Genomic DNA, 57,671 nt, shown 5'->3' with positions numbered 1-57,671 from the left:
AGCCTGACTTCTCACCGTTTCAATTTATTCTTATTCTTCGCAGTGTAATTGTCCTGCTGTTCCTTGTCCGTCATTTTCAACTGCTTGTTCTAACGCTTTCCAAGCTAATGTTGCGCATTTGATCCGTGCTGGGAATTTCGCTACACCGCTAAGCATCGCCGCATCACCAAGTTTTTCTTCTTCTGGTACATCATTTCCTTGTACCAACTGAGAAAAATCTTCAGCTAACTGTTCTGCTTCGGCTAATGTCTTCCCAATCACCGCATCTGTCATCATACTCGCACTTGCCGTACTGATCGAACAACCACTTCCGCTGAAAGCAATATCTTTAATGACATTGTCTTGAATAACCACTTGCAATTCGATCACATCGCCACAAGTTGGGTTATTCATTTCGATTTTCTTGCTTGATTCTGCTAACATCCCATGATGATGAGGATGACTTGAATGATCTAAAATCACTTGACGGTATAAATTATCTAATTTAGATAGAGCCATGTTGGAAAAACTCCTTTGTCGCTAAAATTGCTTCTATCAATCGATCTGCATCTGCTTTGGTATTATAGAGATAGAAGCTTGCACGAGCTGTCGCCGAAACGTCTAAATATTTCAGTAATGGCTGCGCACAATGATGTCCTGCACGCACTGCCACTCCTTCCATATCTAACGCTGTCGCTGTGTCATGCGGGTGTAAGCCATCTAAATTAAAGGCCAAAACACCTGTATGATGAGCTGGATCTTGTGGTCCGTAAACCGTCAAACCTTCGATCGCTAATAGTTTTGGTAACACATAAGCTACTAATTCTGCTTCATGTTGATGAATTTCTTCTAAACCAATCTCTGTTAGAAAATCGATTGCCGCACCTAGAGCGATTGCTCCAGCAATATTGGGGGTTCCTGCCTCAAATTTCCAAGGCAATTCTTTCCAAGTACTGTCATACAAATTCACGAAATCGATCATTTCCCCACCAAATTCCACGGGTTCCATTTGATCTAGTAATTCACGTTTTCCATATAATACACCAATTCCAGTCGGACCACACATTTTATGCCCACTGAATGCGTAAAAATCAGCATCGATTGCTTGGACATCCACTGGCATATGCGGGACCGCTTGGGCACCGTCGACAACTAATACAGCACCTTGACTATGAGCTAACTTGGCTAACTCTGCCACTGGATTGATCACGCCTAAAACATTTGATACATGCGCGATAGAAACGATCTTGGTTTTATCCGTGATTTGTTTTTTCGCGCTTTCCATATCTAAAAAGCCATCTGCTGTGATCTCGATATATTTTAAGATTGCGCCTTTGCGTTCCACTAATTGTTGCCAAGGAATGATATTAGAATGATGTTCCATATAGGAAATCACGATTTCATCCCCTGCTTCTACCGCTATATCGCCATAGCTTTTTGCGACCCAATTTAAACTCGTCGTTGTGCCTCGGGTAAAGAGCGTTTCTGCTGTTTCTTTGGCATTGATAAAGGCTCTGATTTTTTCACGAGCAGCTTCATACTCTTTGGTCGCGCGTTCTGCTAAGGTATGCACACCACGGTGGACATTGGCGTTGTCATGTTCGTAATAATAAGTCAGTTTATCTAAAACTGCTGTAGGCTTTTGAGTTGTTGCTGCATTATCCAGATAAACAAGCGGCTCGTCATTGACTTCTTGAAACAAGATGGGAAATTGCTGACGAATCTTATCTGCGTTTATCATGCATTCAACTTCCCTTCGATTACGTCTACAAACTCTTTTTGAACATCTTTCACAGGAATCGCCGTGATTACTGAACCTAAGAAGCCACGGATAACCAAACGTTCCGCATCATCTTTACGTAGACCTCGGCTCATCAAATAGTACATTTCTTCTGGATCAACACGACCAACACTGGCTGCATGTCCTGCGGTTACTTCATTTTCATCGATCAATAAAATCGGGTTCGCATCACCACGGGCTTTATCTGAGAGCATCAAGACACGACTTTCTTGTTGGGCATCTGCACCTTTTGCCCCTTTTAGGATGTGACCAATTCCGTTGAATGTTAAAGTACCACGTTCACGGATAACCCCGTGTTGTAAAATGTGCCCCACTGAGTGAGAGGCTTTATTGGTTACACGCGTATCGATTCCTTGTGTTTGTTTGCCAGCGCTGATTGCCACAACTTTCACTTCTGAATGAGAGCCTTCGCCTACTAAGTCAGAATCAAAATCCGCAACCACGTCACCGTCATTCATTACACCTAAGGCCCAATCAACGGAGGCATCACGCATGATATGTCCACGACGGTTCATATAAGTTGAAACATTTTCGCCTAATTGATCGACAGCTGAATATTTCACTTTAGAACCAGCTTTCGCAATCACTTCAACGACGATATTCGCTGAAATTTTGACTTTTTGATCGCCAATTGTTTGGAATCGTTCTAGATAACTGAATTCACTATGTTCATCTGCTACGATCAATACATGTTTGAAGAACGATTCTTCACTCGCTGAATCTTGAATAAAGATTGCTTCGATCGGTTCTTCGATGACAACATTTTTTGGTACGTATAAGAACACTCCACTATTCATAAAGGCTGTATGGAACGCTGTTAATTTATCTTCATCCATTTCAACCGCTTTGTTCATATAATATTCTTTGACTAGATCACCATGTTCTTGCAAGGCTGTGAACATGTCAGTGAAAATCACCCCTTGATCAGCTAATTTCGCTGAAAGCTGTTCAAATGCTGTGATCGACCCTTGTTGCACGATCACTGGATTGTCTTTCATTGCGTCAAAGCTTGGGATATTCATCGTTTCAGGTGCATACTCTTCAGTATTCACGCTAAACAAAGGCCAACGATGAAATTTCACACGTTCGATCTTTGGTAATTCTAGGTTTTCAGCTTTTTCTAAAGCCGCTACACGTAAGTCCGTCATCCAAGTAGGTTCTTCGTTACGGGCTGAAAAAGCGTTGATGTCGTCAAGATAATTCGCTGTTGTTATTTCCTTCATTTATCTTGTCCTCCTTATGCTTCTTCTTTGTATTCGATACCTAATTCTTGGCTGATTCCTGCATAGCCTTCTGCTTCCAAACGTTTGGCAAGTTCAGCACCGCCAGTTTTCACGACACGGCCTTCCATCATGATATGCACCACATCTGGTGTGATGTAGTTCAATAGACGTTGGTAGTGGGTGATGATCAATGCACCAAAGTTTTCGCCGCGCATTTCGTTTACGCCTTTTGAAACAACTTTTAAGGCATCGATATCTAGACCAGAATCGATTTCATCTAAAATCGCAAATGTTGGTTCTAACATCAATAATTGTAGGATTTCGTTACGTTTCTTTTCTCCACCAGAGAAGCCTTCGTTTAAGTAGCGTTCAGCCATTTCTTCTGGCATATTTAAAAGATCCATTTTTTTATCTAATTTTTTGATGAATTCCATCACCGAAATTTTGTCATCCTCATCACGTTTAGCGTTGATTGCCGCACGCATGAATTCAGCATTTGTGATTCCTGGAATTTCACTTGGATATTGCATGGCAAGGAATAAACCTAAACGAGCACGTTCGTCCACTTCAAGTTCTAACACATTTTCGCCGTCAAACAAGATTTCGCCTTCTGTGACTTCGTAGTTAGGATTTCCCATGATCGCAGCAGATAAGGTTGATTTTCCTGTTCCATTTGGCCCCATGATTGCATGGATTTCACCTGTTTTCATGGTCAGGTCAACCCCTTTTAAAATCTTTTTATCTTCGATTGATACGTGTAAATTTTTAATTTCTAAAACGGACATGTACAATTCCCTCCAACTTAAAATAGTTATTATCGTTCTCATTCATTTTATCCTAATTGAGAATGATAAGCAATCTCTTTGCTAGAATAATTCTTATTTGATCTAGGTTTTATTTGTGAAAAACTGGACTTAATTAGAATCTTTCTAAACATGTTATTGTTATTGATCTATCAAAAGCCACAATTTTCTATTAAGAAATTCAATTACCAACCACCAGAAAAGCCACCACTAGAAGAATCACTACTTGAACTTGAACTATTATGATTAGAATCTGAGTTACTACTCAATGATATACTGCCTAAATCAATATACGAAATGATCCTTAACCGCTTAATATATTTATAGTTTGATAAATCGATACCTGGAAGTGTCGTGATAAAAAGCATATCATGGATATCTTTACTTGCTTCTCTATAAGACGAAGCAGCAATATTTTTGATTTTCTTCTTTGCTTTTTTATAGGATTTGGGAATCCGTTCTGATATTTTTCGTGCCACTTTATCTGAAAAATCTAATGCTAGTGTATTTTCATTTAATAGCAAAAAATAAGTCGTAAGCATAATTAACAACGGTTCTTGTTTAGGCTTTTTAAGCGTTTGTGTCTTAAGAAATGCTTGAACAAGACTTTTGGTTTTAAAAAAATTCTTACGTGCCAACACGAAGCTATCTAGTGCTTGTTGCATCTGTTTATCATTTTCCATCATGTGACTTTTTAGTTGCTCGTTTACTTGTTCTAAATGCGTTTGATCAACTAAAATATCCTTAGTTTTCAAATAATAATATGACCAAAAAGGGGCGGCAAGTTCGATACACATTTCATAATAGATTTGTCTATTTTTTTGTGGTATTTGTTCTAGTTTTCCTTTACCAATCTTTCTTACAAGTTCGATTATAACGTCTTCAAACAAGCATTGAGCTCTTTTCTTTTGCACTCGTTCATACCTATTAAAATGGGCAAAAAATATTGGAATTAAATAACTCCCGTCTATTTTCTCAAAAATTGATACTTTTTTTGTTTCACTCACGATAAAAATTTTTTTATTCCGAATTGGAGTCATAAGTGCACTTTTTTTAGCATCTCTTCTTATCAAATAAACTGATCCTGCATACAGCACAACGAATAGTAGGTTCAAAATAATCATGTAAAATTCCCATTTTAAAAACAACGCAACATAATCAAATAACTCTCTCTTTGGCTCTTAATAAGAATTGATCCGTTCATTTAATTCTGATCAGATTTTTGTTGATATTTTGGAGAGTCTGATGGACTAAAATGATTATTACTTAACACTAAGTGTTCAAATAACAACCTTAACATCATAAAAAAATAAACTTTTAAAAAAAAATACATTGCAATCAAAAACACATTTCATTATAATTATATTCACATTAAATTATAAGGAGTGTTGGAAATGAAAAAATTTACAAAATTATTGGGGCTATGTTTCTTGGTTCAGTTGGGATTCTTTTGCAATGAGACACTTGTTGATGCGGCCTATGACCCAAATTATACGGACTTTGTACCTGATCCCAAAGCTAACCAAGAAGCTATTGAGATTTTAAAAGAAAATGGAGCATTGGATTCGTGTCCTGTCCCGATAGAATATCTAACTACAGAGGAACCACCTCAATCTCAATTTGACTTTAAAATGAAGATGAGAGCAGCTACAAGTCAATATTATATTGCTCAGACAGGATCAATCAAAGACAATCAAGGAAGAAAAAGAACTGCTTTTCGCAGTCATGCTTTAGCACCTTCTGGATTCACTTGGCATGAGAACGGTATTGGTTCTTTGTATGTAACTGGTAACATGAATGCCTTTAGTTTCAGACCGAATTACGTTTCAGATTATGGCACAAGTTTTTGGTATAATGGCTACTACTATCGACTATTCAGATTATACAGTACAGATTGGGGAAGCAGTAGTAATGTGTGGCTTTCTGCGTGGAATACCAATAGCCTTGTTTATAATGGCGGAAACTAGATTATAACAAACTAGGAACATAAAAATGAAAAAAGAGGTTAGGATATAACTCGTAGAGTTATATCCTAACCTTAAAGAATTCGAATAAACGGTGGAAGCAAAAGTAACTTCTTCGGAAATAAACGCTTCTGGTCCAACCTCTTTTTCATTTTTGAATTTATTTAACTGGTGTAATAGAACCGTTCCATTTTTCTAAAATCCAATCTTGTATTTCTTTACTTTGTAATGCAGCTACTAATTTTTTTATACTTTCCTTATTTTTATCATCTTCACGCACAGCGACAATATTTACAAAAGGAGAATTTTCTTTTTCTAATAACACTGCATCTTTTTTAGGTTCTAAGCCCGCTTGATAAGCAAAGTTTGCATTGATAGCTACTAAATCTCCTTCGTTATTTTGATACGTTGTCGCAAGTAATTCCGGGTTAATATCATGAACAAATTTTAAATTTTTAGGATTTTCTTCAATATCATCAAAAGTTGCTGTTGCTAAATTCACACCACTTTTAACTTTAACTAATCCTGCATCTTGTAAAATCGTAATGATTCTCCCCCAATCAGATTTCGAATTAGAAGTAATAATTGTTGCTCCTTCTTTTAACTCTTTAACATCTTTAACTTTTTTAGAGTATAAGCCCATTAGCTCAATGTGAATATTTCCAGCATTTGCAAAGTTATAACCATTATCTTTTACTTGCTCATCAAAATATTGGATATGTTGAAAGTAGTTCGCGTCTAATTCACCTTCAGCTAAAGACTTATTTGGTAAAATATAATCACTAAATTTAACAATCTCTAAGTCAATGCCTTCTTTTTTCAATATTGGTTTAACTTGTTCTAAAATTTCTGCATGGGGCGTTGGTGAAGCACCAACTTTTAATACTGTATCATCTTTTTTTGTATCTGCATCTTTTTTAGTCGAACCACCACATGCTGCTAAGCCAAGTGTCAAAGTAATAACTGCTAAAAATCCAATTAGTTTCTTTTTCATAAAAACGTCCTCCATCTCTTTTTATCTTTTATCTGTTCTTTTGGCAAAGTAATCTCCTAACCCCTGAAAAATAAATACAATGATTAAAATAATAAGTGTTGCAACTAAAGTAACTGTGAGATTGCCTAACTGATAGCCTTCTTGCCATGCCAAACCACCTAAACCACCAGCACCAATTGCGCCTGCCATCGCCGTATAACCAATCATCGAAACACTAGTTACAGTCAATCCAGAAATTAATGCAGGAATGCTTTCAGGAATTAAAACTTTAAAAATCACTTGCCCATAATTTGCCCCCATAGCTTCAGCCGCCTCTAAAACACCAGCATCTACTTCACGAAATGCAATTTCTACCAAACGTGCATAAAAAGGTGCCGCTGATAGAACTAATGCAGGGATGGCAGCAGTCGCGCCAAGCATTGTGCCAACTATCATTTTTGTAAACGGAATAATTAATACCATCAAAATCATAAATGGTGTAGAACGAAATATATTACTGACTAGCGAGATCACTGTATATAAAACTTTAGCATAGGTTGCTTCTTTCCTACGAGTAGTATATAGCAATAATCCTAACAATAATCCAATGACTAAAACAAATAACATCGAGATCAAAGTCATATACAATGTATCAAAAAATGCTTTTTGCATCGTTTCGACATTGATTTTTTCAAAATTGAAATATGTTTCTGAAAAACTTTTATCCATGAGTGACGACCTCCACTCCTAACTGTCTTTTTTTAAAGAATTCTACTGCTTTTTCAATTTCAATAGGATCCCCAAGTAAAATCACAGTAAGTGTTCCGAACGAGCCTTCTTTTGTTTGTTTGACATCTCCATGTAAAATTGAAATATCAATATCAAATTCACGAATAGCTTGAGAAATGACTGGTTCATTTGTACTTTCATTATCAAAATGTAATCCGACGATTTGACCGTTTGGATTTTCTTTGATCAATTCTTGTAATAATTCTTCTGTATCTTCTTTTGGTTCTAATTCTTGTTGGACAAAACGTTTTGTAACAGCTTGTTTTGGGTGTTTAAAGACTTCTAACACATCGCCTTCTTCCACGATTTGACCAAGTTCCATTACAGCTACTTTATTACAAATTTTGCGGATCACGTGCATCTCATGAGTGATCAATACGATTGTCAAGTTCAACGTTTTATTGATTTCTAATAGAAGATCTAATACTTCATCTGTCGTTTGTGGATCTAGTGCACTTGTGGCTTCATCACACAGAAGAATCTCAGGATTGTTTGCCAAAGCTCTGGCAATTCCCACTCGTTGCTTTTGACCACCAGATAACTGACTTGGATAAGCATCGCCACGTCCTTCTAGACCAACTAACTTTAAAAGCTCTTGCGCACGTTCTTTTCTAACATTTTTTGGAACGTTTGCTAATTCTAAAGGTAGCATGATATTTTCTAGAATGGTTCTTGACCATAAAAGATTGAAATGTTGAAAAATCATGCCGATTTTTTTACGAAATTGACGTAGCTCTCGGTTCGCCATCTGTGCAACATTTTGGCCTTGGATGATGACTTCACCTTGTGTTGGTAATTCCAAACCGTTTAATAAACGAACTAACGTACTTTTACCAGCACCAGAATAGCCAACGATTCCATAAATATCTCCTTGATCGACCGTTAGTGATACATTATCAACTGCTGTTACTTGTCCGCTTTTACCAGAAAATTGCTTTTGTACATGTTGTAATTCGATTAGAGGCATTTTTTCCCCTCCGCTTTCTTTGGTTTTGCTTCTTTTTTATTATACTACAGGATAGGTGTTATAGTGAGTAACATCTCGTAGTTCAATGCTTTTTGTCTGTTCAATACATGGTTTGAAATTTGTGTTGAACATGCAAAAAGCTTCCGTCCCCGTCATTAATTTGACAAAAGGACGAAAGCTTGTCTTTCGTGTTACCACCTTGTTTTACCATTATTTCACAATAATAGCCTTATACAGTACTTGAATTCGCATACTGTCGTGCTATAACGGGCACTCCCGTAATAAGTTCACATCTGCTTACTTATTCCGCTCAAAGACCATCTTCCATCTCAATCATGTTGCCCATTTTCAGCGAACAGGGCTCTCTTCAAACATTTTCAACATGTACTCTTCTTTTCAAAGCTTTTACTTTTATTGATGAAATTATAGCAATATCCAAATAGCTTGTCAATTATTTTTATGCTTGATCCAATTCTTTCTCATCAACACCTGTCAAAATAGCGATCCAAGCATTTGTTTGATCTGCATCATCTAATACGCTATTATCTTGTTCAGCTGCTTCATTGATTGCTACAATCGTTCCGCTGATTGGTGTACTGAAATCACTTACAGCTTTTTCAGCTTCCAATTCGATCAGCGAATCCCCTTTTTTTAACGTTTGACCAACTTTAGGCATTGTCGCAAACGTAATATTTCCTAGATCTTCTTGTGCTTCATTTGTCAAACCAATTTTATAACCTTCACCTGTTTTTAAAAGCCATAAACTATCGATTATTTTCAATTCTTCAGCCATTATTTAATAGCTCCTTCATAATCAGATTCTTTAAATCCGTTTGCTAAAAATTGATCTCCTTTAACAAAAATCGGACGTTTGATCAACATACCGTCAGTCGCTAATAATTCACTTGCTTCTTTGATCGAAAAGTCATTGACTTTATCTTTCAAACCTTGTTCTCTATAACGAATACCGCTTGTATTAAAGAAACGGCGAACGGGTAAATCACTTTGCTCCATCCAGCTTGCTAATTGTTTTGCAGTTGGAGGATTTTCGATCATATCGATTGTTTCGTATTTTACCTGTTTAGCATCTAACCAAGCTTTTGCTTTCTTACACGTTGAACATTTTGGATACCAGAAAAATGTGTACATTTTAACGCCTTCTTTCATTTAATAGTCTTCGATTGTCGCCTCTTTTTGATATTTCATAGACATGATCAATCCTACACCTAGCATATTTCCTAAAATCGAGGAACCACCTTGACTGATAAACGGTAATGGTATACCTGTTAGCGGTAATAGTCCAATATTCGCTCCAATATTTTCAAATACATGGAACAAAATCATCATGATGATCCCAGTTGCAATATAGGCATAGAATTCATTATTTGTATCAAAACAAACGCGAATCATACGGTAAATCAAAATAAAGTATAGCAAAATAATAAAGCATCCGCCAATGAAACCAAAGTTCTCACCAACAACGGTGAAAATCATATCTGATTCTCTAACCGGCACATACACATCACTGACATTAAATCCTTTTCCAAGCAAACCACCAGAACCAATTGCTGTGATTGCCAAAGCTGGTTGGAAAGAACGATCCGGATCATGATGAAATGGATTCATCCATAAGTCGATACGGTCAAACTGATAGGGTTTAAACCCAACTGAATAGAGAAATTCACGTCCGGTAGTTGTTGTCACTAGATAAATTGTTCCAGCTCCAACTAAAATTGCCACCAAAAACGCTGGCAGAATTATCTTCCAAGAAATCCCTGACATTAAAAACACGCCGCCAAAGATTGCCAAAAAGACTAACATCGTTCCAAAATCGTCCTGTAGTAAAATCAGTATGATAACTGGCATTGTAACTAGCAACATTTTCCCGATCAGCCAAAAATCAGATTTTATCGTCCGATGAACATTCTTCACATTATGCATAGTCACCACATATGCTAACATCAAGATAAACGCTACTTTCATCAATTCTGAAGGCTGAAAAGTCGTTCCGCCAATACTGATCCAGTTTTTAGAACCTGTTTGTGATTCTAGAAAAGGATCATAAAATTTTAAAAGCAATCCCATCATGATCAAACCAATCACATAAAATACAGGTGTTAGCCGCCAAAGGAGCTTAGAACTAAAATGCATGACGATCACTATACTGACCCCACCGACTAAGTACCACAATCCTTGTTTCATCAACATATTGCCGATTTGTGGTCGGTTTGGATCATTACTCAACGCTACATATAATGACAATATCCCAATGATCGAAAGAAGGAATACAGGCAATATCACACCATAATCAATTCTATTGTCTAAATTACGCATTAATTTATTTTTATTCATTTTTCATCCCTTTTCCTTAAATCATACGCTTTTTATTATAACTTTCTATAGGGAGAAAAGAAAGTATAGTATTGATGATTTTTGAAATATTTTAGGGAATGGTTGATCATTTAACAATTTTTTAAATGATCAAATTTGTTTTACAATTCTGAGACGACTAATTTAAGATTTCTAACATTAGCATTAGTGTTGTTTAAAGTGCTATCGCCTACATACCTTACAGTTATTGTATCATTTTCCTTAAGATACAATCCTCCGATTGCGGAAACTTCTACCATTGTTCCCGAAACTATTTGTGCTGAAGATGTAAGTTTTGCCGTATTATTTACACAAACTCTTAAGTCTGCCCAAGAACCTTTACTTGACATGTGTATTGAAACCGAAGCAGAAACGAAGTACAATCCTCTCTTCGTTATTGTAATGCCGGTGGTATCATCTGTCTTAGACAATGTTGTCCCTATTTCTTGGTCTCCGATTGGCAATGCAAAATTTGAAGATGTAATAATTATTTTTTCCATTGTATTCCAAGATCCATTAGATTTTGTACTATTAGCTCTTTCTTCTAACTTGGAAAAGTTTCCTTGAATCGTTTCTGCTCCATTTTCCATTCCTCTATAAATTTTTTCTAATTCCATTCTTTTTTTCCTCCTTCTTATTTACGTAATTCAAAAATAATTGAACGTACATTTTCCTCATCCAGCATCATATAATGCAACTCGTCCAGCATTACTAGTTTGGCTTCATTTTTATACTCAACCGGCAGTGAAACAATACTTTCATTAGCACCAATATGCATTACTTGACAAGGAATCGATTGACTTGCTGAACCACCAAATAATCCTGTTGGCTCAGTTCCTAAATTCATGACCCCAATCCCATGAGTCCATGTTCGAACGTTGATTTCGGGTTGCACACCTAAAGCATGATTGATTGTCACATCAAAACCAATCGGTAAAAATTTAACAAGTAATTGTTCAATATTCTCCAATCGGTCATCTAACACTGGAAATTTACCGTACAACTCGCTATTTCTAGCATTAATCAGTTCACTATCGATTGTTGCATCTTGTTGGACAGCTCTAAATTGATCTTCTATTTTTGTTTGTCGCTGTTCAACTTGTGTTTGTCTTTTTTCCGTTTTTTCTGCAATTTCTTTGATTCGGTTGAATAAAACACTCGAATATTCTGACATTCTAGCAATTGCTTCTCTTACATGACGGCGCCACATTTTTGTTCTGACCCACAATGCGTATTTTTGGGTTAATGGATCGACCACACCAAATTTGATTGCTTCTTCGATCTCTTCAACATCTGTAGGATCTTTGTAATCTACCTCATGATTTTCACCTGTGGGTTGTGTATCGTAAAATTTTTGTTCCGGCATTTTCTATTCACCTACTTTTTCTGTAATTCTTTTATTAATGTAAAAAGTTCTTCTATTTTAGTTTGTTGCTCTGTTAATTTTATTTCTTGCGTTTGAATCAGCACATTTTGTTCGACAAGTATATTTGTTTGTTCTTTCAATTCTTGTTTTTGTTCGCTTAGTGATTGTTCAAATCTTGGTATCACTGCTGTTTGTTCCTCTAACTGTTGTGCTTGTACTTTCAATCCGTCGATTGTTCGATTACTGGCTCCAATAGTTGTTTTGACTGTTTCTAATGTTTGCTGCATTCCTTTATACTCCAATTGGTATTGCGAAAACGTCTTTTTCCCGCTACCAATCGTTAATCTGATTTTTTGCGGATTCAAAATATCGATTTTTTTCTCGATTACTTGTAATGTTTCTTTTTCGTATAAATAAGGATTGGATACTGGATACGAATTCCCCAATTTGATGATTTCATAGCGCTTGTCTAATAAACCGAGTTCGATCACTTCTGCACTCCAAGTGATCAGCATCAAACGTTGGTTATTCAAATATTCCTGTCCTCTACGTTTTAATGTATTTTTATCATTTATATTAGGAAAATCGATGATTGATTGAATCACACCAAATTTTTTAACAAGTGATGCATCTTCTAAAAAATTTTTACCATTATTGACAGTCTCAATGGTAGTTTTAGGACGAAATTGATTCGTTTGTGAATCAGTTGTATTATCGACTTCCAGATCTTTGCCTGTAGGTACGATTCTCGTTGCTAATTCGGAGATATCAATTTCACGGCTAGCACTTTTTAGATTACGGGAGATTTGTAATGGAGTGTTAGAAGTTGATCCATACTCTGCCAAATAATCCAAATACAACTGATCATTTTTTTCTCTGAGAACTAAATAGCCTCCCAAACGATCCAGTAATTGATTTTTAATGATATCAGCAGTTTTCCCATAATCTGAACCTCTATATACTTTTTCAGACTCTGTCACAGTTACTGTTCCTAAATAGATTTTTTTGTGATTTTCTACTTGATTATTATGCTCATTCAATAATTTACCTAAAAATTGGCTAACTGACATGATCGTGCTTTTCATATATTTCTGAGTACTATCGTATAGAAATGCTTTTTGATCTTCACACAGTATTTTTTCGATAAAATGACCTTCGCCGTTCATCGTATTAGATATTTTAGCAACTCTGCCTTTGAATAGTTGTCCATTTCGATCAGAAATGGTCAGTAAATTAACGATTGGTTCGGCTTTTCTATAAACAGGACTATTGACATTGATTGAAAATTCAAATGTACTGATACCTAGCCCTTCCAATGATAATTCAAGGTTTCCAGAGTTCACCTTGCTTCCGTAATTGGCTGGCTCATGTATCACTGTTCCTTTTTTATCTTGAGCATTTTTAAAAAGCGTTACACGGTACATTACACCATCACCTCTGTTTCAGTAATAAAACGAATGTGACCATTCCCAATAATTTTGAGGAGATTTTCTCCTCTTTTTAATTTGAAGAATAAATCTTGATTTTGTCCTTTTTGGATATCCAAAGATTCACCATCATCTGTGATCAATTGCATTTTCCCTGTGGCAGTAATGATTGGACTCGTTGCATTTACGCCTTCATTGATCAATAGAATAGTTCGTTGACCTTTCACAAAAAATCCAGTCCATTGATCCACTCCGTCAACAAAATAATCAACATCAAATTCGTCAGTGTAGCCCGCTGCATTTTTTAAAGCAAATGGGTAACAATCGAAAACTAAGGTTAAAAGCAGTGCATTTCGACTTTGATCATCATCCGCAATCACACTTGTACATTTTCCTAACCAGTGACAACCATCCAGCCATGAATCAGTAATCGCTGAGATTTCATTTAACATCAATTGCTCCTTGGCTTCTTGTTCTAAACGTTTACGTTCTTCATAGATAGTCAGTGGCCGATATAATTTCACAGTGAGTTTTCGATTATCAAAAACTTTTTCTCCTAACAACATTGAAAAATCGTACACACCCTGCATAAAAGGAATACTTTCAATTATTTCTTGTTCATCGGGACTTGGAGCATCGTGTTCTAAAACATAATAACCCGCTTCTTTACTATTGAAGCGCCCCATTTCGATATATTCATTTATTTCAATTGCCATTAACGATACCTCCCTGCAAAGCCTGCTTGATTTCCTAAAAAGCCATCCATTTGATTACCGATTCCACCTACTAAGGCACCACTTTCTAAGACAACTTTCATATTTTTAATGGTTTCAATCATTTCATGTATTTGGTTTACCATGCTGTTTTGGACATCATGTTCTACTTTTACCGTTGCAGTAGGTGTATTGGCATTCGTATCTGATACTGCATTTTGAATTTCATTAACCATGTTTCTGGCACTTGCTACCGCAACATCTGTATCTTCTTCGATCCCGACTGCTACGCCTTGTGCGATAAATTTACCAACTGTATCTCTAAATAGTCTTGAAGGTGATTTGATTATGGCTTTTTTCTTTGCTTCTTCATTTACAGCCGTTACCAATTGGCGCATTGCTTCGACAGCTGCTTCTTGACCGGCACTAATACCAACTGCAATACCTGCTGCCATATTTGAGCCCACTGAATTGAAATTTAATGAACCTGCTTGGCTTCGTGCTGCTGTTGCTAGTGTTAGTCCTGCATTTCCTGCATTGTCAACTTCTTGTCTAACACCTACTACATAAGCGCCTGAATTTCCTGATCCAGTTGCTTTATATTGAGCATCTTCTTGCTTTAACGCATCTGTTCCAGCTTTTGAGAGCGCTCTATTTGCAGTTTGCACTTCTCCTATTTTAGAAGTCGAACCTGTATTCATTGAACTGATCAATAAAGCACCTACTTCATTGGCATCAAGCTCCCCAGCCTTTAAGCCTTCGATCAACTTGTTTTTCCCAATATCACCTTGTGAAAATAATTCATCTGGCAGACTGCTGATTCCGGCAATTGCATTTTGACTTAATTGTGCACCAATCTGGGTTAAATCACCACTTTGTAAAGCAGTTACAAGACTATCACTAGCTTCAAGTCCTCTACTTTGTAAAATCCCAGCAAGGACAGTCATTTGATCGTTGACACTATTGTTTGATTCACCATATTTACTTACAATATTCGCTAATTCTTGACCCGTCATTTCGCCCATCCCTTTTAGACCATTAGAAACTGTTTCAGCTTTTAGCTGTTCATTTTGTTGCAGCATGGTTAACATGTCAACACCAGCTTGAGTTTGTTGTTCTTTTGCTTGTTCATTGTGAAATGACAAAGCTGTAAGCTGCTGATTCAAATTAGCTTTTTGTACTTCATCAGATGTTTCATCGATTTGTTGTTTTAACGCGGCCATTTCCTCTTCATTTGTGACCATTTGCTCTTTTCTATTTTGATAAAGAGCTTGTGTCGCACTTATAGTTGCTTGTAATTCGGTTTCACTTAATTGTTGCCCTAATTCTAATTTCTTTTGACTGGCTTCTATGAGTAATTGTTGTTGCTCCATTAATCCTTCACGAACAGCGTTATTTTGATCTTGTAATGTTTTTCGTTGTTCTTCAGATAGTTCTTGACCTTCTAAGGTTTTATTGTTGAGTAACATTTCTTTATTCGCATTTGCGATAGTCAACATTTCACTGGAACCAACACTGGCTTGAGTAATCATCATTGAATAGGCATTGCTTTGGGCTGCTATTTGTTTCTCACCTGAAAGTTCATCTGTTTTTGCTAGTTCTTCTCCAACTTTTTCCTTCATTGATTTCATGCTTTCAGCGTGGCGTCCCATAATTAGTTCTGCAGCTTCAAAACGAGCAGTCGATTGCTCCATTCCTTCACTCGAGAACGCTGTAATTGCAGCTTGTCCAACTTCGGAGTATTTAGATTTTAAGCTGTCAATTCTGGTTCCTGCTTCGTCTAAGCTCGTTTTATAGGCTTCGCCCATTTCTTTAACTTTCTCACCCGTTATTGACGCCTCTTTGCCAAGTTCCTTTGTAGACTCTGTTAATACACCTTTTACAGCCGAATTTTCTCCCAATTTTTTGAAATCATCCACAATACCGCTAACACTACTTTTTACTTTACTAAATTCCTCATCAGCACCTTTGAAATCACCCGTTAAAAGTTTCCAAACACTTTTTCCTAGCGTTAACAACGTCATAAATCCATTAACAACAGACATAACTGTTACTACTAAAAATCTGAACGCATCAACGACTGCCGCGGCAGCTACTACTAAAGTTTCAATTAAAAAAGCGCCAACTGGTTTTAAAACAGACATTAGCTGGTTAAAAACTGGGGCCAAACTTGTGACCGATCCTTTGATTATGCCAAATGCAGAGGATACAAATCCTTGGATATTATTAAAATTAGATTTCCAAGCTGCGGACATTGCTACAACTGCGGCAATAATCAAAGCCAGCCCAACTCCAATAGGGTTGGCTAGTAAAAACGCGCTAAATGCCTGAATTGCTGCCATTGCTCCTGATGCCATACTAGCAACTTGAGTTTGAAAAAAAGGAACGATTCCACCTGCGTTAGCAACTGAAAGTTTGAACCCGTTCATTCCAATTGAAGCAGACTGACCTATGCCTTTTAATGATTCCATCGTGCCTGTAGCCATATTACTAATGTGATCTTTAAAAAGAGGAATAACCCCGCCTGATGTTTCGATTGCTGATTTAAAATTAGTCATTGCTGTTGAAGCTGTCGAACCTAACGTTGAAAAAAAGTCAGAAGCAACTGCCTTTGCGGTTGTAAGTTTGTTATTAAGATTCTGACCAATACTTACATTTAAATCTTCTACCCTATTTTTAATAGTCGTGAATGCTTCACTAGACTTTTGGAAATCCTTAAATGCAGTCACAGCTAAACCACTTGAAACTACTAACAAGTCCATGGAGCTGGTAATCAACCCTAAATCATTTCCTAACTGAGCGCTAAATTGACCAATACTTTGTATCGTACTTCCAAATGACTCCAAAAGACTTTGTGCACTACTAAGTCTTTTGATAAAATCCTCATCATCCATTTGAAGTCTTGTTTTTTTAACATCTATTTCTTCCATTATTTACCTCCTTCCTGGTTCTTTTTTGCCACGATTTCTTTTGCTCGTAAAAGACGGTTACGCATTTCATACAAATCCTCAGTATCTTCCTGTTTTTGAATACTTTTTTGCTTAAAATCCGCTAGAATTCGCTGCTCATTTTTTTCATAGTCATAAATACTTTTTACATCTTTTATCGTGAAACGACCTTTCTTTTCCGCCTTAAATAAGCGATTCGCAAAAGCTGTCGCGTAAACTCTTCTCTCTTTTTCGTTTTCGTTCAACAGATATGCCTTTGTTCTAAGTGAATATTCCCAAGGAGTCATTCGCTCGATTTCTTTTAATGTGATTTCTGAAAAGTAACGAAAACAGCTAAGAACTATTTCGTCATAGCTTGCTCCAAACCGGCTTTGGCTTGCGCTTCGACTGTTTTCATCATTTGCTCGATCGTAGCTTTGATCTTCAGTGTCCGTTTTTTCAATAATGGCGCCGATGTTAAGAACTCGATAAAATTTTCAAATAATGATTCAACCTCATCTGACGTTTCTAAGTAATGAATTATGTCACGTTCTTCTAGGTCATCATAAGTACTTAAACTTGCAATTAAGACCTCTTTTAGCGCATTAGGATCACCATCAATTAATCCGCCAATCAAAAGAGTTAAATTATCTACTTGTTCTGAATCTTTCGGTAGCGCATTGATTTCATTTAAGAATTTGAAACCAAAAATTAAAGGATACTTTTCGTTTTTGATCGTTACTACTGCTTTGATTGTTTTTTTAGCCATGATTATTCCTCCAATATGTTTTTAAACAATGAGAGACAAAACAGAACAAGTTTCGCCTCTACATCGTTATGTTTGATTAGGTCACTGTTTATTCAACTGGCGCTGTTGGTGCTGTTTGTGGTTCGTAAATTGCTTTTGGTTCTTCTGGTTTGGCATCTACCACAGTATCGTAGAAGAATGCTTTAGCTAATTCATCATTTTCAGCATCTACTGTTGCTTCACCGTTTACTAATAAACCGTTTAGATTTAGCATAGTTGAAACAGATGCATTACTTTCTGCTTCTGCTGCATCAGGAAAGTTTCCTAAAATACCAGTACCGTATTGTGCTTTATATTTCCGCTGTGCACCTTCAACTGGATTATCAAAGAAAATTCGCCATACTTCGATCTCTTCACCATTTTCATAAGCATATTCCAGCATGCTAAAAACATCTGTATTTGTTTTTAGAAATTCCATTTCGATATTTGATTCGATACTGCCGCCAGTAGCTACACTTCCATCTTTGGTCGCTTGTGTTTCTACGTTTGTTTCGCGGTTATACGTATGACTCATTTCTAAAGCTAGTAACCCCGCTTTTTTGTGTGCACGTTCCTTTAATAAACGAAACATTAATTTGACATTTTTACCATGAATTGCTTTTTCCATAATTGTTTCTCTCCTCTTTGTTCACTATTTTTGATGGATCATAATTGCTTTTTCCAGATCTTTTTACGTGATAAATGCTTGCACGTTTCCATAGCTTTTTATGTCTTCAACGCTTGGACAGAAATATTTTATAATCATTAATTTTTATGTAGCTATTATCTATAGTTATTTTGATTAATCGTTTATAGAAATATAGTTTTTCTAGTAAGATTAACTTGTTTTCTTCTCTTCTTTTTGAATTAACGAGACAACCTTTACAATCGCATATGCATTTTTTTGAGTTATGTCTACATTTTTGTCAACAAAACATTCGATAGCCTCTATATCAAAAGGTAAATCTTTCGCTAAAAAAATAATTGCCGCTTCTTTATAAGAAGAAAGAGATTTTTTTTTCTGCTCCAAACAATTGATTTCAGTTTTTCTTTTTTTCCGCCAACGATTATGCTTTTGTTTGATGATTTTGTCCACATCAGCATCTGTGTATTTATATTCTTGATATTTTGTGATTTTAATCCACTCCTTTTTGCAGGTTAATCTTTGTAATTGCTATGCACCAATAATAATTTATTTTGTAAAGACTCACCGTTCAATATCCTCCCAAGATTCTTTCATTATTCTATCTAGCAACCTTTTTATTGATTTTCTTAATAAAAAAATAAGGCTAGAATATAACTCGTAGAGTTATGTCCTAGCCTTAAGGAGTCCGAATAAACGGTGGGAGCAGAAGCAACACCTTCTTAAATAAGAGGAGTTAAACGCTTTTGCCTCAACTTCATTTTGTCAAATTTATTTACAAAAAAACTCAAAACCTTTGTTTGAAAGGTCTTGAGCTTATTCTTTATGCCAGCTGTAGGAATCGAACCTACGACCTACGCGTTACGAGTGCGTTGCTCTACCGACTGAGCTAAGCTGGCAATACAACAAAAATTATAAAACTAAACCTACCTTTTGTAAAGTCAAAAACAGTTGTTTTTTTAAATAGAATTAGTTTTCTGAAATTTTTCTTCATTTGTGGTATAATAGTAAAAGAAGTTAAGAAAGGAAGTTTTTTAATGTCTAATTTCGGTAACTTTAATCGTCCTGTTGAACCTTCTGCTGAAGGAGATTTATTCACTGTTGATACTCAGGTCACTTTCTTGATGCATGGTCAAACACAAACTGGGATTATCACGAAACAATTAAATAATTCCGCAGTTGTGGAAATTGATGAAAACTCTACTAACACTGATTTAATGGTCAAAAGTAATGGTGTCATTGTCATCAATTACAAAAAACTAGAAAAAGTATAGATTCTTCCATCCATTATTATTGGATGGATTTTTTATTTATAAAAATAGGTTACAAACAAAAAAACTCACTTTTTCTCATGAATAGATATTAATAAATGGAGATAGCAGCGTTTACTCATTTTCTCTGGAGTAAGTGCTGCTATCTAATTCTCTATTTTAAATTATTACTTATTTTGTTCCAAACAAACGATCACCAGCGTCGCCTAGACCTGGAACGATATAGCCATTTTTATCTAGATATTCATCTAATGCTGCAGTATAAATATCGATATCTGGATGCGCTTCTTGTAAAGCCTTCACACCTTCTGGGGCTGCAACTAAACAAACAAATTTAATATTGCTTCCACCACGAGCTTTTAATGCATCGATCGCCATAATCGCTGATCCACCTGTTGCTAACATCGGATCAACAACAAATAATTGACGAGCATCGATGTCTTCTGGCATTTTTACAAAGTATTCAACTGGTTCTAATGTATCATGATCACGGTATAAACCGATATGTCCAACTTTAGCTGCTGGAATCAATTCCAAAATACCATCTACCATTCCAATACCTGCACGTAAAATCGGCACAATTGCGACCTTTTTACCAGATAATGTTTTTTGTGTTGTTTTGCAGATCGGTGTCTCGATAACAACATCTTCTAAAGGCATGTCTCTTGAAACTTCATATGCCATAAGCATTGCAATCTCATTAACGACTTCACGAAAAACCTTTGTTCCACAATCCTTATCTCTTATGATTGTTAATTTGTGTTGGATCAGTGGATGATCAATAACTTGGAATTTTCCCATGCTCATTCTCCTTCAATAATTTATTCCTTCCTATTGTAAAACAAAATCGAGCGATTGACTAGTCAATCACTCGAAACTTTTATTTATAAAGCGGATATTTTTTTGTCAGCTCACTAACAGAGGCGCGAACTTCAGAAAGAGTTGTCTCATTTTCATGATCATTTAGGACTTTGACGATCAATTTAGCCACTTCCACACAATCATTCTCTTTGAATCCTCTAGTTGTGATTGCAGGTGTTCCGATACGAATACCACTTGTCTTAAACGGACTAAGTTGTTCAAACGGAATTGAATTTTTATTAGCAGTGATATTTACACTGTCTAAAATCGCTTCAGCTTCTTTTCCGTTCAATCCAAAGCCACTGACATCGATCAACAGTAAATGGTTATCCGTTGATCCACTTACTAAACGAGCTTCTGGTGTTTGATTGAACACTTTCGTCATTGCTTTAGCATTTTCGATCACTTGTTCACTGTATTCTTTAAAACTAATATCTAATGCTTCTTTAAAGGCAACGGCTTTCCCTGCGATCACGTGTTCTAATGGTCCACCCTGAATACCAGGGAATATATTGCTATTGATTTTTTTCGCTAGCGCTTCATCATTTGTTAAAATAAGTCCGCCACGAGGGCCACGTAATGTTTTGTGGGTTGTTGAGGTCGTGATATCTGCATATGGCACTGGATTTGGATGCAAACCAGCTGCTACAAGACCTGCAATATGCGCCATGTCTACCATTAGTTTTGCGCCAACTTCATCTGCAATTTCACGGAATTTTTCAAAGTCGATCGTTCGAGAATACGCACTGGCACCTGCTACGATCAATTTTGGTTGATGTTCACGCGCTAAAATACGAACGACATTATAGTCAATCACTTCTGTCGTTGGATCAACGCCGTAACTTACAAAATGATAGGTTTTCCCACTAAAGTTCACTGGTGACCCATGAGTTAAATGTCCTCCCGCAGACAAATCCATCCCTAAAACAGTATCACCTGGTTCGATCAACGAAAGATAAGCTGCTGTATTCGCTTGTGAGCCTGAATGCGGCTGAACATTTGCAAATTTAGCTCCAAATAATTCTTTGGCACGATCGATTGCAAGATCTTCAACGATATCGATAAACTCGCAACCACCATAATAACGTTTGCCAGGATATCCTTCCGCATACTTATTTGTAAGAATACTACCTTGCGCTGCCATCACACCTTTAGAAACAACGTTCTCTGATGCAATCAGCTCCAAGTTATTTTCTTGACGGTCATTTTCTTTTGCAATTGCATCCCATAAATCAGGATCAAATGTTTTATAATCCATTAAACAAGCCTCCATTTCATTTGTTTGTACCGATTGTATCATACTTAAATGCTCTCTACTCAAAAATCGAATCAATTTTCAAACTTTTTTGATTTGCTGCTTTTTTCAGTCGATTCATGTAAGCGATCCCTAAATCAGATTCTGGGAAAGCTTGCGCAAAAATCACATCAATAGGTTGTTCATCTAAACTTCGAAGGCCCGCAAATAACAATTTAGTTGCTTGCTCAACTGAATGTTCACCAAAAGAAAAAACTGCCTCTACTTCATTTGAAAACATGTCGATCACTTGCTCGTCTGCAAACAAACCGATCCGTTGATTTTTATTTTTAGCCCATTCAATAGCCTGTCTAAATACCTGTTGATCTCCCTCTATGATCCAAACAGGAACTTCTGGGGAATAATGTTTATATTTCATTCCAGGTGCTTTAGGGGCTTCTTTTTCGCTAATTAAGTGCTGATCGACCCTTACCTTCCCGACAACTTGTTCCAGTTGTTCTTGAGTAACGGCACCTGGTCTTAAAATCACTGGAATTCCATCTGCCGCCGTTAAATCTAAAACTGTTGATTCTACGCCGATTTGAGTTGGACCATCATCTAGAATACCCGCGATTTTTCCATGCAGATCATGATATACATGTTTCGCTGTTGTTGGACTGGGCTTTCCAGAAGTATTTGCGCTGGGTCCTACTAAGGGCAGCTTAGCTGTTTTGATCAATTCCAATGTCTTCTCATTATTAGGCATCCGAAAAGCGACCGTTCTCAAACCGCCAGTCACGGTATTGGAAAATGCATTTGCATTCACATTAAAAATCAGCGTCAAAGGACCTGGCCAAAAGGTATCCACTAACTTTTCGGTCTTTTCAGGAATATCCGTCACATAATCTTTGACCATCTCAAAATCACTTACATGGACAATCAGCGGATTATCACTAGGGCGCCCTTTCACTGTATAAACTTGTTTTACGGCATGTTCATCCAATGCATTTGCGCCAAGTCCGTAAACCGTTTCCGTTGGAAAAGCAATCAGTTCTCCCTTACGAATCAGCTCTGCCGCTTGGGTGATTTTATCCGCTGTAAATTGTTTTGTCTCCAATTTCCTATGCCTCCTTCTTTTTAGAAGAAATGATCACCATTCGATCATTTCCCGCTAAGTCTTTGGCAACTTGTACTTGTTTTTGTGGAAATGTTTGCTGAAAAAGTTTTTTGACAGCTTCACCTTGCTGAAAACCGATCTCTAAATAAATTTTCCCATTTGGATTTAGCAGTTCTTTCGCTTCTTCAGCTAATCGCTGATAAATCGCTAATCCTTCATTTTCTGCAAATAATGCTGTTTTCGGCTCAAAAGTCCGCACACTTTCATCCATCAAATTCCATTCAGTATTACTGATATAAGGAGGATTAGAAATCAAGATATCGATTTTTTGCCCCTTCATTGGTTTCAGAACATCTCCATAAATAAAACGAACATCTGCCTTTAAATGATCCGCATTTGTTTCGGCAACTTGCAAAGCTTCCTCCGAAATATCGATTGCTGTTACTTGCCAGTTTGGTCGGTCTAATTTTAGGCTAATCGCAATTGCACCCGTTCCAGTTCCCACATCAACAACAGTCAACGATTCCGTTGAATTTTCTTTCAAGCAAAGATCGACTAATTCTTCCGTTTCAGGTCTAGGAATCAGCGTGTGTTCATTGACCTGAAAACGATGACCATAAAAATCGCTATAACCTAATAAATAGTGGGGTGGATAATTTTGAACAAGTCTTCTTAGATCATCATTGATTTGTTGCTCGTCTTCTGATGATATTTCTTCTTTCAGATGAAGTAGCCAATCCGTTTTGCTCCAGCCTTTTCTCTCTAAAAAAACAAAGAGGATACTATAGCCTTCTTTCCCTTGTTTATCTAAAAAAGAAGAAGCCCGTTCAAGGACTTCAAAATAACGGTTACCCATTTTGCATCTCTTCTAATTTTGATGTTTGATCGTATAAGACTAATGCATCAACGATTTCATCTAATTTTCCAGCTAAAATTTGATCTAGCTTTTGAATCGTTAAACCAATACGGTGGTCTGTCACACGGTTTTGCGGGAAGTTATAGGTACGGATTCGCTCAGAACGATCTCCTGTACCAACAGCCGATTTGCGGTTCGCATCATATTCGCTTTGCGCTTCTTGCTGCATTTGATCGTATACTCTGGCGCGTAAAATTTTCATCGCCTTTTCACGGTTTTTGATTTGAGAACGTTCATCTTGCATTGCCACTGCAATCCCCGTTGGAATATGCGTCAAACGAACAGCAGACGCTGTCTTATTGACGTGTTGACCACCAGCACCACTTGCATGGTAAATATCCGTACGAATGTCTTTATCTGCAAGGTCTAATTCTACTTCTTCCGCTTCTGGCAAAACCACAACAGTTGCTGTTGATGTATGGATACGTCCTTGAGATTCCGTTGAAGGAACACGTTGAACTCGGTGCGCACCGCTCTCATATTTTAATTTAGAGAAGACATTGTCTCCTGAGATCATCATGATCACTTCTTTGTAGCCGCCTATCCCAGTGATGTTCGCTTCCATCACATCTGTTTTCCAACCTTGGGATTCTGCATATTTTTGGTACATTCCAAACAGATCACCAGCGAATAAAGCCGCTTCGTCACCGCCAGCTGCACCACGGATTTCCATAATAATATTTTTGTCGTCATTGGGATCTGTAGGCAACAGTAAAATTTTGATCCGTTCTTCTAAAATTTCTTTTTCTTTCTTTAATTCTGAAAGTTCTTCTTTAGCCATTTCAGCCATTTCTGCATCTAACTTTTCACCTAATAATTCTTCCGTGTCGCTGATGCCTTCAATCACTTGTTTGTAACGGCGATAAACATCCACTGTTTCACGGGTATTTGCTTCTTCTTTAGATAATTGCATAAAACGTTTCGTATCGCTGATGACTTCTGGGTCGCTTAATAATTCGCCCAACTCTTCATAGCGATCTTCGATTGATTGTAACTGATCGTACATAGTTAGTTGCTCCTTTTTAATTAAGTATCTGTCTTTTATTTTTCATTTTTTTTACTGAGTTAATTATTTTTTACTTGTTCACCATCAATTGGCGGATGAAAATAGTGATTCCGACACACTGGATAATATGCTTCATTCCCGCCAATTTGAACTTGTGTTCCTTCATAAACAGGTTGACCATCGATATAATGTAGGTTCATCGTAGCTTTCTTATGACAGAACCAGCAGATTGTTTTTAGTTCTTCTAGTTTGTCTGCATATAACATCAAGTATTTTGAGCCTTCAAATAATTCATTACGAAAATCATTCTTCAAGCCAAACGCCATAACAGGAATAGCCAGTTCATCTACGATTCGTGCAAAATCAATTACATGTTTTTTTTCTAAAAACTGTGACTCATCAACTAAGATACAATAAGGCTTATAATCCAGCTTTTGGATCAACTCATAAACATTCGTTTCTTTAAAAATAGGAATAGCTTCTCTTCTAAGGCCGATACGGCTTGAAACAACACCTACGCCATCTCTAGTATCAAGTCCACTTGTCATAATGACAACTGGTTTATCTTGTTCTTCATAATTGTGCGCTACTTTTAATATTTCAATGGTTTTTCCACTATTCATTGCGCCGTATTTAAAAAATAATTGTGCCATTACTCCGTCGTCACCTCTCGTTTAGTTCCTCTCGTATTTTACTATAAAACCGAAGTTTTTTACAGTGGTAAATTTATTGCTTATGTATTACAGAGTTTCTCTTAGCGGAAATTTTCTATATCTGCAGTCATACTTGCTCCTTTTTTTAAGAAAATAAAAAAAGGTAATCACTCCACTTTAATCAGTGAAACAATTATCTCATCTGCTTTATTAGCTATTTCTATTATATAATTTGGTCTCGTATGGGTGTAATTATCTGTCAGTGTTCTATCTTTACTTGCTTAGTAACGCTTTCCGAAAAAAATTTTTATCGCTATCACTAAAACATTTTTTTCGTTATTTAATTTGGGGGATTGTTATATCTGCAATTTAGTGATAAATAAGATATTTTTTTTCAAAGATTTGATGTCTAAATTACTGCTAAAAGTCATCAGATTAGTTTTAAGAGGTTTTCAGTCTGAATGATATAGAAGCTAACAACTCGTACCATAAAGACTTCTATAGCCGTTAATAATAGGAATTCAAAAAAGAGAGAATAATCAATGAATTGGTCCCTCACACCTGATAAATTAAGTTTTTATAAGTCATCAAATTGCTCAGTTGTTTGTTTAAATGTTTGTTCCGCTTGTTTTACCCATTGCCCTTTTGCCGATGTTTTAAAACTAGATAAATAACTGGAACTTGTGCTTTTTAACCCGTTCATCTTTTCTTTTTCCATTTGATTAATCATTTGTTTACGATTTTCAGCTGTTGCATGGCTTTGACTAGCCACAAACGTTTGAATTAACTTTTTTTCCAATTCTTTTCGGATATCTGCTAAATTTTCTTTTAATGCATCTAACATTTATGAATTCCTTTCTTTTCTTGCTAGTAAAATATCCTCTTCAAAGGACATTCTTTGTTTTCGATACGAAAGTCTTTGTTTTTCTTGCTCATCATCTAGCTTATTTAATGTTTTCTTAACGACCATTTGACCTTCTTCTTGCGCTTCTTGAAGGAATCTATAGGCTTGTTGCAATACTTCTGGTTCAGTAATTTCTTCTCTTTTTGCCATGTATCTCACATAATCAGCTAAACTTTCGATTTCTCTGCGAAACACCCGATTTTCCTGATGGACATCCTCTATTGTTTCTTCTATTTGTTGTTTTTCTTTTCTATAGTCTGTTTCTAACGCATCTAAAGTCTGTTTCTAACGCATCTAATTTTTTGGATAGCTCGCCTTCTTTTACCATGACATGCTCCTTATCTGATTTGCTAACTCTTGGTCTGTTTCTAATTGTTTCGTAATTGACTCACCAATTTTTTGTAACAATTCATCATAGTTTCGGCTTATCTTTGTTACTTTTGCTAATTTTTCTTCATATTCATGAACTGGTTCTCTTACAGTGTTGCTTTCCGTTACGTTTCCCCTATCTAACGCATCCAGGCACTCTCCATAAGATAAATGTTGACCTGTCCCTTCTGCATTGGATTTAGTGGTTTTCCATAAATCCTCAGCATTCTTGATACCTTCTTTATACATCTGCTTGAGTTCTGTAATTTCACCACTAATTGTTTGTTTCATCCCTTTAGTGATAGCCATTGCTTCTGATGCATCCAAAAAAATCTCCTCTGATGAAGAAAGACCGCCACCACTTTTTATAAATTTTTTTCTCATTATATCTATTGCGGATAACTGTTGAGTAACCATATACTTGGCTAATTGGAGACTTCCTTCTTTTGTAGCCTTAATGCTACCATCTTTATTAAATTCATATCCACCCCACATATGTTGGTCAATGAGTCCTACTTTTTGGGAATTTACTCTAATAACATTTCCTACTGACATTTTACCCGAACCATAACCGATTGCTATAATGTCTTTTGAATCAACATAATTAAATAATTTGTTTAGTTTTGTTAATACATCTGCTATTGCTTGTTGTTTAGGGGATAAAACACCATAAATATTGGGCCCTTCATAAAAAAAGCCACCTGCAATACGCAAACTATCTTTATCTGATAAATCTGAAACTGCATACTGTGCATTCATAGACCCCAGTGAATGACCATAAACAAATACTTGTGCATTTGGATATAATTCCATGGCATTTTTTAAGGTTTCAGAGGATGATTGCAATTGTGGCATTGCTACAGCTCCACCACCATTAACCACTTGTATTCCTGTTGGAATATCATTTAGTAACCAGTCTTTTGCAGCATCTGATGATAACTCAAAAGAAGAACCACGATAAATTACCGTAACCTCTTTTACATGGTTTCTTTCAGATAAAGGCGAAGTTGGTGATACATAATTATCTGTAATAACAAATGATTGTTCCCCAGTGGATTTATCATTTACTTGAGATACATAACCTATCTTATTTTTCTCTTTTCCTATTTTTACTGGGTCTGATTCTTTATATGAATTATACTCTTGTTCAGCTATTTCCATTCTTTGTTTATCAGTGTAGTTATTACTCATCTAATTCCCCTCCAATAATCTTTCTAAATCTGAAGAATTTCCACCACCTTCATCAGTTAAATTCCCATTTTCATCTTTGTTGAGTGTGAAGAAAACATATAGATTAGATTTTTTATTAGCAAAAAGTGTTACATTTATCCCACCCATAGGATTATGTTTAATACTATCTTCATCAATTTCATACGATTTGATAATTCCTTCTTCTGTTAGTGCTTTCGGATCAAGTACTTTTAAACCATTTTCAAATACTTCTTTTGCTTCTTGACCATTCACAATCTTAATCATTTTATCCTCTTGTTTCTTATTGTCTAACATAACTTTCCCTCCAATCCCAATTATAATTATTACAATAATACCTATAACTACTAATAGCTTCTTTTTCATTTTCCACCTACTTTTTTCATTTACTAAACGAGTACTTATTATAATTAAACTTTAATTCTAATCATAATTTATTTTACCAAATGTACAATAAAATAGATAGTGTTGAAATTATGATTTTATTATACTAAGTTATTAATTACTTGCTGTAATTCAGTAACAGTATTGTTAATATCTAAGGGTTTTTCATTTTTTCATTACTCATTTTCTTTTCTCTCCTTTTCTTTGAAAAGAGTGAGTTCATCCTCTATAGATTGAGTTTGTTTTTTATAATGAATGGTATTTTCTTCTTGTTTATTTTCCAATTCTTTCATTGTACTATTCACAACCTTGTCCCCATCATCCTTACATTGTTCTAACAGATGGTATACGCTACTCATATTTATTGATTCACTATATTGGGCTTTTTGATAATGATAGCGGTAGTTTTCTGAAAGATTTTCTAGCTCACGACCAAACTTTTGCTTTTCATAAAACGCTTCTTCCAGCTCTTCTTCAATGTTTCTTTGGTTCTTTGGTTCTTTTCATGCTCTGATTCCAACTCTGCTAATTGATTTAAATATGTTCTCTCCATCAGAGTTTATCCCCCTATTTGTCTGGCTAACTCTTGGTCTGTTTCGACTTGTTTATTTATTGACGATTGGATTTGCCCAATCAATTCATAGTATTCTTGTTGGATCGAAGATAATTCAGCTATTTTTTGCGCAAATTCTTCTTTTGGTTCTATTCGGACAAATGGCTCTGTTGCCCCACCGGCATTTAAAGAATCTACCACTTCTTCTTGAACTAATGTAGAACCTATAGAATCCCCCATTTTTACTGTATTCATCCATAACGTATCAAAGTCTTTTTTTGCTTCACGATACATTTTTTTGATATCATCTAGTTCGATTTGAAGGGTTTTACTCATTCCTTGTGTCAAAATCAATGCTTCAGCTGCATCTAAATAAATTTCTTCTGACGCTGATAATCCTCCACCACTTTTCAAAAACTTTGCTCGTAGCAATTCCAGACCAATTAATTTTTTTGTCGTATCTGTTTGAACTTTTTGTTGCGCTACATAAACTTTATTCAAGTCAGGCGTATGCCGGCGAATAAAATCCTGTTCTTTCTTTGTTAAAAAACCAGTGATATCATGCTCTTTGCCATTTTCTAGGATAATAATTTTTCCTGGATAGATACTTCTAGGAACTTCACCTGCAGCTTTATTTAATGGATCATTTTCAGACACAAAATAAATGATATTTCCGCTATATCTTCCAAATAAATCAGATAATTCTTGTTGATTCGACTTCTTTAGATTTCCTAATAAATTCATTAGAGGGGCTGAATTATAAAGTATAATATTGGGTATATTGTGTTGCATCCCCATAATAGTCCCATTTCTTCCACCTAAAGAATGGCCTGCGACTGTATCAATGGTATAGCCATTTGATTTTAAATCATTCATAAATTTGTTACTAGCATTAAAATATACAGAGGAAGGACCATCTCCTTTAAAAGCTATATTGCCCCATTGGCCAACATCTTTTGCACTCTCTAATTTGCCATTATCAAAGTTAGTACCTGCGAAACCAACCACAACTTTTCCTGTGTTGTTATCTAAAAATGCTACTCCACTTGAACTTGTTTTAGGGTCATAGAATGCATCTACTAGCTGGAGGTTAGAGGGAAATTTTTTATTTCCTTGTAATGCTTCTAGTTGTTTAATTATATCTCTATCTGATAAACCATTTACTAACGCATTCTCAATTTCATAAGAGATTGTAGCTACAGCACTAGTGGATTCACTATCCATTCTAATTCCTTTGTCTTTAATTTCATATTTACTCAATTGTTAAGTCCTCCTCAGAAAGAGGTTGAAAATCAATGAAATCAGAAAAATAAATACTCAATTTTTTATCAAATCTAATCTCCACTTGCTTATACCCTACCGAACTCCCCTCTAGATTACCTGTACCTTTTAATAATAGAGTTGGCGGTATCTCTGTGGGGACATCATTTCTATTTCTTAGTTCCTCTACATTTGAATCATCATTTGTTAATTGATACTCTAATTCATACATAGGAACCTCTGGATTATACATTTTTTTTAATTTCTTATATGAATCTAGTTTATCAAATTTTCCATATTGAACAAAAAATTGGAATCTTTCTATTTTTCTCTTAAGTTCTTTATCCAAAATTTCTTCTTTTGATTGAAAACTTTTATTGGTATAAACTACTGGATATTTTGTAGTTTTACTACTTTTTCTAAAAGTATTGGGAGTAACAGAACTGTAATAATAACCGTACATTTTTCGTGTGTTTCTGTTAATTCTTAGTCGCATACCTTCTGTAAATAAATCTCCTTCTTCTGTTTTACTCATTGAGAAATCAGAATTTAACACCCAAACACCCTTATCATCTTTGTCAAATTCATCATCTCGATAGCCTTCCATATCGTAAAAACTCTCCAAATCTGGTGTTGGATACATGGCTAATACTTTATCAAAACTTTGTTCAATTTCTGCTTTGTTTTTGGTTCCACATCCTGTTAATCCACTCATTATCAATAGTCCACCTAAAACTAAATATAAACTCTTTGCACTCTTCATGGTTTATTTGCCTCCTAAAAAGGATAAAATACTATGTATAGCTAACAGTTCACCATTACTCTTACTAGTTGTCGCCATCTTTTTTATTAAAGTTTTCATTTAAATACTAATTGATCATATAACCTTACATCATTTATTTCTTAGTTATCATCTAACTCTGCTTAATTTCTATTTTTTATCTATAACAAGAATAAGACCTCGTACTTATCTAGTTTAGATAATACTTAAAAAAATCAATCTCAAATGGTTCATTTTTTTGCATATTTAAATGGTACTCTTAATAACTCTCTCAGCTAACTAGATACATGGTATTTTTCCGTCTAAAAAAGAAAGCGACAAGATCAAGACACATTTGCCTTGATCTTGTCGCTCAGTTATTTATTTTTGTGCGGAAGCAAAATTTGCTGCTTCTGTTCCAGATTGACGGCCAAAGACGATGATATCCGCTACAGCGTTTCCGCCGATACGGTTTGCACCATGTAGTCCACCAGTTACTTCACCAGCTGCGTACAAACCTTTGATTGGTGTTCCGTCTTCTTTTAATACTTCTGTTTTTGTATTGATTTTCACACCACCCATTGTATGATGGATTCCTGGTGCGATTTTGATTGCATAATAAGGGGCTGTTGACAAATCATGATCCATCCCTGTCGCACGATTGAACTGTGTATCATCTTTTGATTGAACATCTTGATTCCATTGATCTAATGTTTCTTTTAATTTTGCTTCTGGCAAGTCGATTTTTTTGGCTAATTCTTCGATTGTATCACCTTTGACAACGAAACCTTGTTCATCATAAAAATCAATTGCTTTCGCACGATCACGAACGCCTTGATCAAAGACTAAATAGGCTGATTTTTCTGGTAATGCTGTAATTGCATCAGAAACTTTATCACGTGTATCCATTTCATTAACAAAACGTGTACCGTCTTGTGATACTAAAATTGCGCCTTCTCCACGAACCACTTCACCAATCAAATATGATTTTTCTTGTTGAACTGTTGGATGGATTTGGATTTCTTTCATATCAACGGTGGCACCACCAAGTTTTTCGATCATCTTGATTCCGTCACCCGTCGTACCTTCTTGATTGGTTGTTACATAATCTTTTAATTTTGGATCATATTCTTCAAGCATTTCTTTATTCGCACCGAAACCACCTGTTGTAACAATTACAGCTTTTGATTTGATTTCTTTGGTTTCTTTATCATCAAGTTTTACTTTAACTCCATCTACTTGTCCGTCATTCTCAATGATTTCAGTGACATCTGCATTCACGAAAAGTGGGATTTCTTCTTCTTTCACATTACGAACAAGTCCATCTACCAGATAGCCTCCGATTGCAGAACCATCTGCTGGACGGTGTGTACGTTTTTCACTCATACCACCAGTGATTGTTAAGTTACTTAATTCAATTCCTTTTGTATCCAACCAGTCAATTGCACCTGCTGAATGATCCACGAAAAAGCGTAGTAATTCTTTATCGTTCGTTCCTTTTCCACCTTTTAACGTTTCTTCATAGAACTTATCATTACTATCTACGATACCTTCTTCTTTTTGATATTTTGTTTCAGAGGCATTCATACCCGAAGACGATTTGATTGTATTTCCACCAGCAACTGGCATCTTTTCTAAAATAACTGGATTCATACCAGCCTCTTTTGCCTGCAATGCCGCTGTCATTCCAGCACCGCCTGCACCAACGATTATAATATCGTATTGATCTTTTAATTCACTCAAGTCTGTATAACCATTAGCTGAAGCGCCAGAAGTAACTTCTGTACTTTCTTTAGACGAATCACTTTTCTTCGCTGTTTTCTCTTGATCACTGGTACAGCCTACAGCTAATCCTGCAACTAGACCAAGTGATAATATACTCATGATGATTTTTTTCAATTTTTCCTCACCTCAATAATTTTTGACCACACAATCCCCAATTCTTCACTTTAAAGGTAACAATCAACCATCAAATGTGATTGTATTCACATCTTTTGAAGTAATTCCTCCTTTTTTTTAATCCATTACTTTGTCTATTAAAGAAAAATAAACAAAAAAATGTTACACCTTTCACAATAAAATAGCATATTCTGATCGACTTGTATTATATTCTCGTTTTTTTTAATCAATTTCTTATTTCTTCTAACCTATTCATTCTTTGTTTGCCCATCATTTATTTTCTGCTATACTTGACTTAATGATAATCAGGAGGTCTATTATGAATCGATTTCGACATTTATGGTTGGCTCAGCGTAAAGGAAGACGCTTTATTTCTAATAACTTTTCATCTATTCAAATAATTGTTTCATATTATATTATAATGACCTTCGTTTCGTACTTACTATTTTGTTTACCATTTTTTAGAGAACCAGGTTCTCATGTTGTATTCATTGACATGTTTTTTATGGCGATCAGCACTGTAAGTGTTACAGGTTTATCCACATTTGATATTAATTCTGTTTTCAATGATCGTGGTGTGATTTTGCTGGAAGTGCTCTTTCAAGTCGGTGGTTTGGGTATTATGATGATTTCTACAGCGTTTATTATTCTTTCCAAACGGAGAATTTCTTTAAAACAGCGTCAATTGATCATGACAGATATGAATCAGCCAAAATTAAGTGGTATCGTCCGTTTGATTCGAATTACGTTTACAATTATTTTATGGTTTCAAGTAATTTTTGGTACATTCTTTTCGATTTATTTTTATTTTTCTGGCTATTATACTACTTGGTCAAAAGCAATTTTCTTTGGTTTTTATCAATCGATTTCGGCTGTTACAAACTCTGGATTTGACGTAACTGGAGATTCGATCATCCCATTTGCCAATGATTATATTTTTTTATTGGTGATCATGTTTTTAATTTTTGTCGGTGGTATTGGTTTTCCAGTGTTGATGGAGATTCGCGAGTGGCTGTTTTTTAAAAAGAAAAAGCGTGGCTTGCCCTTCCGCTTTTCACTATTTAGTAAGATTGCGATATTAGCTTTTGTTATTTTGTTTGTTGGTGGGACGATTTTGATTTATTTGTTGGAAAAAGATCATTTATTTGTTGGAATGGGTGAGCTGCAACGTTGGATTACTTCGATGTTTTATTCTATGACTACTCGAAATGCTGGTCTGCAAATTAATGATTTAGGTGATTTTCAAGTTACCACATTGATTGTTTTTTCTTTATTGATGTTTATTGGATGTAGTCCAAGTTCTGTTGGTGGTGGGATTCGGACAACCACAGTTGCAATCATTGGTTTGTACTTATTTGCCTTTTTGAAAAGCGAAGATAAGATTAATGTGTTTGGACGTAGAATTGATGAAGACGATGTAAAAAAATCAATTGTCGTCTTTATGCTTTCGATGATCATGTGCTTTTTTGCTGTTTTATTTTTAACTGCAACAGAAGATCATCCGCTTATTGCGATAATTGTTGAAGTCGCTTCTGCTTTTGGTACAACTGGTTTATCCTTGGGTATTACTTCTGATTTAACAACAGTTGGTAAGTTAATGATCGCACTTTTGATGTTTATTGGACGTATCGGCATGCTGTATACATTGCTGTTATTTGTACCAAAAGAAACGCGAGATATTGGTTATGAATATCCTTCTGAAAAAATTATTATTGGTTAAAAAAGAGGTTGAGACAAAACTAAAAATCAGTTTTGTCTCAACCTCTTTTTCGATTAAATCATCACATTTACAATCAAATAAATCAAGAATAACCCTGAAATCAACCACATTGCTAATGGCAATTCCGATTTTTTCCCTGCAACCAACTTCGTCAATGGATATGCGACAAATCCAAACGCCATTCCATCAGAGATGTTCATCGTAAATGGAATCAACACAATCATCAGTATTGCAGGAAAGTAATCACTGAAATCATCAAAATCTAATGTTCTGATCTGTTGGATCATCAAGAAGCCCGTTATAATAATCGCTGGTGCCAATGCTGAATCTGGAATATAAGAAAGAAAAGGTAGAGCTAACAAAGCAAGGAAGAAACAGATACCACTCGTTATCGAGGTCAAACCAGTTTTTCCACCTTCTTCAATACCTGTCGCACTTTCCGCTGCAGCAACAGTTGGACTCGTTCCAAAAACACTAGACAACAATGTTATAAATCCAGTTACCCGGTATGCCCGTAAATATTGTTTTTCGTCTGCTTCTGGCATCAAACCTTTAAGCAAACCCATTGACTCAAAAATCAAAATCATTGATAACGCAAATACTCCGAGTAAAAAGTTTTTAGAAAAGAACGAACTAAAATCTAATTGTAAAAAAATTTGAGAATAATGGCTTAATCCATTCAAAGAAAAATGTTCTGTCGGCGCTACCATATTAAAAATATTTGCAATAAGGGTTACAACCACAATCCCTATAAAAAAACTACCTTGAATCCCTTTTACAAATAAAATGACTGTTAAAACTAGTGAGAACAACGTCAACATCGTTAAACTGCTGTCTAAAGGTGCAAGCTGTAAAAAAGTGTGTTCGCCCCGTAAAATCAAATGCCCTTTTTCTAAACCAATCAAAACAAGAAAAAAACCGATCCCTACCGTGATACCTGTTTTTAACGTTTCAGGCACAACTTCTGCAAATAATTTACTAAGCTTCGTAAACGCAACCAATAAATATACGATACCTGCGCAAAAACTAACAGCCAAGGCCTGCTGCCACGTCAATCCTAATGAAAAAACGAGTGTATAGGTAAAAAATGAATTGACGCCCATTCCAGTCGTTAAGACAATTGGTGCATCTGCAACGAATCCAATCAAGATCGATCCAATAATTGAAATAAAAATTGTTCCAAAAATCGTTAATTCTTTCGGCATTCCTGCTTCAGCTAAAATGACTGTATTCACCATAATGATATATGAAATGGCAAAGAATGACGTTGTTCCCGCTAAAATTTCTCGTTTTATATCTTCTTTTTTAAGTTTTTTCCAATTAAACATAAAAGTCCTCCTTATAATAAAAACAGAAATAGGCTTGCTTAGCTCTTATAAATTGATGAAATCAGTTCTGTAGGTAGTGCTAGCCCATTCAATTAGATGTAGATTCACTGAATAAAATTATTTTTTACTCAAATTCCAACACAGTAAGAATAACATATTGAAAGCGCTTTTTGAAATTTCTAAAGTTTTTTTTATTTTTCCATATAATACTTACTACAGATCACAGCTACAATCCATTGATTTCATTTGCTGATTTTTCATAGATTTTATTTTTCATCGTCTTTTTTATTTCTCGCTCCTTGATATGATCCTAATATAGTAAGAAAGAGTAAAAGGAATTAATTTTTCTTTTTAATTGTGTTATTATAGATTGAGTTTATTCTTGCGTTTACTAATGATAGTTTATATAAATTGGAGGGCACTTTATGGGAATCAGAAGTCATGTAGCAATAGCTGCTGGAAAAACTTCTCAATGGGTATTGCAAACTTTCTTTAAAGGCGGCAGCAGTTATCCTGGAAAATTAGCATTAAAAATTGATCCACAAATTTTAGATACTTTAGCGAAAGATTATGAAATCGTGGTTGTCACTGGTACGAATGGAAAAACCTTGACCACTGCGCTGACCGTTAATATTTTAAGACAGGAATTTGATCACGTGTTGACTAACCCGACAGGGGCAAATATGGAACAAGGAATTGTTTCAACCTTTTTATCTGCTAAAAAGAAAGGTGCTAAAAAGAAATTTGCAGTTTTAGAAATTGATGAAGCAAGTTTAAGCCGTGTCACAAAATATATCGAACCAAAACTATTTTTATTTACCAATATTTTCCGAGATCAAATGGATCGCTACGGTGAAATTTATACCACGTACAAACTCATCGTTGACGGTGCCGCTGCAGCTCCAAATGCGCCGATTCTTTGTAATGGTGACTCACCTATCTTCAATTCAATTGAAACAGTCAATCCTAGAAAATATTATGGCTTTAATCACAAAGCTGACGAAGAACAAATGGCTCACTATAATACAGACGGCTTACTTTGTCCAAAATGTCACCATATTTTACATTATAAGATGATCACTTATGCTAATCTTGGGAAATATTACTGCCCTAACTGTGGCTTCCATCGTCCTGAATTGGATGTTCAATTAACTGAGATGGTGGCCATGGATAATACTTCTGCTAATTTCGTGATCGATGGATCCCAATACAGCATTGGTGTCGGCGGCATGTATAATGTCTATAACGCTTTGGCTGCGACGTCTGTTGCTGAACACTATGGCGTTTCTCCTGAGAAAATAAGAGCTGGACTTAGCTATGACGAAAAAGTCTTTGGTCGTCAAGAAACCATCAATATCAATGGTAAATTATGTACCTTGGTGCTAGTCAAAAATCCTGTTGGCTTAAATCAAGTCATTGATATGATGGCACTTGCCCCTTACTCTTTCTCACTTGTCTCTTTACTAAACGCAAATTATGCGGATGGAATCGATGTTAGCTGGATCTGGGATGGTGATCACGAGTCATTTGCACAAATGAAGATTCCAGAAGTCATCGCAGGTGGTGACCGTCATAAAGACATGGCTTTACGTTTAAAAGTTGCAGGGATCTCTGAAGATAAATTAAAAGAAATTCCTAACTTAGACGATGTGATCACAGCAATCAAAGAACTACCAACAGAACATGTGTATATTTTAGCTACATATACTGCTGTTTTGCAATTACGTAAATTACTAACTACGCAAGGCTATATTACTAACTAGCCTATTGAAAAAAGAGAAATCAGAAATGAGGTAAAAAACAATGCCTAAAGAATTAGTTGTATGTCATTTATATGGAAATTTATTGAATACTTATGGTGATAACGGCAACTTATTGATGTTAAAATACCTTGCCGAAAAAATGAATGTAACGTTCCGTTCTGAAATCATCAGCATTCATGAGCCGTTTGATCCAAATAAATATGACCTAGTATTTGTTGGTGGTGGCCAAGATTTTGAACAGCTGATCATTTCAGATGATATCCAAACAAAAAAAGATACCTTGACTGAATACATTGAAAACGACGGTGTTATGCTGGCAATTTGTGGTGGGTTTCAATTACTAGGTCACTATTATATGGGTGCTAAAGGTGAAAAAATCCATGGGATCGGCGCTTTGGACCACTATACACTTAGTCAAGACAATAACCGTTATATTGGTGATATCGTGATTCATAATGAAGAATTTAATGAAACCTATTATGGTTTTGAAAATCATAACGGCCGAACCTTTTTAGGTAAAGGAGAACGTCCTTTAGGCAATGTGGTTAAAGGAAAAGGCAATAATAGTGAAGATGGTTCTGAAGGTGTCATCTACAAAAATGTCTTTGGTTCTTATTTTCACGGACCGATTCTTGCCCGCAATGAAAATCTAGCCATTCGGTTGATCAAAACTGCGTTAGAGAAAAAGTATAACGAGCCTTTCAATATACCTCAAGAAATGGTGACAGCAGAATAAGCAAAAAAAGGGCTCTATACTTTCTGATGTTGGTGAGAAATCACCGGCATCTTTTTTTAATGCAAAATAATAGAAAAGACATCCCGATATCCTTTAGAATTAAGTCGACTAAAACCAATTAAAAGGAGGAAATCAAGATGTCTTACACCAATCTTATCAAAAATACCTTAGATATTCTAGACTTAAACATTACTTTTACTGAAAATTCTTTAGAAAAAGAACGCATTAAGGGACGAATTTGTCAGGTATTTTCTGGTACATTAGACTATTTAGCCCACTCCTGTCTTCATTGTGGAGAGAAAGAAAAAGGAAAGATTATTCGTTGGGGCTATACGACTTGTCTTATTTTAATGAACGATGTGTCTGAGTATCAAACGTATTTACGCTTGAAGAAACGCCGTTTCTTCTGTTATTCCTGTGAAAGAACGTTCGTCGCTGAAACAAGTCTGATCCAAAAAGGGTGTTCGATTTCTAAGAAAGTGAAGCTATCCATTGCCGATCGATTAAGAAAGGTCACGTCTATGAGTGAGATTGCGCGTCAAAAGAAGGTCTCTGTTTCTTCTGTCTATCGCGTCTTGAAACAATTTTATGAACCGAAAAAAATCAATCGCCTGACCTTGCCTGAAGTCCTTTGTTTTGATGAATTTAAATCGGTTAAACAGGTCGCTGCTTCTATGAGTTTTATCATGATGGATGGTCAAACAAAGCAGTTAATTGATGTCATTGAAAACCGTCAATTGTCCTTTTTACAACGTTATTTTTCACGATTCTCTTTGTCTGTTCGTGAACGTGTAAAATATATCGTTTGTGATATGTACGCTCCTTATTTTTCTCTCGTCAAAAAATTGTTTCCTATGGCTCAGATTATTCTCGATCGCTTTCACATTGTCCAACACATTGGACGAACCTTTTTAAAACACCGCATTCAACGAATGAATCTGTTTCTCCAGAAAGGAACTGTAGAGGCAAAAAAATATCGACACTTGAAGAAGTACTGGAAACTTCTTCAAAAGAACCAATCGAAGCTCGATTTTGAAAAACGCCAATGGCGTCCTTCTTTCCGCACCTATTTAACAGAAACAGAACTCGTTGATCGACTCCTTGCATATGATGAGGAGTTAAAATCTGGTTACACCTGTTATCAGAACGTTCTTTATGCGGTACAAACACGAGACTACACAAGATTCCACTCGCTATTAGAACAAGATTGTTCTGGACTTCCCGTCTATTACCAAACAGTTTTTTCTACCTTTAAGAAAGTTCAAAATGAAATTAAGCATGCTCTAGAATTATCCTATTCCAATGGCCCATTGGAATGCTTGAACAACCATATCAAAGTGTTAAAGAGAAATGCGTATGGGTTTCGTAACTTTTATAACTTTAAATTGAGAATTGCTTTATGCTTTGGTAACGTTCTTTTTCAGCCAAATAGAAAAACCTAGAGGTATTTTCCTCTAGGCCTTACAATAATTGATTTAATTCTTTGGATTTTCTTCACCAACATTAGTTGACAAAGAGCCAAAAAAAGTGGCTAGGATATAACTCTACGAGTTATATCCTAGCCTTAAGCAATCCGAACAAACGCTTCTATCCCGACCTTTTTTATGTTTTATGCATCCACTCCAGGCTCAGAAGCTATGATCGTCAAATCACCTTCAACACGCCATTTTGCGATATCATTTGGCAAAATAAAGCTTGTACCTTTTGTTAGTTCATAGCTTTCAGTCTTCGTAGTCTCAACCTCTTCAATAACCAATTGACCTACACCTTCAATAACTGTAGCTAATGTATACGGTGCATTTTTCTTTAAGTTCAATACACCATTGACTTGCCATTCGTAGACATTGAAAAACGGGGTATTTAAATACGTAATAATGCTGGATTGTCCTTGGTTTTGTTGCTGAATTGATAATTGTGCCTCTTTTGCCGGAACCGTTGTTACATCAACAGATTGTTGAATATGCAGCTCTCTTGCATTTCCTTGGTCGTCTTTTCTATCATAATCATACACACGATACGTGGTATCACTGCTTTGCTGTGTTTCTAAAATCATGATTCCTTTGCCAATCGCATGAATCGTTCCGCTTGGCACATAGAAAAAGTCACCTTTTTTTACAGGAACTTTCTTAAGCAAATCATCCCAGCGCTCTTCTTTGATCATTGCTTCAAGCTCTTCTCGGCTTTTCGCATTATGTCCATAAATAATCGTAGAACCCGGTTCAGCATCGATAATATACCAACACTCCGTCTTACCAAGTTCACCTTCATGTGCTAGTCCATACGCATCATCTGGATGAACTTGTACCGATAAATCATCTTCAGCATCTAGAATTTTGGTCAATAAAGGAAAAACATCCCCTTTAGCATTGCCGAATAATTCACGATGATTTGTCCAAAGTTCATCTAACTTTTTCCCTGAAAATTCACCATTTTCTACTGTACTTACTCCATGAGGATGTGCGCTAATCGCCCAGTCTTCCCCAATCTTATTATTTGGTAAATCAAAACCGAATACTGTGTGTAAACGATCGCCACCCCAAATTTTTTCTTGAAATACTGGTTTTAAAAATAAAGGTTGCTGCATAGTTTAGAGACTCCCTTCAAAATTTATACTCCTCGATTATACCACTAAAAAGAAAGCGATTCATCTTTGTTTGTTATTTTTTTCTATTAAATAAGTTTCGATGAGTTCATCTCTTTTTTTGATATATTCTGCTCTTTTATCCACTGGATGAACTCGATTAGAAAGAAATACAAATCCTTCCTTACCAATAGGATCGATCAATAAAAACGTTCCTGTATAACCAGTATGAAATAAAATCGACTGTCCTGTCAAATCAGTTTTCAAATCCCATCCTAAAGAGCGATGACCTTTTTGATTAGGTGTTTGATCAATTAATAATGAGTGAATTGTATTTTTCTTTAATATTCGGTTCTCTTTATATAGCCCTTCGTTCAAGTACATAGTTGTAAATTTTTTAAGGTCCGTCAAATTAGTAAATAAACCAGCATTGGCTGCATGCTCTGCTAAAACAAATGCTTTTGGATCATGTGTTTGTCCACGAATCAAGCCACGAACTTGATGATTTTCAGTCGGGATAATTTTAGAAGGATCCTTAGGTAAAAAAAGACTTTCTGACATATCCATCGGCTGTAAAACACGCTCTTTAAAAACCGTAATGACGTCTTTATCAAATAGTTTTTCTAGCATAAATCCAAGCAAAATAGTTCCAGTATCCGTATAAGCCACTTTTTGGCCTAAATCTGTCCCTGCCTGAACCTTATTGTATGCTGCTTTTAACTCCTCTTTTGACAATGCATCACGATTTTCAATATAACTTTGAATATCAGATGTATGTGTCAAAAGATGACGAATCGTTATTTTTTCATCTTCAAAAGCCGCATAATAATTTTTAAACGGTGCATCAATGTTGATTGTTCCTGCTTCCATCAACTGTAAAACGACTGTTGTGGTACAAACAACCTTTGTCAACGAAGCAACATCAAAAAGCAGCGAACGCTTTAAGGGTTCAACTGTCGGATAGAGTTGAGCATTTCCCCATGTGTGGTCTTCCGTTTCTTCATCCAGTACGAAAGAAAAGCTGGCACCAGGGAAAATCCCCTCATCAATGAAATCGTTTATTTTTTCTTTTGTTTTTTTATACATGATTTATTTTCCTCATTGCTTTTTCCCTTATTTTATTTCTCTAATCTCTAACGAACCACCACTCAATTTCACTAGGATCATATATCGTTAAAATCGTTAGCTTTTTATCAACGAAAAATTCTTGTTTCTGATTTTCCAAATGTTGTTTCAGCTTTTTCATTTCTTCTTCCTGATTTATTGTCACAACAAAAAAATCTAAGCCTAGTATTTCTTCAGAAGTATCTACATGTCTATCCTGTTTTTTTGAATCCTCTAAACGAATCCAAAATTTTTTATCATTTAAAGATAATGTATCAGCTGTTTTACCTTCAGAAATCATTCCTAAAATATCTTCATAAAATGAATGATGCTCTGCTTTATCTTGCACACATAATTTTAGGTAATCAAATCTCACATCTGCTGAAAGGCTAGAATATAAAATATCGCTTTGATCTACCAAGGATTGAATATCGAGTATTTCTTCTTTAAACTTTTCTGATGCTCCTTGATAGCTGATCTCTAATTTATTTCCTTCTGGATCTTCTAAAAATACACTCCTTCTATATTCTTTTTGTGTCGATTTAAGGATAGGATAGTTGTGAGCCGTTATTCTTCTTAAAAGACTGCCAAATTCTTCCTCTGTTGGAATCAGCAAAGAAAGACAAGCGGATTTCTCAACAAACTTTGTTTTTACTCTTTCAGAATCGGTTTCCTCTAATATCAATAATCGACTATTTTTCGCTTGCGATCCAAAGATAGAAAGATTATTCTCTTCTAATTTTAAAATAAATCCCAATACATTTTTGTAAAAACAAACCATTTTTTCCACATCTTCTATGTGAATAGCAACCGTTTTCACTTGCACATCTTTTGATAATTCAAAATTCTCCATTCGTCTTCCCCCTCGAATGTCTTCTTTATTTATTCTAAACATCTCAACTGAATTCAGCAAGCAAATGCTCTTTTAAATGCCTAGCAAATAGAGAACGACTTTGAGAAAAAGATCATTTTTTCTACTACATCACTCAAAAGAAGGGTATGAGCCAAAAGTAAAAATCACTTTTAGCTCATACCCTAGATACGAATAAATAATAAACACAGATACAAGCTCCTGTTTATTTCTCTAAATCAAAGACTCTCCACTCCATCCTTTTTGCTATTTTATCTATAACTTAATTGTAGATAGCTTTGATTGGGTCCATTCTTGATGCACTGATAGCAGGAATGATCCCAAATATAACTCCTGTAAGAATGGAGACTACGGTTGATATGCCAAAAATTGATGGTGTCATAACTGGAACGATATCTACCAATCCACCGACTAATATTGAAAGAAGATATCCTAATCCAACACCGATCAATCCCCCCAACAACGTTATAAAGGCTGCCTCCAATAAAAATTGCATCAGAATCATTCGAGGTTTTGCCCCAATTGCTCTGCGAATACCAATTTCTCGTTTTCTTTCTGTGACAGAAACGTACATGATATTCATCACACCAATACCGCCTACTAAAAGAGAAATTGCTGTGACCGCCATCAAGAACATCGTCATCCCACCAATTGCATCTTCCATTTGCTTTTGATTCTTTTGTTCTTGATCATTTTCCTTAAAAGTACCTTTAAGATCTGGGTGACTTTCATTTAAAATACTAACTGCTTGTGCAATAACTGTTTGTTTGTCAGTCCCTTCTTTTAATTTGAAATTAATACCGCTAATTGATTTTGACGTTGCCAGTTTATTATATGAACTTCTTGATACAAAGCTACTAGACACAGCATCCCAATCTACAGAAATGTCTTGGGAATTCCCTAAAGATTCATAATCAAATGGTTCTAATATTCCAATCACTTTATACATATAACCGTTGATTGCAACAGCTTTTCCAATCAGTTCGCCAGGATCATCCATTTTCAAACTTTGTTCAAAAATATCATGATTCAAAATGATCACATCTTTATTGATATCCCGATCATCAAAATCTCGTCCATATTTAATTTTGTTGTTTCCTTTATTAGAAGTGACCATTAGACTTGCTTTAGCCCCAAAATAATCCAACTCCATGCCCAAATTATCTCCCATCATTCCATCACCATACTGAGGATAAACGGATTCTACTCCATCGACATTTCTGACTTTTTTCATATCAACTCTAGAAAAACTATAATCTGGTTTTTCGTAAGTCATCATGCCAGAAAGACTTTCATCTTCCATAGTATAATGTAGCTTGACTACATTCGTATTCATAGCACTTGTTGCAGACAACACTTCTTTTTTCATGCCTTCTCCCAATGTTGAAATAGTTACAACCGAGGCAATTCCGATAATAATTCCGATCATCGTCAGAAAAACACGGAGTTTATGGGCTCTTAAACTCAATAATGTACTGATCAGTAGATTTGAGATCATCGAATCACCTCTTCTTCAAGAAAGCGGCCATCTTTCATATGGATCACGCGCGTCGCATATTTTTTCATATCATTATCATGAGTCACCATCACGATTGTCTTGCCTTGACGGTTCAACTCTGTCAATAACTCCATGATTTCCGTTCCTGTTTCACTATCCAATGCGCCAGTCGGTTCATCTGCCATGATTAAAAGAGGATCATTTACTAAAGAACGTGCGATTGCTACACGCTGCTGTTGCCCACCAGACAATTCATTTACTTTTGCTTTTGTTTTTTCGCCTAACCCGACTAACTTTAAATATTTTTCAGCAATGTTGCGTTTTTCTTCATTACTTTTCTTCCCTTCATAGACACATGGTAATTGTACATTTTGACTAACGTTCAAGGAATTGATCAAAAAGAATTGTTGAAAAATGAATCCAAGGTATTCATTTCGAAACTCTGATTTTTTATTCTCTGACAGCTTGGAAACATCCTCTTCTTTAAAAAGATAATTACCATCAGAAACACGATCTAAAAAACCGATGATATTCATCAAGGTTGTTTTTCCACTTCCAGATTTTCCCATGATCATAATGAATTCGCCCTCATTGATCGTAAGATCCAATGATTTTAAGACGTGCAATTTCTCTTTTCCAATCGGAAAATATTTATTGATTGCTTGCATCTGAATAAGAGGACGTAGACTTTTTTCTTCTTGTATCATGTATACTCCTCCTATTCTTTAACTTCAGCCACTACTTCATCAGATTCTGTATTGTCATCTCCTACCAAATCGCCTTCTTTTACAGGTTTTTTAGAAGAAACTATAATTCGATCAGCTGACTCTAAACCGGAATTGATGATCGTATTTCCATCTTTTTCTTCACCTATTTGAACATCACGGCGAATCACTGAACCAAAATCGTTCACTAATACATATTTTTTCCCGTCTTGATCATGAATCGCTTTTTTCGGCACTTCGATTGGTTTATTATCGCCTAAATTGATCGTTGCCTGCATATGGTAGCCATTTTTGATTCCCTCTAATCTATCTAGAGATAATTTAACATTGTAGGTAGACATCGATCCATCAGTATTATTACTGTCACTTTGATTTTCTTTGGCCTCTGGCGGATTATCATCAATGTATGAAATTTTCCCTGTGACAGTTGTTCCACTTGAAACGACTGAAAGATTCGCTTTTTGACCCAAACCTATTTTCAATAAATCTTTTTCATTCACTTTTCCAGCAACGTATAACCCATCTGATGTTAAACGAAGAATTGGTGCGTTTTCGTCTTTTACTTCGGGGATTGATACTCGTCCTTTGAATTTTGCTTTTGTTGAGATAAACTGATTCGTTGATAAATCAGCAATCGTTTGATTTGAGAATAAAATTTCTTCATCTACACTATCGATTTCTGCTTGATGTTGTTCATTAATAGCAACACCTGTCGTTGTTCGATCTTCTTCTTTTGTTTTATTAAAATTATCAATCGCTCGATTCCATTTATTATAGATATTTTGTTTTTTTGTTGCTAATTTACTTAATGTATTATTTTGAGCTTCGATTTCTTTTGTTATTTCTTTATCTTCATACGTGAATAGTTCTGTTCCAGATTCCACAACATCTCCGTTTTTTACTTTTATTTCAGGAGTGCTAGTCATTTTTGTATCTTTAGAAAATGCTTCAGCTTGTTCCGGTTGTACAACACCGTTAATATATACCTGTTCAATATCCGGTACTTCAAAATACTCGATCCCTAAATCTTCCCCAACTGGCTTTGCATTCGATTTAGCTTCTTTTTTCCCTCCTAATAAACTTGGAAGAACAAAAATACCGATTAGTAGCAATACAACAATTCCTATAATGATCATTGTTTTTTTCTTCATCACTCTTCTCCTATCTCAATTTTTTAGTTATGATTTTTACTAACTTTGTTATCTTACTCTTTCATTTAACCATTATCCGGTTTGTCATACAAGTTACATTTTTGTAATTATCAGAATATTCAGTTTTTTTAAAACTTGTTTTATTCTTTCATTATTGATTTCTCCACAGTAAAAATAGAGCGGGACAGAAGCGTCTATTTCCGAAGAATTTGCTTCTGCCCTCACCATTTATTCGGATCGCTCGTAGAGTGATGTATACGCATTTTATATACTTCTTTCGTCACAATTTTTATTTCCAAGTGCTTAAATTATTCTTAATTACCTTCATATTGCTCCACTCATTGAGGGAGCCTTTTTAAATATCGTATTTAGAAAATGAATCCATTTCTTCTTAACTTTTTTCACCAATCTTAGTTAAAAAAAGCCTAGAAAACGTACCAATCAAGCGCCAACATACGAAAATGAATAAACTTCCTCCTAACACTATTATACCGATATATAACCAAATAGACTGTTGACCAAGCTCTCCAATTTTTTTTACTATTCCTTCCGTTTTTACTTCTTGTGTTACTATTAGTTCATTTATAGTTATCGTATCTAATGCTGCAACTTGCTCTGAGGCACTTATGCTCAAGGTTGTATTTTTATCTATTTCCTCATCTAATAAACGCCTAGAGTAAACAAGCAATCGTTGCTGTGCTGTTGGAAATGGATGGCAAGTCAATAACGTCAACATTTCTTCTCTAATAACACGCTTTGTTAATTTTGCATTATCTGTCGGATCAATCAGTTCGTTTCCTGTCACAACGTATACTGCTTCATCTCCAAATAAGAAACATGAATTAAATCACCTGGAACCAGATGATCAATGTATAGAAGATAAGTTGGTCCATAATAGCCTCGGTGTCTGGCAATAAAGGTATACGTGCCTTTACCTGATAATGGTAAATCAGTTCCTGTAATATGTGCACAGCCGTTGGCAAGGTTACTTTCAGAAGCACCCGTGTACAAAGGAATTATTTCATTAATTTTAGGTATTTTGATAAAACCAACTGCCTTTTTTGGAAGTTTTGACTCCCAACTTGAAGATGTACCACTAAATGAATCTTCTGCTCCTTGTCTGTTGTCTTCATTCAGCTGTTTTTTTACTGCCTCCGCTAAAGCTGGGGACAGTTGATAGTCAATTGCTTGCTTTTTATAGATTTCAAGACTATTGATCGTGTCTACAGCAGAGCGTATGCCGCGAACGGAAATATCTATAAAAAAAGCGAGCCCTACTAAAAACAAGATCAATGATAATCGTTTATGCCACATGTTTTAACCTCTTTATATTTTTTAGAGAATTTCAAGCCAAAGGATAATTAAAAAGATAGCAGTTTATAGAGTTTTTTTGTGGCAAAAAACGATAATACAGATTAAACAAAATTATTTATCAAAGAACAATATATTACAACCTTGTTAAGAAGATCATTAAAAAATAATTCTAAGTTTCTACTCTTACAAAATTTTCTTAATCAATATGACCGTATATTTTATAAAATATACTAGCTAAATAAGTAACAGGATTTTTAAAAAATTTAGACAGTTTTATTGGACTGGACTAATCACATGAATGTTCAAGTTACGTAAAAACTTATCCCTGTGAAACGTCTATAAATAAAGTTAGTAAACTAAGAAGCTCATTATGTTTTTGAATTGTTCTTTTTCAGCCAAAAAGAAAAGCCTAGAGGGAGTTTTCTCTAGACTTCGCAATAATCGATTTAATTCTTTGGCTTTTCTTCACAAATAGTAGGTGACAAAAAGCTGTTTATAATGGCTATTGATACACTCCATTTTTCAACCAATTTAATTTTATTTTAAAGTTTTTAATGATTTGTTCAATATCATATTGAGAATTTTTTTCAAGTTGTCGATATCCTTCTACAATCGAAGAATAAACGCTATTCATGAGCATTTGCATCAAGAGTTTAAATTCCACTTTGTTATGAATGGTTAAGTTAGAAAAGTTGATTGCTTTATAAATCTTATAGCCATGATATTTTTTTTGCCACTGTTCATCCTTTTTACCATTTGCGCTGAATTTAGGAGAAACTCGGCTATAGGCTTGATCATCCATATTCATAAAAAGATTTTGATAAAATGGTGCATGTTCCCCAGTCAATACTTCAAAAATCATTTTCGAAAAATACGTGGTCATCCCATCAAACAAATCACCATTTGCCTCTTTGATACATTTTTCAATATTTTTTTTACTATCTTGTCTTAATGATTCAAAATAGTAATAATACAAATCTTCCTTATCTTCAAAATATTGATAAAAACTACCTCTTGGTATCTCAGCTAATTTTACGATATTGGCAATTGATGCTTCTTTCAAAGGGGTTCTAGAAAATTCTATTGATGCTGCTTCCAAAAGTCTATGTTGTTTCTCCTCTGATAAATGAAAAAAAGTCTTTTTTGGCATTTATTACATCCCTTTCTTATATCACAGCTCAGCGTATGACAAGGTGTCATATGGCACTTTGTCATTATAGCACCATGGAATAAAAAAGCAAGAGTACCTAGATTGAATGTGCTGAAATGTATCTTTTTACAAATAATTCATTAGATGAAAATCGTTAGAAAAACGAATGCTTTCATCTTAGCTTACATTTAATACGTTCATTACTACATTTTTTACCTCGGCAACAACGTTTTCAAATGATTGATTTGCATTGATTATATAGCTATTTGGATACGTGATCACTTTATCTTTATTCTGAATTTCTTGATCATATAATGCACCGCGCTGTGTGATGATCGCTTCGTCATCTTCTCTTGTCTGTAATCTTACTAATACATTTTTTTTCGATACCTCTAAAAAAATTGGAATAACCATGTTGCCAAATTGTTTTTCGATTTCTTGAAAGCCTTTGATCGTTAAAACATCATATGCATAATGATCCGTCGTTTTTTGAATCAACTCTGCGATTCCAACACCATATTGATTGCCATGATACGTATCATGTTCTGCTAATGCTCCCGTATCTATAAGCTGTTCAAATTGTTCTTTTGTTTCAAAATAATAATCTACACCGTCTTTTTCTTCCTTGCGAATTGAACGTGTTGTATGTGAAATTACTTTATATTTTGAATTAAAAACGGCTTCTGCTACTTTCGTTTTTCCTGAACCACTCGGACCTATAATGACAAAAAATGGATGCTCTAATTTTTTTCTTTCCATTGGTCATTCCTCCTCACACCCCCACTATACAACAAGTAAGTGATGGCTTCAAAAATCATGATTAGACTGCAAAAAGAGTATTGTAAATTCAACATCTGTCTATTCTGAAAAAACCATCACTATTTTTGACTTTGACTAACTCTTTTATCGTGCAAAATAACCAGAGCAGTAGATCATAATCTTCTTTGATCTACTACTCTGGTTTATTTTTTATTTCAAGTCTTGGCCATTTGTTTCAATTACTTGTTTGTACCAATTAAATGATTTTTTCTCATAGCGATTCATTGTACCTTCACCGTTATCATCTAAATCTACATAGATAAAACCATAACGTTTACTCATTTCACCTGTTGAAGCACTTACTAAATCAATACAGCCCCAAGGTGTGTAGCCCATTAAATCCACACCATCTTTAATCGCATCTGACATGGCTTCAATATGACGGCGTAAATAGTCGATTCGGTAGTCATCTGCCACATAAAAGTTTTCATCAACTTTATCGATTGCACCTAAGCCATTTTCAACGATGAATAATGGTTTTTGATAGCGATCATATAATTCATTCAACGCAATTCTCAATCCTTCAGGATCGATCTGCCAGCCCCATTCACTTGCTTCTAAAAATGGATTGCGTACACCGCCTAATAAGTTTCCAGTCACAGTATCTTCTTCTTCAGCTGTTTCATTGACGGCCGAAGACATATAATAACTAAAACCAATATAATCGACTGCATATTTTTTCATTAATTCTAAATCATCAGCTCCGATTTCTAACTCAGAAACGCCATACTTATCAAACATGCGTTGTTGATATGCTGGATACTCACCACGCACTTGAGCGTCTGTGCAATAGAAATTGAATTCTTGATTGTGTTCTAATGTTGCCATTTGGTTGACTGGATTTGCATCAATACTGTACGTTGTTGCATAAATGATCATACAACCGATTTGCATATCTGGATTGATTTCATGACCGATTTTAACGGCTTTAGCGCTAGCTACAAATTGGTTATGCCATGCTTGGAAGATATTTTGATAATCATCAGCGCCAGTTGCTTTGACCATTCCTTGACTTAACGCTGGGAAATGGAAGGCAGAATTGATTTCGTTGAATGTCATCCAATATTTCACTTTTTTACCATAACGAGTTAAGACAACTGTTGCATAGTTTTCAAAGAAGTCGATCATTTTACGATTTTTCCAACCGCCGTATTCTTTAGCTAAATGTAACGGCATTTCATAATGTGAGATTGTAATCACAGGTTCGATCCCCTGTTTCAAACACTCGTCGATCACTTGGTCATAAAACTTCAACCCAGCTTCATTTGGTGTCGTTTCATCACCTTTAGGGAAAATTCTAGCCCAAGCGATTGAGAAACGATAACATTTGAATCCCATTTTGGCAAATAACGCAATATCTTCTTTAAAACGACTGTAATGATCGATACCGCGATGATTTGGATAAATGAATTTGTCCTCATCGATTTCCCAATTGAACGTATCACTCCCTAAGATTTGAAACCGTTGTTTACCTCCTGGCATTGCATCTGCTACTGACAAACCTTTACCGTCCGTACGATAAGCACCTTCTAATTGATTGGCTGCAGTTGCACCGCCCCATAAAAATCCCTTTGGAAATACTGTTGTTTTGTTTGACATTTGCAATTCCTCCTAATTTTAGATACATAGCTTGATATCATAGAAATGTTATCGATTCTTTTGATCAACGAACAATTGCCAAGAAATCCTCTCCGTGTAAAACATCGACTTGATCCATGTCCAATACATCTAAATAATCACCACTATTTGTAACAACAACTGGTGTCACAATCGGATGCCCTGCTGCTTTGATTTTTTCAATATCAAATTGAATCAATAAGTCACCTTGTTTTACTTTATCGCCTTGTTTCACTTTTATCTCAAATCCGTCACCATCCATTTCAACAGTGTCCATACCAATGTGCATCAAGACTTCTGCACCATCTTTTGTGGTGATACCGACCGCATGGCCAGTTGGAAATAGTGTTGTGATTTCTCCATCTGCTGGTGCATAAAGCTCCCCTAGTGTTGGCTCAATAGCGATTCCTTTACCTAATGCACCAGATGAGAATACTTGATCTTCTACCTTGTCTAAAGGAATGATTTTTCCCGTAATTGGACTTGTTAAAATAATTTTATCATTTTTTTGACTATTTTGTACGTCTGAGCTCGTGCCGTTCGTTTTTACTGAAGTTTCGCTTCCTGCTTCTGGTTTATCATCGAATTTTAAAATAAAGGTTAAAACAAAGGCAATCACAAAAGCGATCACTGTGCCTATAACTGCTGCAACAAGACCCGATGTATCTTTTGTATCTTGTGGAATGAACCCTGGTAAACTCAATAAGCTAATCAAACCAAATACATAATTTTGAACATGGCTGAAACCAATAAAGGCACCTCCGACTGCACCACCAATACAAGCAGCGATAAATGGTCTTTTAAGTGGTAGTGTTACACCATAAACCGTTGGTTCTGTAATACCAAAGATGGATGTGATCGTTGAAGATAATGCTAAACCTTTCAGTTTTACATTTTTTGTCATAAAGAAGACTGCTAACGCCGCTCCACCTTGTGACAATACAGCTGGTAAAAGCATTGGTGCCATTGTATCTACACCACCACCTGCTGCTGAAAGATTTAATAACATGATCGGAACAAAGCCCCAATGCATTCCAAACATTACAAATACTTGCCATAATCCTCCCATAACTGCACCAGCAATCAACGGACTAACACCATAAATGCTATCGTATCCTTTTCCTAATAGATCACCTAAAATCGTTCCGATCGGGCCAATTGCAATAAACGTAACTGGAGCCATTACAAGAAAAACAGCTAAAGGAACACAAATGATTTGTAAGAAAGAAGGAATCACTTTCTTAAAGAAACGTTCAACATGACTTTGAACATATACAGCTAAAATGATCGGAATAACCGATGACGTGTATGCGCTTGCTCCGATAATCACTGGAATTCCAGCAAAACTTAACGTTTGTCCAGCTAGCGCCGTTATACTTGGATGAACGAGTGCCATTGCTAAACAGACAGCTAAAAACTCATTTGTTTTGAATTTTTTCGCTGCAGTAAAAGCTAAAAGAATCGGTAGGAACGTGAAAATTCCGTCTGCTATTGCAAAAAGAACAACATAAACACCAGATTCAGCAGTTAGCCAATCTAATGTAACAGCAAGTGTTAAAAAACCTTTTAAAACCCCAGCTCCTGCCATTGCACCTAAGAAAGGTGTGAATATAGAAGAAATAATATCGATTAACTGATTAAAAATATTGCCTTTAGGTCCTTCATCTTTTGCAGAATCATCATCGCCTAAACCACTATGTGCCATTAATTCTTTATACACATCGCTAACATGGCTGCCAATCACGACTTGATATTGACCACCGCTTTGAACTACTTGAATGACATCTGGATCTTGATTCAGTTTTTCAGTATCTGCCTTGCCCTCATTTTTTAATTTGAAACGTAGTCGAGTCGCACAATGGACGACGCTATTCACATTCTCTTCTCCACCGACAAGCGTTAAGACACGCTCAGCAATTTCTTGATTTTTACTCATTTTATGTACCCCTTTTCCTTAATTTTATATATAAAAAAACCTAAACTGAAAAAACAATGATTTTCTATACTTAAAAAATAAATATAGATCAATCGTTTGTTTTTTCAATCTAGGTTTTGCCTGCTAAACAGTAACAATCCGCTTCGATTGAAAATTAAATTTTTGATAGATAATATAAATACTACATTTTTTTCTCTCCAGCTACTCGCTGAATATGAATAGTCAAATAAATCTGTTCTGCTTTATCGATCGGTTTTTGGTATTTTTTAACTAGATAATCATCGATCCTTTGTACTGATTGAAATGCTTTAGGATATTTACTTTGAATCAACTCGTAAAGAAAATCATCTTCTTCATCGTGTGCTTCATTTTGTAGATAACGTTGGGCAAAATATTGCAAATGTGTCACGATCCTTTGATAATTCAATGAATCTTCATCAAATAGCTTACCAAAATAACGGCTGATGATCGTTAAGATATCTCGCACCATTTCAGTAGCAGACATCGTCACTTCCATATTGCCATTGGCCTGTTCACTGTTGACAATGTGAAATGCAATAAAACCTGCTTCACTTTCCGAAAAATCAATGTTCAGTTTTTCCTTGATCAACGCTACGCCTTTTCGAGCTATAGCATATTCTTTAGGATAAAACTTTTTCGTTTCAAACATCAATGGATTAGGCATTTCAAGCCCTTCTTTGGCTCTCATAATGGCGTAATGCACGTGATCAGTCAACGTTAGGTAGATGTTAGATGAAAGTTCGATTCCTAAATCCTCTTCGGCCATGTCCACGATTTTTTTAACAATATCTACCTCTTCTAACGGAATATCCGCAAACAACTGCTGAAACTGTCCTGAAGTGATAGAGTCTTTTAGAACAAATTCTTTTTCAATGAACGTTGGATCGATCAAATCACCAATTTTTTTCTGAAATGCAAGTCCTCGACCCATACAGACAATCTCTTCACCTGATTCATTTTTTGTCATGACGACATTGTTGTTTAAAATTTTTTCAATATACATGATGAACCTCACTTTTACAAATACAAATGAAAAAAACCTAGAATCCGTCCAAAATAAAATGGTATGGAAGATTCAGGTTTTGCCTGCCGAACAGTAACAATCCTTATTACATGCACAGCATACCATTATTTTTATTCATTTGCAACCCTTTTCAAAAAAACAAATAAAATTATCCTCTGGGCAATGATTAAGAATTAGCAAAGTCAGATTGCAAACTTTCTGTAAAAGGGGTACAATCTTTCCAATCGTTTAAAAAATATAAATTTCCAAAGGATGAATTCCATGTTTGAATCAATTTCTACACCCGATTTTGAAACACTTTACACTAAAAATGATCTTAATGTCATTGATATTCGTGAAACTGAAAGTTTTCTGCTAGGACATCTAGCGCACTCTATTTCATTGCCCGCAACTATCTTGCCAACTATGTTAAAACAGTTAAATAAAGAAAAAACCTATCATATCATTAGTTATAGTGGACGCCGTTCTGAATCATTGCGTCATTTATGGCCTCTAAAGGTTTTCATGCTGTCCACGTGATTGGTGGAATGAAGCAACTATCAACTGCTTCTTAGTTGGAAAAAACAGGTATTCAATAGTTGAATAGTTGTTTTTTTTATAGAATTTAAGTAAAAACATTGCTTTTCTTACTTTTTATTAGTAAAATAGTTTTTGTTTATAAATAATGATACTTAGGTATTCAAAGGAGATTTTATATGTCAAAATTACTTGTTGTTAAAGCACACCCACTTACTAAAGAGGAATCTCGTTCTGTCCGCGCATTAGAAACCTTTTTAGAAAGTTATCAAGCTCAAAATCCAGCAGATGAGGTCGATGTTCTTGATGTCTATGCCGATTTCGTTCCTGAGATCGATGAAGAGTTACTTTCTGGATGGGGTGCATTACGCACTGGTACTGATTTTACTGCTTTAAATGAAAGCCAACAAACAAAAATTGCACGTTTCAATGAATTGACAGATCAATTCTTAGGTGCTGACAAAGTAGTTATCGCGAATGCTTTATGGAATTTAAATGTTCCGACGCGCTTAAAGGCATGGGTTGATACTATCAACGTTGCTGGGAAAACGTTTAAATATACTGAAGAAGGTCCTAAACCTTTGACTAACGGTAAAAAAGCCTTACACATTCAATCAAATGGTGGTTTTTATGAAGGACAAGATTTTGCTTCTCAATATGTTAAAGGAATTTTAAACTTCATTGGTGTTGCTGAAGTTGATCAATTATTTATCGAAGGAATCGATCATCAGCCTGACAAAGCCGAAGAATTGTTAGGTGCAGCAATGGATCAAGCGACAAATTTAGGAAAAACATTTTAAGAATACGAAAAAGTCTAGAACATAACTTTACGAGTTATGTCCTAGACTTAAGTAATCTGAATAAACGGTTGGAACAGAAGTAATCCTTTCGGAGATAATCTGTTCCAACCTCTTTTTTTATTCAGGTTTTTGTAGTTCTTCTTCTTCGTGGTATAAACTCGAAACATCCTTATACCATTCAAATATATGTGTAATTAGCACCTTAACTGCGGCGTAAACAGGAATACCAAGAATGACACCCACAACACCGAATAACTTTCCAGACGTCAACAGCACAACTAAAATCGTCACAGGATGAATATCTAATTGGCTCCCTAACACTAACGGTGAAATCACACGACCTTCTATTGTCTGTTCGATAACAAACACCACTAATACTTTAACTAATAAGACTGGACCACCCACAATTCCCAAAAAGACAGCTGGTACCATTGCTAGAAATGAGCCTAAATACGGAATCAAATTCAGAAAACCTGCTGTAATCCCCAAGGTAATAGCATAATCTAAACCGATAAAGGAAAAGCCTAAAATAAACATTACTGCTACGGCAAAAGCAACAGTTAATTGGCCACGAATATAAGAAGAAACTTGGGAATTGACTTCTCCTAATACTTTCAACGTAGGCTTGCGCATTTTATTCGGCAAAAACTTCATCAAATAAGGAGCTAATTGTTTACCGTCTTTTAAAAGATAGAACAATATAAATGGCATTGTGATGATCGCTACTACAACTGTTGCAACCGCTCCAACAAAACTTCCCAAACCTTGTACTGTAAACGTAGAAATATTACGAATAATATCTCCTAATGAGCTACTCAACTTGTCCCCCATATCTTCTAACTGCGTTCGAAACTGGGCGAAAAAAGGATTACTTAAAATCTCTTGCATTTTTTGATCGATCGTATCAATATATTGAGGAAAATGATTCCCGAAACTAATGGTCTGTTCTTGGATTTTTGGAACGATCACTACAAGTCCCCAGATGATCAACGCAATCACAATGATAAATAGACCGATAATACTCCAAACGCGAGGTACTTGTTTTTTTTCCAGATAATCGACGACTGGATTCATTAAGTAATATAAAATGCCGGCCATGATCATCGGTAGACCAACAACACCGATGAACTGCCAAAGTGGCTTAAATAAATACGAAACCTTTGTAAAAACGAATAGGATCAACAAAATCAATAAAACAATCAATAATGTGGTCACAACTTGATTATTTAAAAACCAACGCCAAAACCAAGAAAGTCGCTTCTCTTTATTTTTCTCTTGTTCCATTCACTCACACTCCACGTGATATATATTCTATTGTTGATCCAACCTTGATTATTGGAAAATCATCTGGAGTAAGGTACAAGCCATTCACAATTGCATCATCTGCAGGCCTATCACCAAAAACCAAAGTCACATGTGCGATGCTATTTAAGTTATCGTTTGCAAAAGCCCCCACGTGATTAATCGTATATTCTTGTTCATCGATCTTTAATAGGTCTCCTTGTTTCATTTCTATAGATTGGTTTTCTTGAAATTTTTGAATCACAGAATACTCTTTTAACCCCTCTGTGGCGCTCTCACCAAAAAGTATGATCATTGGTTCTTTTTCGTCTAATGCTCGAGCACCAATTTCAGTAACTATTGCTTTCATATACTTATCGCTCCTTCTGCAATTATTCACTCTTTATTATAACATATAACTTTTTTTCTTAGTTGATAATGTAGACTTTGTAAGCTACAAAAAAGACGAACAAGAAATTCAAGCATCTTGTTCATCTTGTCGCTTATAAAAAATATATCGTCCTCATTCACTACTTATCCTAATATCGTTACAGAAACTTGTCTCCTCCCCCAATTAATACACTGAGA

The 57,671-nt window shown here is 35.5% G+C and carries 56 protein-coding genes, 1 tRNA gene, 2 pseudogenes and 1 other annotated feature (1 of these 60 running past the window's edge); of the genes and pseudogenes, 8 read left to right on the top strand and 51 right to left on the bottom strand.

Annotated features, from left to right (window positions below; translation table 11 throughout):
• Nucleotides 1–30 precede the first annotated feature (30 nt).
• The 5 genes from sufU to AC4BC4_RS05925 all read right to left on the bottom strand — a co-directional run bounded on the left by sufU (nt 31) and on the right by AC4BC4_RS05925 (nt 4,813).
• The gene (gene sufU, locus AC4BC4_RS05945) at nt 31–498 is read right to left on the bottom strand and encodes a Fe-S cluster assembly sulfur transfer protein SufU (protein WP_490477087.1); all 468 of its coding nucleotides are present in this window, start codon (nt 496–498) and stop codon (nt 31–33) included.
• Entirely contained in the window at nt 485–1,720 is a 1,236-nt protein-coding gene (locus tag AC4BC4_RS05940; protein ID WP_490477086.1) for a cysteine desulfurase, read from the bottom strand. The genes sufU and AC4BC4_RS05940 overlap by 14 nt, the downstream gene beginning before the upstream one ends.
• Nucleotides 1,717–3,003: a Fe-S cluster assembly protein SufD gene (sufD, locus tag AC4BC4_RS05935; RefSeq protein WP_490477085.1), complete on the bottom strand. Its 1,287-nt coding sequence runs from the start codon at nt 3,001–3,003 to the stop codon at nt 1,717–1,719. Before sufD ends, AC4BC4_RS05940 begins: the two co-directional genes overlap by 4 nt.
• Before the next feature lie 14 nt (nt 3,004–3,017).
• A complete protein-coding gene (gene sufC, locus AC4BC4_RS05930; RefSeq protein ID WP_438756393.1) occupies nt 3,018–3,788 on the bottom strand; it encodes a Fe-S cluster assembly ATPase SufC in 771 nt (256 codons plus the stop codon).
• 203 nt (nt 3,789–3,991) lie between these two features.
• Nucleotides 3,992–4,813, bottom strand: a complete 822-nt coding sequence (locus AC4BC4_RS05925; RefSeq protein WP_490477084.1) for a hypothetical protein — start codon at nt 4,811–4,813, stop codon at nt 3,992–3,994.
• 387 nt (nt 4,814–5,200) lie between these two features.
• Between AC4BC4_RS05925 and AC4BC4_RS05920 the strand changes: the two genes are divergently transcribed.
• Nucleotides 5,201–5,773: a hypothetical protein gene (locus AC4BC4_RS05920; RefSeq protein ID WP_490477083.1), complete on the top strand. Its 573-nt coding sequence runs from the start codon at nt 5,201–5,203 to the stop codon at nt 5,771–5,773.
• 157 nt (nt 5,774–5,930) lie between these two features.
• On the opposite strand, the gene AC4BC4_RS05915 is transcribed toward AC4BC4_RS05920, so the two are convergent.
• From AC4BC4_RS05915 to AC4BC4_RS05840, 16 genes are all read right to left on the bottom strand, one after another.
• Nucleotides 5,931–6,764 (bottom strand): MetQ/NlpA family ABC transporter substrate-binding protein, encoded by an 834-nt coding sequence (locus AC4BC4_RS05915; RefSeq protein ID WP_438756397.1) that lies wholly within the window; start codon nt 6,762–6,764, stop codon nt 5,931–5,933.
• A gap of 21 nt (nt 6,765–6,785) precedes the next feature.
• Nucleotides 6,786–7,472 carry a methionine ABC transporter permease gene (locus AC4BC4_RS05910; RefSeq protein WP_490477082.1) on the bottom strand — a complete coding sequence of 229 codons (687 nt, stop codon included), beginning with the start codon at nt 7,470–7,472 and terminating at the stop codon, nt 6,786–6,788.
• Nucleotides 7,465–8,499: a methionine ABC transporter ATP-binding protein gene (locus tag AC4BC4_RS05905; protein WP_490477081.1), complete on the bottom strand. Its 1,035-nt coding sequence runs from the start codon at nt 8,497–8,499 to the stop codon at nt 7,465–7,467. Before AC4BC4_RS05905 ends, AC4BC4_RS05910 begins: the two co-directional genes overlap by 8 nt.
• A 164-nt stretch (nt 8,500–8,663) precedes the next feature.
• Nucleotides 8,664–8,908, bottom strand: a binding site (T-box leader).
• Nucleotides 8,909–8,956: 48 nt separating this feature from the next.
• Complete coding sequence (locus tag AC4BC4_RS05900) at nt 8,957–9,292, bottom strand: glycine cleavage system H family protein (protein WP_490477080.1); 336 nt, start codon at nt 9,290–9,292, stop codon at nt 8,957–8,959.
• Complete coding sequence (locus AC4BC4_RS05895) at nt 9,292–9,648, bottom strand: arsenate reductase family protein (RefSeq protein ID WP_069645553.1); 357 nt, start codon at nt 9,646–9,648, stop codon at nt 9,292–9,294. Before AC4BC4_RS05895 ends, AC4BC4_RS05900 begins: the two co-directional genes overlap by 1 nt.
• Nucleotides 9,649–9,666: 18 nt before the next feature.
• Nucleotides 9,667–10,851 (bottom strand): FtsW/RodA/SpoVE family cell cycle protein, encoded by a 1,185-nt coding sequence (locus AC4BC4_RS05890; RefSeq protein WP_438756401.1) that lies wholly within the window; start codon nt 10,849–10,851, stop codon nt 9,667–9,669.
• 140 nt (nt 10,852–10,991) lie between these two features.
• Entirely contained in the window at nt 10,992–11,486 is a 495-nt protein-coding gene (locus AC4BC4_RS05885; protein ID WP_490477079.1) for a hypothetical protein, read from the bottom strand.
• 17 nt (nt 11,487–11,503) lie between these two features.
• The gene (locus tag AC4BC4_RS05880) at nt 11,504–12,235 is read right to left on the bottom strand and encodes a hypothetical protein (protein ID WP_490477078.1); all 732 of its coding nucleotides are present in this window, start codon (nt 12,233–12,235) and stop codon (nt 11,504–11,506) included.
• A gap of 11 nt (nt 12,236–12,246) precedes the next feature.
• Nucleotides 12,247–13,659, bottom strand: coding sequence for a phage tail protein (locus AC4BC4_RS05875; RefSeq protein ID WP_490477077.1), 1,413 nt, complete (start codon nt 13,657–13,659; stop codon nt 12,247–12,249).
• Nucleotides 13,659–14,378: a hypothetical protein gene (locus AC4BC4_RS05870; protein WP_490477076.1), complete on the bottom strand. Its 720-nt coding sequence runs from the start codon at nt 14,376–14,378 to the stop codon at nt 13,659–13,661. The genes AC4BC4_RS05875 and AC4BC4_RS05870 overlap by 1 nt, the downstream gene beginning before the upstream one ends.
• A complete protein-coding gene (locus AC4BC4_RS05865; RefSeq protein ID WP_490477075.1) occupies nt 14,378–17,305 on the bottom strand; it encodes a coiled-coil domain-containing protein in 2,928 nt (975 codons plus the stop codon). Before AC4BC4_RS05865 ends, AC4BC4_RS05870 begins: the two co-directional genes overlap by 1 nt.
• Entirely contained in the window at nt 17,305–17,610 is a 306-nt protein-coding gene (locus AC4BC4_RS05860) for a hypothetical protein (RefSeq protein ID WP_490477074.1), read from the bottom strand. The genes AC4BC4_RS05865 and AC4BC4_RS05860 overlap by 1 nt, the downstream gene beginning before the upstream one ends.
• Before the next feature lie 53 nt (nt 17,611–17,663).
• Entirely contained in the window at nt 17,664–18,071 is a 408-nt protein-coding gene (locus AC4BC4_RS05855; RefSeq protein ID WP_490477073.1) for a tail assembly chaperone, read from the bottom strand.
• An 88-nt stretch (nt 18,072–18,159) separates the two neighbouring features.
• Nucleotides 18,160–18,717 (bottom strand): phage major tail protein, TP901-1 family, encoded by a 558-nt coding sequence (locus tag AC4BC4_RS05850; protein WP_490477072.1) that lies wholly within the window; start codon nt 18,715–18,717, stop codon nt 18,160–18,162.
• Between the two features lie 210 nt (nt 18,718–18,927).
• A complete protein-coding gene (locus AC4BC4_RS05845; RefSeq protein WP_490477071.1) occupies nt 18,928–19,119 on the bottom strand; it encodes a hypothetical protein in 192 nt (63 codons plus the stop codon).
• 439 nt (nt 19,120–19,558) lie between these two features.
• Nucleotides 19,559–19,631 (bottom strand) — tRNA-Thr (locus AC4BC4_RS05840).
• 138 nt (nt 19,632–19,769) lie between these two features.
• Here AC4BC4_RS05840 and AC4BC4_RS05835 point away from each other — a divergent pair.
• The gene (locus AC4BC4_RS05835) at nt 19,770–20,006 is read left to right on the top strand and encodes a hypothetical protein (RefSeq protein WP_438756403.1); all 237 of its coding nucleotides are present in this window, start codon (nt 19,770–19,772) and stop codon (nt 20,004–20,006) included.
• A 168-nt stretch (nt 20,007–20,174) separates the two neighbouring features.
• Here AC4BC4_RS05835 and upp read toward each other — a convergent pair whose 3' ends face one another.
• The 14 genes from upp to AC4BC4_RS05765 form a co-directional block, all read right to left on the bottom strand.
• Entirely contained in the window at nt 20,175–20,804 is a 630-nt protein-coding gene (gene upp / locus AC4BC4_RS05830) for a uracil phosphoribosyltransferase (protein WP_438756404.1), read from the bottom strand.
• A 79-nt stretch (nt 20,805–20,883) separates the two neighbouring features.
• Complete coding sequence (glyA, locus tag AC4BC4_RS05825; RefSeq protein ID WP_438756405.1) at nt 20,884–22,122, bottom strand: serine hydroxymethyltransferase; 1,239 nt, start codon at nt 22,120–22,122, stop codon at nt 20,884–20,886.
• Nucleotides 22,123–22,177: 55 nt separating this feature from the next.
• Complete coding sequence (locus AC4BC4_RS05820; RefSeq protein ID WP_490477070.1) at nt 22,178–23,215, bottom strand: L-threonylcarbamoyladenylate synthase; 1,038 nt, start codon at nt 23,213–23,215, stop codon at nt 22,178–22,180.
• Between the two features lie 4 nt (nt 23,216–23,219).
• Nucleotides 23,220–24,071, bottom strand: coding sequence for a peptide chain release factor N(5)-glutamine methyltransferase (prmC, locus tag AC4BC4_RS05815; protein WP_490477069.1), 852 nt, complete (start codon nt 24,069–24,071; stop codon nt 23,220–23,222).
• Nucleotides 24,064–25,137, bottom strand: coding sequence for a peptide chain release factor 1 (gene prfA / locus AC4BC4_RS05810; RefSeq protein WP_490477068.1), 1,074 nt, complete (start codon nt 25,135–25,137; stop codon nt 24,064–24,066). The genes prmC and prfA overlap by 8 nt, the downstream gene beginning before the upstream one ends.
• A gap of 59 nt (nt 25,138–25,196) precedes the next feature.
• Nucleotides 25,197–25,790, bottom strand: coding sequence for a thymidine kinase (locus tag AC4BC4_RS05805; RefSeq protein ID WP_438756408.1), 594 nt, complete (start codon nt 25,788–25,790; stop codon nt 25,197–25,199).
• Between the two features lie 577 nt (nt 25,791–26,367).
• On the bottom strand, nt 26,368–26,634 hold the full coding sequence (locus tag AC4BC4_RS05800) for a hypothetical protein (protein WP_438756409.1): 267 nt from the start codon (nt 26,632–26,634) through the stop codon (nt 26,368–26,370).
• Nucleotides 26,635–26,844 (bottom strand): hypothetical protein, encoded by a 210-nt coding sequence (locus AC4BC4_RS05795; RefSeq protein ID WP_490477067.1) that lies wholly within the window; start codon nt 26,842–26,844, stop codon nt 26,635–26,637. It lies immediately after the preceding gene.
• A 171-nt stretch (nt 26,845–27,015) separates the two neighbouring features.
• Complete coding sequence (locus AC4BC4_RS05790) at nt 27,016–28,254, bottom strand: hypothetical protein (RefSeq protein ID WP_490477066.1); 1,239 nt, start codon at nt 28,252–28,254, stop codon at nt 27,016–27,018.
• Nucleotides 28,255–28,638, bottom strand: a complete 384-nt coding sequence (locus AC4BC4_RS05785; RefSeq protein ID WP_438756413.1) for a DUF1310 family protein — start codon at nt 28,636–28,638, stop codon at nt 28,255–28,257.
• A gap of 439 nt (nt 28,639–29,077) precedes the next feature.
• A complete protein-coding gene (locus tag AC4BC4_RS05780; RefSeq protein WP_490477065.1) occupies nt 29,078–29,209 on the bottom strand; it encodes a hypothetical protein in 132 nt (43 codons plus the stop codon).
• Nucleotides 29,210–29,215: 6 nt separating this feature from the next.
• Nucleotides 29,216–30,469: a hypothetical protein gene (locus tag AC4BC4_RS05775; RefSeq protein ID WP_490477064.1), complete on the bottom strand. Its 1,254-nt coding sequence runs from the start codon at nt 30,467–30,469 to the stop codon at nt 29,216–29,218.
• Complete coding sequence (locus tag AC4BC4_RS05770; RefSeq protein WP_490477063.1) at nt 30,462–31,232, bottom strand: tandem-type lipoprotein; 771 nt, start codon at nt 31,230–31,232, stop codon at nt 30,462–30,464. The genes AC4BC4_RS05775 and AC4BC4_RS05770 overlap by 8 nt, the downstream gene beginning before the upstream one ends.
• Before the next feature lie 378 nt (nt 31,233–31,610).
• Nucleotides 31,611–33,128: a flavocytochrome c gene (locus AC4BC4_RS05765; protein ID WP_490477062.1), complete on the bottom strand. Its 1,518-nt coding sequence runs from the start codon at nt 33,126–33,128 to the stop codon at nt 31,611–31,613.
• Between the two features lie 319 nt (nt 33,129–33,447).
• Here AC4BC4_RS05765 and AC4BC4_RS05760 point away from each other — a divergent pair, with 319 nt between their 5' ends.
• Nucleotides 33,448–34,848, top strand: coding sequence for a TrkH family potassium uptake protein (locus AC4BC4_RS05760; protein ID WP_438756420.1), 1,401 nt, complete (start codon nt 33,448–33,450; stop codon nt 34,846–34,848).
• Nucleotides 34,849–34,901: 53 nt separating this feature from the next.
• Here AC4BC4_RS05760 and AC4BC4_RS05755 read toward each other — a convergent pair whose 3' ends face one another.
• A complete protein-coding gene (locus AC4BC4_RS05755) occupies nt 34,902–36,176 on the bottom strand; it encodes an NCS2 family permease (RefSeq protein ID WP_490477061.1) in 1,275 nt (424 codons plus the stop codon).
• 425 nt (nt 36,177–36,601) lie between these two features.
• Between AC4BC4_RS05755 and AC4BC4_RS05750 the strand changes: the two genes are divergently transcribed.
• From AC4BC4_RS05750 to AC4BC4_RS05740, 3 genes are all read left to right on the top strand, one after another.
• Nucleotides 36,602–37,939 (top strand): MurT ligase domain-containing protein, encoded by a 1,338-nt coding sequence (locus tag AC4BC4_RS05750; RefSeq protein ID WP_490477060.1) that lies wholly within the window; start codon nt 36,602–36,604, stop codon nt 37,937–37,939.
• A gap of 40 nt (nt 37,940–37,979) precedes the next feature.
• Nucleotides 37,980–38,675, top strand: coding sequence for a type 1 glutamine amidotransferase (locus AC4BC4_RS05745; protein ID WP_490477059.1), 696 nt, complete (start codon nt 37,980–37,982; stop codon nt 38,673–38,675).
• 137 nt (nt 38,676–38,812) lie between these two features.
• Nucleotides 38,813–40,117, top strand: a complete 1,305-nt coding sequence (locus tag AC4BC4_RS05740; RefSeq protein ID WP_438755906.1) for an ISL3 family transposase — start codon at nt 38,813–38,815, stop codon at nt 40,115–40,117.
• A gap of 167 nt (nt 40,118–40,284) precedes the next feature.
• Here AC4BC4_RS05740 and manA read toward each other — a convergent pair whose 3' ends face one another.
• The 12 genes and pseudogenes from manA to licT form a co-directional block, all read right to left on the bottom strand.
• A complete protein-coding gene (gene manA, locus AC4BC4_RS05735; protein ID WP_490477058.1) occupies nt 40,285–41,259 on the bottom strand; it encodes a mannose-6-phosphate isomerase, class I in 975 nt (324 codons plus the stop codon).
• 60 nt (nt 41,260–41,319) lie between these two features.
• Nucleotides 41,320–42,342, bottom strand: a complete 1,023-nt coding sequence (locus tag AC4BC4_RS05730; protein ID WP_490477057.1) for a serine hydrolase domain-containing protein — start codon at nt 42,340–42,342, stop codon at nt 41,320–41,322.
• Between the two features lie 40 nt (nt 42,343–42,382).
• A complete protein-coding gene (locus AC4BC4_RS05725; protein ID WP_490477056.1) occupies nt 42,383–43,213 on the bottom strand; it encodes a VOC family protein in 831 nt (276 codons plus the stop codon).
• Nucleotides 43,214–43,493: 280 nt separating this feature from the next.
• A complete protein-coding gene (locus AC4BC4_RS05720) occupies nt 43,494–44,729 on the bottom strand; it encodes an ABC transporter permease (protein WP_490477055.1) in 1,236 nt (411 codons plus the stop codon).
• A complete protein-coding gene (locus tag AC4BC4_RS05715) occupies nt 44,726–45,436 on the bottom strand; it encodes an ABC transporter ATP-binding protein (RefSeq protein ID WP_490477054.1) in 711 nt (236 codons plus the stop codon). The genes AC4BC4_RS05720 and AC4BC4_RS05715 overlap by 4 nt, the downstream gene beginning before the upstream one ends.
• An 11-nt stretch (nt 45,437–45,447) precedes the next feature.
• Entirely contained in the window at nt 45,448–46,605 is a 1,158-nt protein-coding gene (locus AC4BC4_RS05710; RefSeq protein WP_490477053.1) for an efflux RND transporter periplasmic adaptor subunit, read from the bottom strand.
• Between the two features lie 391 nt (nt 46,606–46,996).
• Nucleotides 46,997–47,919 (bottom strand): annotated as a pseudogene (locus tag AC4BC4_RS05705) (class C sortase).
• A gap of 502 nt (nt 47,920–48,421) precedes the next feature.
• Nucleotides 48,422–49,069, bottom strand: coding sequence for a TetR/AcrR family transcriptional regulator (locus AC4BC4_RS05700; protein WP_490477052.1), 648 nt, complete (start codon nt 49,067–49,069; stop codon nt 48,422–48,424).
• A 177-nt stretch (nt 49,070–49,246) separates the two neighbouring features.
• Complete coding sequence (locus tag AC4BC4_RS05695; RefSeq protein ID WP_490477051.1) at nt 49,247–49,828, bottom strand: guanylate kinase; 582 nt, start codon at nt 49,826–49,828, stop codon at nt 49,247–49,249.
• Between the two features lie 210 nt (nt 49,829–50,038).
• Nucleotides 50,039–51,487 carry a glycoside hydrolase family 1 protein gene (locus AC4BC4_RS05690; protein ID WP_490477050.1) on the bottom strand — a complete coding sequence of 483 codons (1,449 nt, stop codon included), beginning with the start codon at nt 51,485–51,487 and terminating at the stop codon, nt 50,039–50,041.
• Nucleotides 51,488–51,551: 64 nt separating this feature from the next.
• Nucleotides 51,552–53,441 carry a beta-glucoside-specific PTS transporter subunit IIABC gene (locus AC4BC4_RS05685; protein ID WP_490477049.1) on the bottom strand — a complete coding sequence of 630 codons (1,890 nt, stop codon included), beginning with the start codon at nt 53,439–53,441 and terminating at the stop codon, nt 51,552–51,554.
• Nucleotides 53,442–53,622: 181 nt separating this feature from the next.
• Entirely contained in the window at nt 53,623–54,465 is an 843-nt protein-coding gene (licT, locus tag AC4BC4_RS05680; RefSeq protein WP_438756434.1) for a BglG family transcription antiterminator LicT, read from the bottom strand.
• A 273-nt stretch (nt 54,466–54,738) separates the two neighbouring features.
• Between licT and AC4BC4_RS05675 the strand changes: the two genes are divergently transcribed.
• Nucleotides 54,739–55,005 carry a rhodanese-like domain-containing protein gene (locus AC4BC4_RS05675; RefSeq protein ID WP_490477048.1) on the top strand — a complete coding sequence of 89 codons (267 nt, stop codon included), beginning with the start codon at nt 54,739–54,741 and terminating at the stop codon, nt 55,003–55,005.
• 176 nt (nt 55,006–55,181) lie between these two features.
• Nucleotides 55,182–55,802: an FMN-dependent NADH-azoreductase gene (locus tag AC4BC4_RS05670; protein ID WP_438756436.1), complete on the top strand. Its 621-nt coding sequence runs from the start codon at nt 55,182–55,184 to the stop codon at nt 55,800–55,802.
• Nucleotides 55,803–55,919: 117 nt separating this feature from the next.
• On the opposite strand, the gene AC4BC4_RS05665 is transcribed toward AC4BC4_RS05670, so the two are convergent.
• The 3 genes and pseudogenes from AC4BC4_RS05665 to AC4BC4_RS05655 all read right to left on the bottom strand — a co-directional run.
• Nucleotides 55,920–57,086, bottom strand: a complete 1,167-nt coding sequence (locus AC4BC4_RS05665; RefSeq protein ID WP_490477047.1) for an AI-2E family transporter — start codon at nt 57,084–57,086, stop codon at nt 55,920–55,922.
• A 4-nt stretch (nt 57,087–57,090) separates the two neighbouring features.
• Entirely contained in the window at nt 57,091–57,453 is a 363-nt protein-coding gene (locus tag AC4BC4_RS05660) for a PTS glucitol/sorbitol transporter subunit IIA (protein WP_438756438.1), read from the bottom strand.
• 164 nt (nt 57,454–57,617) lie between these two features.
• A pseudogene (locus tag AC4BC4_RS05655) lies at nt 57,618–57,671 on the bottom strand (3D domain-containing protein) (its annotated part continues 231 nt past the right edge of the window); the annotation flags it as partial.

This window comes from Enterococcus sp. AMC1086 (assembly GCF_058216575.1).
This window is presented reverse-complemented; position numbering and strand designations above follow the sequence as displayed.

Coding starts and splice junctions, on each gene's coding strand:
- sufU (WP_490477087.1), bottom strand. CDS start 498: ATGGCTCTATCTAAATTAGATAATTTATACCGTCAAGTGATTTTAGAT.
- AC4BC4_RS05940 (WP_490477086.1), bottom strand. CDS start 1,720: ATGATAAACGCAGATAAGATTCGTCAGCAATTTCCCATCTTGTTTCAA.
- sufD (WP_490477085.1), bottom strand. CDS start 3,003: ATGAAGGAAATAACAACAGCGAATTATCTTGACGACATCAACGCTTTT.
- sufC (WP_438756393.1), bottom strand. CDS start 3,788: ATGTCCGTTTTAGAAATTAAAAATTTACACGTATCAATCGAAGATAAA.
- AC4BC4_RS05920 (WP_490477083.1), top strand. CDS start 5,201: ATGAAAAAATTTACAAAATTATTGGGGCTATGTTTCTTGGTTCAGTTG.
- AC4BC4_RS05915 (WP_438756397.1), bottom strand. CDS start 6,764: ATGAAAAAGAAACTAATTGGATTTTTAGCAGTTATTACTTTGACACTT.
- AC4BC4_RS05910 (WP_490477082.1), bottom strand. CDS start 7,472: ATGGATAAAAGTTTTTCAGAAACATATTTCAATTTTGAAAAAATCAAT.
- AC4BC4_RS05905 (WP_490477081.1), bottom strand. CDS start 8,499: ATGCCTCTAATCGAATTACAACATGTACAAAAGCAATTTTCTGGTAAA.
- AC4BC4_RS05900 (WP_490477080.1), bottom strand. CDS start 9,292: ATGGCTGAAGAATTGAAAATAATCGATAGTTTATGGCTTTTAAAAACA.
- AC4BC4_RS05895 (WP_069645553.1), bottom strand. CDS start 9,648: ATGTACACATTTTTCTGGTATCCAAAATGTTCAACGTGTAAGAAAGCA.
- AC4BC4_RS05890 (WP_438756401.1), bottom strand. CDS start 10,851: ATGAATAAAAATAAATTAATGCGTAATTTAGACAATAGAATTGATTAT.
- AC4BC4_RS05885 (WP_490477079.1), bottom strand. CDS start 11,486: ATGGAATTAGAAAAAATTTATAGAGGAATGGAAAATGGAGCAGAAACG.
- AC4BC4_RS05880 (WP_490477078.1), bottom strand. CDS start 12,235: ATGCCGGAACAAAAATTTTACGATACACAACCCACAGGTGAAAATCAT.
- AC4BC4_RS05875 (WP_490477077.1), bottom strand. CDS start 13,659: ATGTACCGTGTAACGCTTTTTAAAAATGCTCAAGATAAAAAAGGAACA.
- AC4BC4_RS05870 (WP_490477076.1), bottom strand. CDS start 14,378: ATGGCAATTGAAATAAATGAATATATCGAAATGGGGCGCTTCAATAGT.
- AC4BC4_RS05865 (WP_490477075.1), bottom strand. CDS start 17,305: ATGGAAGAAATAGATGTTAAAAAAACAAGACTTCAAATGGATGATGAG.
- AC4BC4_RS05860 (WP_490477074.1), bottom strand. CDS start 17,610: ATGACTCCTTGGGAATATTCACTTAGAACAAAGGCATATCTGTTGAAC.
- AC4BC4_RS05855 (WP_490477073.1), bottom strand. CDS start 18,071: ATGGCTAAAAAAACAATCAAAGCAGTAGTAACGATCAAAAACGAAAAG.
- AC4BC4_RS05850 (WP_490477072.1), bottom strand. CDS start 18,717: ATGGAAAAAGCAATTCATGGTAAAAATGTCAAATTAATGTTTCGTTTA.
- AC4BC4_RS05835 (WP_438756403.1), top strand. CDS start 19,770: ATGTCTAATTTCGGTAACTTTAATCGTCCTGTTGAACCTTCTGCTGAA.
- upp (WP_438756404.1), bottom strand. CDS start 20,804: ATGGGAAAATTCCAAGTTATTGATCATCCACTGATCCAACACAAATTA.
- glyA (WP_438756405.1), bottom strand. CDS start 22,122: ATGGATTATAAAACATTTGATCCTGATTTATGGGATGCAATTGCAAAA.
- prmC (WP_490477069.1), bottom strand. CDS start 24,071: ATGGGTAACCGTTATTTTGAAGTCCTTGAACGGGCTTCTTCTTTTTTA.
- prfA (WP_490477068.1), bottom strand. CDS start 25,137: ATGTACGATCAGTTACAATCAATCGAAGATCGCTATGAAGAGTTGGGC.
- AC4BC4_RS05805 (WP_438756408.1), bottom strand. CDS start 25,790: ATGGCACAATTATTTTTTAAATACGGCGCAATGAATAGTGGAAAAACC.
- AC4BC4_RS05800 (WP_438756409.1), bottom strand. CDS start 26,634: ATGTTAGATGCATTAAAAGAAAATTTAGCAGATATCCGAAAAGAATTG.
- AC4BC4_RS05795 (WP_490477067.1), bottom strand. CDS start 26,844: ATGGCAAAAAGAGAAGAAATTACTGAACCAGAAGTATTGCAACAAGCC.
- AC4BC4_RS05790 (WP_490477066.1), bottom strand. CDS start 28,254: ATGAGTAATAACTACACTGATAAACAAAGAATGGAAATAGCTGAACAA.
- AC4BC4_RS05785 (WP_438756413.1), bottom strand. CDS start 28,638: ATGAAAAAGAAGCTATTAGTAGTTATAGGTATTATTGTAATAATTATA.
- AC4BC4_RS05780 (WP_490477065.1), bottom strand. CDS start 29,209: ATGGAGAGAACATATTTAAATCAATTAGCAGAGTTGGAATCAGAGCAT.
- AC4BC4_RS05770 (WP_490477063.1), bottom strand. CDS start 31,232: ATGAAGAGTGCAAAGAGTTTATATTTAGTTTTAGGTGGACTATTGATA.
- AC4BC4_RS05760 (WP_438756420.1), top strand. CDS start 33,448: ATGAATCGATTTCGACATTTATGGTTGGCTCAGCGTAAAGGAAGACGC.
- AC4BC4_RS05755 (WP_490477061.1), bottom strand. CDS start 36,176: ATGTTTAATTGGAAAAAACTTAAAAAAGAAGATATAAAACGAGAAATT.
- AC4BC4_RS05750 (WP_490477060.1), top strand. CDS start 36,602: ATGGGAATCAGAAGTCATGTAGCAATAGCTGCTGGAAAAACTTCTCAA.
- AC4BC4_RS05745 (WP_490477059.1), top strand. CDS start 37,980: ATGCCTAAAGAATTAGTTGTATGTCATTTATATGGAAATTTATTGAAT.
- AC4BC4_RS05740 (WP_438755906.1), top strand. CDS start 38,813: ATGTCTTACACCAATCTTATCAAAAATACCTTAGATATTCTAGACTTA.
- manA (WP_490477058.1), bottom strand. CDS start 41,259: ATGCAGCAACCTTTATTTTTAAAACCAGTATTTCAAGAAAAAATTTGG.
- AC4BC4_RS05730 (WP_490477057.1), bottom strand. CDS start 42,342: ATGTATAAAAAAACAAAAGAAAAAATAAACGATTTCATTGATGAGGGG.
- AC4BC4_RS05725 (WP_490477056.1), bottom strand. CDS start 43,213: ATGGAGAATTTTGAATTATCAAAAGATGTGCAAGTGAAAACGGTTGCT.
- AC4BC4_RS05720 (WP_490477055.1), bottom strand. CDS start 44,729: ATGATCTCAAATCTACTGATCAGTACATTATTGAGTTTAAGAGCCCAT.
- AC4BC4_RS05715 (WP_490477054.1), bottom strand. CDS start 45,436: ATGATACAAGAAGAAAAAAGTCTACGTCCTCTTATTCAGATGCAAGCA.
- AC4BC4_RS05710 (WP_490477053.1), bottom strand. CDS start 46,605: ATGAAGAAAAAAACAATGATCATTATAGGAATTGTTGTATTGCTACTA.
- AC4BC4_RS05700 (WP_490477052.1), bottom strand. CDS start 49,069: ATGCCAAAAAAGACTTTTTTTCATTTATCAGAGGAGAAACAACATAGA.
- AC4BC4_RS05695 (WP_490477051.1), bottom strand. CDS start 49,828: ATGGAAAGAAAAAAATTAGAGCATCCATTTTTTGTCATTATAGGTCCG.
- AC4BC4_RS05690 (WP_490477050.1), bottom strand. CDS start 51,487: ATGTCAAACAAAACAACAGTATTTCCAAAGGGATTTTTATGGGGCGGT.
- AC4BC4_RS05685 (WP_490477049.1), bottom strand. CDS start 53,441: ATGAGTAAAAATCAAGAAATTGCTGAGCGTGTCTTAACGCTTGTCGGT.
- licT (WP_438756434.1), bottom strand. CDS start 54,465: ATGTATATTGAAAAAATTTTAAACAACAATGTCGTCATGACAAAAAAT.
- AC4BC4_RS05675 (WP_490477048.1), top strand. CDS start 54,739: ATGAATTCCATGTTTGAATCAATTTCTACACCCGATTTTGAAACACTT.
- AC4BC4_RS05670 (WP_438756436.1), top strand. CDS start 55,182: ATGTCAAAATTACTTGTTGTTAAAGCACACCCACTTACTAAAGAGGAA.
- AC4BC4_RS05665 (WP_490477047.1), bottom strand. CDS start 57,086: ATGGAACAAGAGAAAAATAAAGAGAAGCGACTTTCTTGGTTTTGGCGT.
- AC4BC4_RS05660 (WP_438756438.1), bottom strand. CDS start 57,453: ATGAAAGCAATAGTTACTGAAATTGGTGCTCGAGCATTAGACGAAAAA.